The organism is uncultured Prevotella sp. (genome assembly GCF_946407605.1).
GTDB lineage: Bacteria > Bacteroidota > Bacteroidia > Bacteroidales > Bacteroidaceae > Prevotella.
The window spans coordinates 1-57,671 of the sequence record NZ_CAMJOS010000018.1; the positions used below are offsets into that span (position 1 = coordinate 1).

Annotated in this window: 44 protein-coding genes (1 of these 44 running past the window's edge); 25 read left to right on the forward strand and 19 right to left on the reverse strand. The window is 50.8% G+C overall.

Annotated elements, in window-relative coordinates; all coding sequences use genetic code 11:
* The first annotated feature begins 217 nt into the window (after positions 1–217).
* On the forward strand, positions 218–1,453 hold the full coding sequence (locus Q0R57_RS08730; protein WP_294746148.1) for a hypothetical protein: 1,236 nt from the start codon (positions 218–220) through the stop codon (positions 1,451–1,453).
* Between the two features lie 244 nt (positions 1,454–1,697).
* Positions 1,698–2,654, forward strand: coding sequence for a hypothetical protein (locus Q0R57_RS08735; protein WP_294746150.1), 957 nt, complete (start codon positions 1,698–1,700; stop codon positions 2,652–2,654).
* A gap of 282 nt (positions 2,655–2,936) precedes the next feature.
* On the opposite strand, the gene Q0R57_RS08740 is transcribed toward Q0R57_RS08735, so the two are convergent.
* The 7 genes from Q0R57_RS08740 to Q0R57_RS08770 all read right to left on the reverse strand — a co-directional run bounded on the left by Q0R57_RS08740 (position 2,937) and on the right by Q0R57_RS08770 (position 13,550).
* Positions 2,937–3,389 carry a hypothetical protein gene (locus Q0R57_RS08740; RefSeq protein ID WP_294746153.1) on the reverse strand — a complete coding sequence of 151 codons (453 nt, stop codon included), beginning with the start codon at positions 3,387–3,389 and terminating at the stop codon, positions 2,937–2,939.
* A gap of 155 nt (positions 3,390–3,544) precedes the next feature.
* Entirely contained in the window at positions 3,545–4,741 is a 1,197-nt protein-coding gene (locus Q0R57_RS08745) for an STAS domain-containing protein (RefSeq protein ID WP_294746155.1), read from the reverse strand.
* A 125-nt stretch (positions 4,742–4,866) separates the two neighbouring features.
* A complete protein-coding gene (locus tag Q0R57_RS08750; protein ID WP_294746158.1) occupies positions 4,867–6,015 on the reverse strand; it encodes a hypothetical protein in 1,149 nt (382 codons plus the stop codon).
* Between the two features lie 235 nt (positions 6,016–6,250).
* Complete coding sequence (locus Q0R57_RS08755; RefSeq protein WP_294746161.1) at positions 6,251–7,435, reverse strand: hypothetical protein; 1,185 nt, start codon at positions 7,433–7,435, stop codon at positions 6,251–6,253.
* 26 nt (positions 7,436–7,461) lie between these two features.
* Positions 7,462–8,703 carry a SusF/SusE family outer membrane protein gene (locus Q0R57_RS08760; protein ID WP_294746163.1) on the reverse strand — a complete coding sequence of 414 codons (1,242 nt, stop codon included), beginning with the start codon at positions 8,701–8,703 and terminating at the stop codon, positions 7,462–7,464.
* A gap of 24 nt (positions 8,704–8,727) precedes the next feature.
* The gene (locus tag Q0R57_RS08765) at positions 8,728–10,458 is read right to left on the reverse strand and encodes a RagB/SusD family nutrient uptake outer membrane protein (RefSeq protein ID WP_294746167.1); all 1,731 of its coding nucleotides are present in this window, start codon (positions 10,456–10,458) and stop codon (positions 8,728–8,730) included.
* A 29-nt stretch (positions 10,459–10,487) separates the two neighbouring features.
* Positions 10,488–13,550, reverse strand: a complete 3,063-nt coding sequence (locus tag Q0R57_RS08770; protein ID WP_294746311.1) for a TonB-dependent receptor — start codon at positions 13,548–13,550, stop codon at positions 10,488–10,490.
* A 240-nt stretch (positions 13,551–13,790) separates the two neighbouring features.
* Between Q0R57_RS08770 and Q0R57_RS08775 the strand changes: the two genes are divergently transcribed.
* From Q0R57_RS08775 to Q0R57_RS08805, 7 genes are all read left to right on the forward strand, one after another.
* Positions 13,791–14,816, forward strand: a complete 1,026-nt coding sequence (locus Q0R57_RS08775; protein WP_294746170.1) for a LacI family DNA-binding transcriptional regulator — start codon at positions 13,791–13,793, stop codon at positions 14,814–14,816.
* 58 nt (positions 14,817–14,874) lie between these two features.
* Positions 14,875–16,185, forward strand: coding sequence for an MFS transporter (locus Q0R57_RS08780; protein WP_294746173.1), 1,311 nt, complete (start codon positions 14,875–14,877; stop codon positions 16,183–16,185).
* Complete coding sequence (locus Q0R57_RS08785; RefSeq protein WP_294746175.1) at positions 16,182–16,757, forward strand: phosphatase PAP2 family protein; 576 nt, start codon at positions 16,182–16,184, stop codon at positions 16,755–16,757. Before Q0R57_RS08780 ends, Q0R57_RS08785 begins: the two co-directional genes overlap by 4 nt.
* Before the next feature lie 104 nt (positions 16,758–16,861).
* Positions 16,862–19,276 carry a 4-alpha-glucanotransferase gene (locus Q0R57_RS08790; protein WP_294746178.1) on the forward strand — a complete coding sequence of 805 codons (2,415 nt, stop codon included), beginning with the start codon at positions 16,862–16,864 and terminating at the stop codon, positions 19,274–19,276.
* 3 nt (positions 19,277–19,279) lie between these two features.
* Entirely contained in the window at positions 19,280–21,550 is a 2,271-nt protein-coding gene (locus Q0R57_RS08795; protein ID WP_294746182.1) for a glycoside hydrolase family 97 protein, read from the forward strand.
* A gap of 25 nt (positions 21,551–21,575) precedes the next feature.
* Positions 21,576–23,450, forward strand: a complete 1,875-nt coding sequence (gene pulA / locus Q0R57_RS08800; RefSeq protein ID WP_294746312.1) for a type I pullulanase — start codon at positions 21,576–21,578, stop codon at positions 23,448–23,450.
* Between the two features lie 6 nt (positions 23,451–23,456).
* Positions 23,457–25,358 (forward strand): alpha-amylase family glycosyl hydrolase, encoded by a 1,902-nt coding sequence (locus tag Q0R57_RS08805; RefSeq protein ID WP_294746185.1) that lies wholly within the window; start codon positions 23,457–23,459, stop codon positions 25,356–25,358.
* Positions 25,359–25,361: 3 nt separating this feature from the next.
* Here Q0R57_RS08805 and Q0R57_RS08810 read toward each other — a convergent pair whose 3' ends face one another.
* Positions 25,362–26,126, reverse strand: coding sequence for an ABC transporter ATP-binding protein (locus Q0R57_RS08810; protein ID WP_294746188.1), 765 nt, complete (start codon positions 26,124–26,126; stop codon positions 25,362–25,364).
* Positions 26,123–26,869, reverse strand: a complete 747-nt coding sequence (locus Q0R57_RS08815; protein ID WP_294746191.1) for an ABC transporter permease — start codon at positions 26,867–26,869, stop codon at positions 26,123–26,125. Before Q0R57_RS08815 ends, Q0R57_RS08810 begins: the two co-directional genes overlap by 4 nt.
* A gap of 266 nt (positions 26,870–27,135) precedes the next feature.
* Between Q0R57_RS08815 and Q0R57_RS08820 the strand changes: the two genes are divergently transcribed.
* Genes Q0R57_RS08820 through cls form a run of 6 tightly spaced genes read left to right on the forward strand, consistent with a single transcriptional unit; the run spans position 27,136 to position 35,276 of the window.
* On the forward strand, positions 27,136–28,821 hold the full coding sequence (locus Q0R57_RS08820; RefSeq protein ID WP_294746315.1) for a GDSL-type esterase/lipase family protein: 1,686 nt from the start codon (positions 27,136–27,138) through the stop codon (positions 28,819–28,821).
* Positions 28,822–28,829: 8 nt separating this feature from the next.
* On the forward strand, positions 28,830–30,899 hold the full coding sequence (locus Q0R57_RS08825; RefSeq protein WP_294746194.1) for a tetratricopeptide repeat-containing sensor histidine kinase: 2,070 nt from the start codon (positions 28,830–28,832) through the stop codon (positions 30,897–30,899).
* Between the two features lie 6 nt (positions 30,900–30,905).
* Positions 30,906–32,882: a DNA primase gene (dnaG, locus tag Q0R57_RS08830; RefSeq protein WP_294746196.1), complete on the forward strand. Its 1,977-nt coding sequence runs from the start codon at positions 30,906–30,908 to the stop codon at positions 32,880–32,882.
* An 8-nt stretch (positions 32,883–32,890) separates the two neighbouring features.
* Complete coding sequence (locus tag Q0R57_RS08835; RefSeq protein WP_294746201.1) at positions 32,891–33,223, forward strand: 6-carboxytetrahydropterin synthase; 333 nt, start codon at positions 32,891–32,893, stop codon at positions 33,221–33,223.
* Positions 33,210–33,827 (forward strand): radical SAM protein, encoded by a 618-nt coding sequence (locus Q0R57_RS08840; protein ID WP_294746204.1) that lies wholly within the window; start codon positions 33,210–33,212, stop codon positions 33,825–33,827. Before Q0R57_RS08835 ends, Q0R57_RS08840 begins: the two co-directional genes overlap by 14 nt.
* A gap of 27 nt (positions 33,828–33,854) precedes the next feature.
* A complete protein-coding gene (cls, locus tag Q0R57_RS08845) occupies positions 33,855–35,276 on the forward strand; it encodes a cardiolipin synthase (RefSeq protein WP_294746207.1) in 1,422 nt (473 codons plus the stop codon).
* Positions 35,277–35,332: 56 nt separating this feature from the next.
* Here cls and rsmD read toward each other — a convergent pair whose 3' ends face one another.
* Both rsmD and Q0R57_RS08855 read right to left on the reverse strand, forming a co-directional pair.
* Positions 35,333–35,863: a 16S rRNA (guanine(966)-N(2))-methyltransferase RsmD gene (gene rsmD, locus Q0R57_RS08850; protein ID WP_294746209.1), complete on the reverse strand. Its 531-nt coding sequence runs from the start codon at positions 35,861–35,863 to the stop codon at positions 35,333–35,335.
* Positions 35,864–35,899: 36 nt separating this feature from the next.
* On the reverse strand, positions 35,900–36,703 hold the full coding sequence (locus Q0R57_RS08855) for a DUF3822 family protein (RefSeq protein WP_294746212.1): 804 nt from the start codon (positions 36,701–36,703) through the stop codon (positions 35,900–35,902).
* A 126-nt stretch (positions 36,704–36,829) separates the two neighbouring features.
* Between Q0R57_RS08855 and Q0R57_RS08860 the strand changes: the two genes are divergently transcribed.
* Genes Q0R57_RS08860 through Q0R57_RS08870 form a run of 3 tightly spaced genes read left to right on the forward strand, consistent with a single transcriptional unit; the run spans position 36,830 to position 38,665 of the window.
* Positions 36,830–37,033, forward strand: a complete 204-nt coding sequence (locus tag Q0R57_RS08860) for a hypothetical protein (RefSeq protein WP_294746215.1) — start codon at positions 36,830–36,832, stop codon at positions 37,031–37,033.
* A 39-nt stretch (positions 37,034–37,072) separates the two neighbouring features.
* Positions 37,073–37,777 (forward strand): hypothetical protein, encoded by a 705-nt coding sequence (locus Q0R57_RS08865; RefSeq protein ID WP_294746216.1) that lies wholly within the window; start codon positions 37,073–37,075, stop codon positions 37,775–37,777.
* A gap of 15 nt (positions 37,778–37,792) precedes the next feature.
* Complete coding sequence (locus Q0R57_RS08870) at positions 37,793–38,665, forward strand: PP2C family protein-serine/threonine phosphatase (RefSeq protein ID WP_294746219.1); 873 nt, start codon at positions 37,793–37,795, stop codon at positions 38,663–38,665.
* Between the two features lie 7 nt (positions 38,666–38,672).
* On the opposite strand, the gene Q0R57_RS08875 is transcribed toward Q0R57_RS08870, so the two are convergent.
* Complete coding sequence (locus Q0R57_RS08875) at positions 38,673–41,519, reverse strand: family 43 glycosylhydrolase (protein ID WP_294746223.1); 2,847 nt, start codon at positions 41,517–41,519, stop codon at positions 38,673–38,675.
* A gap of 475 nt (positions 41,520–41,994) precedes the next feature.
* Between Q0R57_RS08875 and Q0R57_RS08880 the strand changes: the two genes are divergently transcribed.
* From Q0R57_RS08880 to Q0R57_RS08910, 7 genes are all read left to right on the forward strand, one after another.
* Positions 41,995–43,410, forward strand: coding sequence for an AAA family ATPase (locus Q0R57_RS08880; protein WP_294746225.1), 1,416 nt, complete (start codon positions 41,995–41,997; stop codon positions 43,408–43,410).
* Positions 43,407–45,440, forward strand: coding sequence for a TonB-dependent receptor plug domain-containing protein (locus tag Q0R57_RS08885; RefSeq protein WP_294746227.1), 2,034 nt, complete (start codon positions 43,407–43,409; stop codon positions 45,438–45,440). Before Q0R57_RS08880 ends, Q0R57_RS08885 begins: the two co-directional genes overlap by 4 nt.
* A 101-nt stretch (positions 45,441–45,541) precedes the next feature.
* Entirely contained in the window at positions 45,542–47,437 is a 1,896-nt protein-coding gene (locus tag Q0R57_RS08890; RefSeq protein ID WP_294746229.1) for a DUF5074 domain-containing protein, read from the forward strand.
* 117 nt (positions 47,438–47,554) lie between these two features.
* Positions 47,555–48,670 (forward strand): DUF4465 domain-containing protein, encoded by a 1,116-nt coding sequence (locus Q0R57_RS08895; RefSeq protein WP_294746232.1) that lies wholly within the window; start codon positions 47,555–47,557, stop codon positions 48,668–48,670.
* 53 nt (positions 48,671–48,723) lie between these two features.
* The gene (locus tag Q0R57_RS08900; RefSeq protein WP_294746236.1) at positions 48,724–49,953 is read left to right on the forward strand and encodes a DUF4465 domain-containing protein; all 1,230 of its coding nucleotides are present in this window, start codon (positions 48,724–48,726) and stop codon (positions 49,951–49,953) included.
* Positions 49,937–51,103, forward strand: a complete 1,167-nt coding sequence (locus Q0R57_RS08905; RefSeq protein ID WP_294746239.1) for an ABC transporter substrate-binding protein — start codon at positions 49,937–49,939, stop codon at positions 51,101–51,103. The genes Q0R57_RS08900 and Q0R57_RS08905 overlap by 17 nt, the downstream gene beginning before the upstream one ends.
* Positions 51,104–51,137: 34 nt before the next feature.
* Positions 51,138–52,148, forward strand: coding sequence for an iron ABC transporter permease (locus tag Q0R57_RS08910; protein WP_294746242.1), 1,011 nt, complete (start codon positions 51,138–51,140; stop codon positions 52,146–52,148).
* A 31-nt stretch (positions 52,149–52,179) separates the two neighbouring features.
* Here the strand turns inward: Q0R57_RS08910 and Q0R57_RS08915 are convergent, their stop codons facing one another.
* The 7 genes from Q0R57_RS08915 to Q0R57_RS08945 all read right to left on the reverse strand — a co-directional run.
* A complete protein-coding gene (locus Q0R57_RS08915; protein WP_294746245.1) occupies positions 52,180–53,274 on the reverse strand; it encodes an Mrp/NBP35 family ATP-binding protein in 1,095 nt (364 codons plus the stop codon).
* A 39-nt stretch (positions 53,275–53,313) separates the two neighbouring features.
* Positions 53,314–55,080 carry a leucine-rich repeat domain-containing protein gene (locus Q0R57_RS08920; protein WP_294746248.1) on the reverse strand — a complete coding sequence of 589 codons (1,767 nt, stop codon included), beginning with the start codon at positions 55,078–55,080 and terminating at the stop codon, positions 53,314–53,316.
* A gap of 42 nt (positions 55,081–55,122) precedes the next feature.
* Positions 55,123–55,893: a tRNA (guanosine(46)-N7)-methyltransferase TrmB gene (trmB, locus tag Q0R57_RS08925; protein ID WP_294746250.1), complete on the reverse strand. Its 771-nt coding sequence runs from the start codon at positions 55,891–55,893 to the stop codon at positions 55,123–55,125.
* Between the two features lie 158 nt (positions 55,894–56,051).
* The gene (locus Q0R57_RS08930) at positions 56,052–56,396 is read right to left on the reverse strand and encodes a TM2 domain-containing protein (RefSeq protein WP_294746253.1); all 345 of its coding nucleotides are present in this window, start codon (positions 56,394–56,396) and stop codon (positions 56,052–56,054) included.
* A 53-nt stretch (positions 56,397–56,449) separates the two neighbouring features.
* Complete coding sequence (locus Q0R57_RS08935; protein ID WP_294746255.1) at positions 56,450–56,782, reverse strand: TM2 domain-containing protein; 333 nt, start codon at positions 56,780–56,782, stop codon at positions 56,450–56,452.
* Between the two features lie 33 nt (positions 56,783–56,815).
* Positions 56,816–57,193 carry a DUF2752 domain-containing protein gene (locus Q0R57_RS08940; RefSeq protein WP_294746258.1) on the reverse strand — a complete coding sequence of 126 codons (378 nt, stop codon included), beginning with the start codon at positions 57,191–57,193 and terminating at the stop codon, positions 56,816–56,818.
* A gap of 18 nt (positions 57,194–57,211) precedes the next feature.
* On the reverse strand, positions 57,212–57,671 hold the final stretch of the coding sequence (locus Q0R57_RS08945) for a branched-chain amino acid aminotransferase (protein WP_294746318.1). 575 nt of this gene lie beyond the right edge of the window; only the last 460 of its 1,035 coding nucleotides appear in the window; the start codon falls outside the window, past its right edge — the gene reads right to left on this strand; its stop codon occupies positions 57,212–57,214.

Consider the following 57,671-nt stretch of genomic DNA (forward strand, 5'->3'; position numbering starts at 1 on the left):
GAAGGTTGATAGTCCCATATCTTTTTAAATAAGGTGTGGGACTATTTTGTGCCAGGAGGATGGCAGGTACCAGTCCCTTGTCATCTTAGTTTCGATCGAAAGAATTTTCGAGATGTCTCAAAAAATCCACGTAAATGTTTGGAATTAACAGTATAAGTTTGTATCTTTGCAGAAGTATTCCGTGATTATAAGATTCACTAACTTAATTATTAACAATATGAAAAAGTATTTTTATTTGATGAGCCTCATGGTGGGCTTGCTAGTTTGCTCTTTCAGCTTCATGGCCTGTGGCGATGATGACGATGACAAGGGTAGTACTACTCCTGGTGGAGGCGGTAGTGGCACAACAACGGCTACTGTTGATGCAGAAAAACTCATTGGCCTTTGGTATGGCATAGACGAGGATAGCGATAGCAAGGTGAATGTCTTCAGTATCAATTTCATGGCCAAAGGTGTAGGTGTATATTCAGAATTCAAGGCAAAGGCTAAGAATAACTGGGAGCCCGAAGCAGAGGCTGCTCAGATGACATGGGAATTGGACAACAATACTGTGAAATTCCTTGTGACAATACCTGATAAGGGTACTCAGGAGAGAAAGGCTGATATTCTGAAACTGACAGACAACGAGGTAGCCATCAAGCGCTACCTGGAAGAAGGCACAGACGAGATGACCCTGAAGCGTGCCCAGAACGAGCAGGAGATTGCAATGGTTTTTGAACAGTTGAGAGAAAGCAAGATAGAGGCTAATGCCGACCGGGGAGATCTTGGCATCAGCACGCCCGACCTGTGGGAAAGAACAGCTACCTCGCTGACTGTGCATGCGCATGTCACCGGTAGTGTCAGCGATTACCTATGGCAGTTCCCCAACTACAGCTGCGGCCTCATCTGGTGTCCCGCAAGCGAAGGCAAGCCAACGATGAACAGCAAAATCTACACCGCTGGCGGCGATGATATCTATTATGATATTGAAGGCCTCACCCCCGAAACCGAGTACAACGTGGCCGCCTGGCTTAAGTTTACGCCTGACAGCGAGCCCGTCATCAGCGAAGTCTGCACCTTCACCACCGACAAAGCGCCCCAACCGAACGGTAGCAACTGGGTCAGACTACTCGACGCGGAAGCTACGAGCAGCACCACCCTTACGGTCACCTTCACCGCCTACTACGACGACGAACCGACTGGTATCGGAGTGGTCTACAACACCACCGGCGCCCCCACACTTGACGACAAAGTCTACAATGGCTTCGACCACGTGAATAAGGAGACAGGCGAGACCGACGACACTATCCTGAGTTTTCAGGATATGGGCAATGGCGTGCGCCATGTTTCGGCCTTGATCAATAATGTCCAGCCTGGCACCACCTACCACATCCGTGGCTACATGTCATTCTCCCACGGCATCCTCCCCATATACTCCACTCAGGAACTCACCGTTACCACCCCCAAGGAGTAACACCACCTGAAACAGACAAGATTCCGAATAGTTAATCATTGGAATTGAATTAATCTATAATCTATGGGGACGGAGAATTCTCCGTTAAGACACTAGGTAAGAGGTGAGCGTCTCGCCAAATGGAAGAAGGTTGATAGTCCCATATCTTTTTTAATAAGGTGTGGGACTATTTTGTGCCAGGAGGATGGCAGGTACCAGTCCCTTGCCATCCGTAAGATTGAAGAGAACAAATTAGGAAATCATTATGAACAAGAAAACCATCATCACCGCACTAGTCGCCCTCGTCGCCATGTCAGCCGATTCACAGAGGCTTAACAAGGATGTTGAGAGGATTCAATATGTCTATGCCCTTAAAGTGGTCATCAACGATAGCGTCTGGAGTGGATTTGCTGATAAGCAATATGATGTACCTCTACTATATTATGGCGATACCTGTTGCTATGTGGTGAATCCCACGGAGAAGTTCTTGGCTAAGTATCCGTCAGTCTTGATACATAGCGACAACAACATCCAGATTTATCAGACGGAGAAAGTCGATGATAAACCATTCCACATGCATGTAACCTTCACAGATGAGGAAAGCAACATCGACTACCGCACACCCTTCATGAGATGCAGCAGTCTGGAGCAGACGAGTAAGACTATTCCAGATGTCACTTCAGTCAACGAATGGGCTACGATGGTGATGCATGAGTATTTTCATGGCTTCCAATTCAAGAACGATGGCTATCTGGAAACTTACGAAACAATCACCAATACGGTTTTGCCAGATACTCTAATCGCATTAGCTGCCTGTCATGGTTGGTACAAAGAAAGCATCACTCAGGAGAACGACTTGCTGCTAAAAGCAATTGATGCCAACGATATTGAGGCTTCAAGAGCCTATATCCAGTCGTTCTTTGAGTTGCGTAACGAACGCAGGGAAAGGGTGAAAAAGGAACTATGTATAGACATTGTAGCCTTGGAGCAGTTGTATGAAACGATGGAAGGTTCTGCTCGCTATATCGAATATTGTCTGTATCGGCATTTTGGAAACTTCAACCTGTCCGATGCCAAATGGCTATATACTGTTGGACGCAAGTATTACTATGCCACGGGATTCAATCTCCTCCGCCTATCAGACAAGTTGGAGATTGATTATAAATACGCGATATTCAAAGATGTGTCAACTGTAGAAAGGAATTTAAGAAATGTGTTCTAACATCAAGATGAATCGACTATAATTCGTGATGGCAGGTACCAGTCCCTTGTCATCTAAAGTGCACAACGGAACCGACCCCGTTGTGCACTTAGGAATCAGAGAATCTAACCATATCTCCGACCCCTTAATTCATAGAATAGATATCTACTATCTCATTGCATTATATTCTACGTAGAACTGATTTGGAGCACCAATCTTGAAATATTCGCGTTTGGCGCTAAATTTTGTATAGCAATCAACATCTTTGCTTTTTTCGATAGCGGCCTTTTTTGAATAGTTCTGTCAGAAAGAGTTTTCGATAAATTTCAGAGACTTATTACCCTCCTCAAATGAATAAGCTAGACGATTTGTGAACTTCAATGGGGTATTACTCTGATTATAAGTCTTTACCACTGCCGTGATTTTTGGGAAATCTATCTGTTTATCACACACCTGAACAAACTCTGGACAAATTTGATAATCAACAATCACTTTAAAAGCTTTGGCTGGAATGCATACAAATTCCTTTTCTTTTTCTGTTATAGCAGAGGAATAACCTGCCTTGGCACTAGCGAGACCTTTTGCAGAGACTGCCAAGGGAGTATAATAGTGAGAGGGCCAGTATCCATTTAAATCAATATATGTACGTGATACTGAATATCCAACACTAGCACTCGCAAATGACCTTGTTTCGTAAGTTCTATCTTTATAGTAATCAAAAGCAGCACCATTCTTTATGAAGAAAGACTGGGACATGTCAATAAATATATCACGAGCGCTGGGGACAACCTCCTGTATGGGATGCATGTAAGGTGAAAGGTGAAAAGTGAAAGGTGAAACGAAAGGTGCCGACTCAGAAATGGGCCGGTGCTTTATTATTGTATAAAAACGAATGAGAATAATCGGAATGATTATAATGTCCAGTCCTTGATGGTTTTGCAGACGTCGAGGAGGTAGTCGCGTCGGGCGGCGACACGCTGGTTGAAGAGGGCGACGCACTCGTCGATGAGCTGCTGGGGGAAGGAGTCGCTGAGGGCCAGCCAGCTGTAGTTGCGGATGCAGGCCACGGCGGCAATCTGCTCCTTGCGCAGCGCAATGACATCGGCAGGCAGGCCTTCGAAATAATAGTTGATGGCGAGGTCCCACAGCTTGTTGCCCATATCGCGGGGTATGCCGACGACGGTGTCGTAGTCGCCAATAAACAGCACCATGGAGGAATAGGCGTGGGCCAGGTCGAGGATGGGATGGCCGTAGCCCATCTCGCCCATGTCGATGAGCATGAGCTCGTCGTCGCCTTGTATCATGGCGTTCTTGGCCTGGAGGTCGAGGTGCAACAAACGGTTGCCAGCGGGTATGGCGTCGAGAATATGAAGCAGGAGGTCGATGGCCTGCTGGGGGAAGTAACGGCGGATATGGAGCACCTGCTGGCGTTCGTGGTCTAAGGCATTGGGGAGGGCACTGCCAGCAGGCACCTCGATGGCGTGGAGCTGACGGAAGAGCTGGGCGTACTGGCGTGCGAAGAAGTCGAGACGCTCGGGATGGTGCTTGATGCAGGTGCTGAGCGTGTGGGCCTGGAGCAGCTCATAGACCAGGCCGTACTGTGAGCCTACCTGTACGACATCGAAGGAGATGGCAGTGGGCATGCCCATGACAAAGGCTTCTTTCGACATGGTGATCTCATGGCGCACCTCGTCCATGGTGGTGCCTTCGCGGAACACCTTGATGATGGTGTCGTCGTTGAGGCGATAGACGGTGCCCACGCCGCCGATGCCGAGTATCTCGCAGCCGTCGAGGCTCACCTGTCGCAGCGCGCGCTCTACTGTCATCAGCTTGACGAAACCTGTCATGTTGAGAACATCGAACACCTCGGCATTGACGCCAACAATCTTGAAGTTGCTGAAGCGCTTGACAAGCGACAGCAGGATGCGGAGGCCTGAGCTGGAGATATAGTCCAGCTTGTTGGCATCGAGGGTGAGATGGCTGATGGTGCCAGCATGGTCGAGATGCTGGTCAATCTGGGCTTTGACGTCTGACGAGACAGAGGTGTCGAGACGTCCGCAGAGGGTGAGGGTGGCGTGGCCTTCGGTGTTGGAGAATTGTACTGTCATAAGTGTTGACGGGGGGCTGTGTTATTTAAAAGTGGCGGGTCCTTTCATGTGAAGGGGCCCGCCATAGTTGGATTTTTAGTAAGCAGTAAGTTGTTCCGTTTACTTCACAAACATTTTGTCTTCTCTTACTTCACAAACATTTTACGTCCGTTCTTGACGACGATGCCGCGGTAGTTGTTCTGAACACGCTGTCCCTGCAGGTTGTAGATGACAGAGACGACGGCGTTGGTCTTAACAGTGCTGATAGCAGCGGGATTGGCAACCTCGGTGGTAGCATAGAGCTCCTTGCTCTCAGGATTCCATACGAAGGTGACATCGTAGTTGCCAGCGGTCTCGACAGATACGGTTACGTTGTCGCCACCAGGCTGACCATCGGCACCGTAGTTCTCGTCCCAGCTGTGGTTAGCCAGCACCTTGAACTCATAGTTCTTCTCGGCCTCCATAGCCACGTTGTACTTCACCAGCTGGAAGGTACCGTCGCCCATGTCGGTCATGTCGTTGTTGGTGTCCGTCTGGTCCCAACCAGAACCCATCAGTTCCTCTACACCAGCGATGGTCCAAACCTTGTCGGCAATAACGGCGTCGCCAGTTTTCACGGTGCGGGCAGCTACGTCCTTGGTGTCCTTGTTGAAGGTGATGGTAACGGTGTAGGTACCATTCTCCTCGACGGTGAGGTTGTAGTTGTCAGCGGGATAAGCCTCGTCCCAAGCATGGTCGGCCACAATCTTGAAGCCATAGGATACGCCAGCCTCGAGCACAACGCCTTCCTTGGTGAGGATGTAGTTGATACCATCGGCAGATGTCATGTCATTGTCGGTATTTGCGGTGTCCCATGAGCTTCCGAAGATTGCTTCGGCACCTGCTACGGTCCAAGTCTGGTCGCCAAACTCGGCGTCGCCAGTCTTAGTGGTTTGTGTGGTGATTTTCTTTGCCTCGCTGTCGAATGTGATGTTGACGGTGTACTTACCGTTTTCTTCCACGCGGAGCTCGTAGTTGTCGCTCTCTTGTCCACCAGCTGCACCACCGTAGATCTCCTCGCTCCAAGAGTGGTTCTTCACAATCTTGAACTCATACTTTGCACCAGCCTTCATGGCAACGTCCTTCTTTTCCCATGTGTAGATCTTGCCGTCGGTAGAGGTCATGTTGTTGGCCTCGTCTTCTACGTTCCAATTGCTACCGCAGAGTGCTTCTGTACCAGCTACGGTCCAAGTGTCCTGAGCCTGCATGCCAAGGGCAGCGGTCAGCATGACGATAAGAGTAAAGATTTTCTTCATAATCGTTTTGTTTTTAAATGTTGTAATAATGTTAGTTAATATGATTTTGTTGTAATGTTCGGTTTTCGAGGACAAAGGTATATAATAATGTGGAATGTTGTTCAAAGAATGATGAAAAAAATAGTGATATGACTGTGCAATCGTTTACACAGGTTTGCACACAGTTGTACAAAACAATACAGGCGGACGACCCGAGGATGGGCGTCCGCCTGTTGTTACAAAGGGGTAGGGTAGCTTATTCTGTAGGCACGAAGTGGGCTGCACCAGTGATGTCGCAGAAGTAAACCTGATAGGTGCCTGCGGGCACGGCAATGTTTTTCTTGCCCATCTCGAGCGTCTTGGCCCAGACATCGTCGTCGACGGTCCAGTCGGCATCGGCGTCGCCAAAGCCCCAGTCGGTAGTCCAGGCGTGGTCGGCACGGAACTTCAGCTGGGTGTCGGCAGCGATGGTGACCTTGACGAACCAGTTGTGCTTGGCCTTATCGACAGCCTCCATATCGATGTCGGTGTTCCAGTCGCCACCAATGCCGATGAGTGAGATGACACCGTAGGCGGCAGGGTTCTGGTCTTCGAGCTTCACCCACTGATAGGTGAGCTTCTCGAGGTCAATAGTGAAGGTGTAGTATTCCTTGGTGGGCGAGAAGATAGAGGCGTTGCGGCCCTGCTCGAGCTTGCCTTCGGTGCCCTTGTAGCTGGTGGGCTTCTCTTCGCCAGAGCCATAGAGCTTGGTGAAGTCCTTCTTCTTGTAACCCTCCTGCCAGTACTTGGAGTTCCACACGCGGATATCGCCGCTGCTGACGAACTTAGAGGTGTAGGTGTAGACCACGTCGCTGGTGGGGTCGGGGGTCATCACAGCCTTGTAGGCCTCCTCGGCAGTAGACTTCAGGAGCACGTTGCCGTAGATGTAGTAGTAGGGGTTCTCGAGCTCCTCGGGGGTGATGCGCAGGGTGAAGTCGCCCAGCTCGATGAGGAAGGCTTCCTTGCCCTTGAAGGCGTTGGCCAGCAGCTTGGCCTTGAACACACGCTCGGTGACTTTCTTACCATAGAAGGTATAGACCAGCTTGGCCAGGTCTTCCTTGGCAATCATGCCGTTGGCGGCCACCTTGGCCTTCGTGGCCAGGTTCTGACCCTTGTCGGCAGGCCATGCCTCGAAGCGCAGGCTGTCGAAGGTCATGCCCTCGGGCAGGGTGCCCATCTGCAGGGTAAACAGCTGGATGGAGTCCTCGGTCATGGTGCCCAGGTTGATATTCGACGAGGCGGCGGCGGTGGGTGTAGCCACGAAGCCGGTGATGTCGGTCATGTTGATGACCTCGCCCTGCGGATAGACCACAGGCTCTGGGAAGTCGTTATGACTCTCGTCGCAGGCGGTCAGAGACCAGCCTGCCAGGACGAGCATCAATGATAAAAATATCTTTTTCATATTGTTGCGTTGTTTTTAGGGGTTCATTATTTCTTGAGTTCGCCAGTATCGTCAGAGAACTTCAGACGCACCTTCTGGCCAATATAGCCGTTGACACGCTCCTGGTCGCCGCCATTGCCGCGATATACAATCTTCTTCTCGAAGACGAAGAACTCGGACTTCCACCAGTCGTAGCTCTTCACCTTGACATAGGCACGTGTGCCGCCATCGCCCACGACAGCGCTGGTGAGTGCAGGCGATACGAACTCGCCGTCCATGGTGGTAGGCGTCTCGAACTTCACATACTCGGTGAAGTTTTCGCGCAGGTCTTTCTCCTTCCAGCAGTTGGCGATGATACCCTTCTCGGCATCGTCCTGGGCAAAGATACCCTTGGTGCCGTCCTTACCCACAGCGTCGGCGTTGGCAATGCTGGTGCCGATGAGCCATACCTCGGCAGGCTCGAAGCTGAAGGTGAGCTCCATGGTGCGCTTGTCGTTGTCGCACTTACTCTCGATGATCATGGTGTACCAGCCTTCGGTGTCGGCAGTAATCTTACCTGTCTCATCGACCTTGAAGCCTGCGGTCTTCGACTTATAGGAAACGGTGATGTAGTCATCGGCATAGTTGGGAACATCCTTCACAGGACTGGTCTGGATGCCGTTCTTGTTGATCCATGCAATACGCCAGTGGACGCTGGTGGCACCGTTGACAGGAGTCGTAGGCACGGCTTTCTCCCAGTTGTTCTCGGTGAAGTCGCCCATGACAAACAACTGCTCAGGCATCTCAACATCGGGCAGGGCGAAGCCTGTCTTCACCTTGTTGAACTTCACCACGTTAGAGTAGGTGTCGGTACCCTCCACACCATCGATATAGGCGTGTATGCGCATGTAGATGGGGGTCTCGACAGGGAAGTCCTCCTGCTTTAGTTGCTTCTTGTCCATCATCTGCTTGGTGACGCCTATGGCCACCTCGCGGCTAGCCACATCCATACCGTTCTTCGAGTAGGTGGTGGTGAGTCGGGTGGGGTTGCTCATATCCTCGTCGATAGACACCTGCAGCGCATAGGTCACCGTGGCGGGGAAGCCGTAGTTGGGCGCTGTGCAGGCAAAGAATATGGTGTCAGTATTCTGCAGGTCGTAGAAGCCACCGGCAAAGGTGGGGGTGTTCATCGTGATGGGGTCTTGCGTCTTGGTGAGGTCGAGCACGGGGTTGTCGTCGCGATCGGCATCACAGGCTGCAAAGAGGAATGCACCCACCAGCAGAGCAGAGAAAATACTTAGTTTTTTCATATCTGTAATGTGTTATGAGGTTGCTTATTTATAATTCGGTTTGATGTTGGGGTTGGCATTCAACTCGCTATCAGGTATGGGGAAGATGTTGAAGCGGGCGTCGATCATCGTGCCTGCCTGGGCACCACCCATCCATTCCCACTTGTAGTCGTTCTGACCAGCAAAGCGGTTCCAGCGGACAAGCACCATGCGGCGCATGCCTTCGAAGCCGAACTCGCGCGACCACTCCTGGAAGATTTCCTCGAGGGTGAACTTGTTAAGGGCGTCGGCACCAACGCCGTCGTACTTGTTACCCGTCTTTACGTTGGCACGCTTGCGCAACGCCTTGATACGCTCCACACCAGCTGAGGTGCACTCGCCGTTGTTGAGGCGGGCGTCGCACTCGGCAGAGATGAGGTAAGCCTCGGCCAGGCGCAGCATGGGATAGTCGGTATCGACAAACTGACCACCGGCATGATGGCCTGAGGTGCCGTCGGAGTGGATGTTGTTGAACTTCATATAGATAAGACCCTGGTTCTTGTCGCTCTCCTTAGCGATGATAAGCTTCTGGCCCTGGGTGTAGAAGATGGCACGGTCGTCGCCCACAGCGGCGGTGTTCTTGTAAGGCAGGTTCTCGCCTACGCTGGCGTTGGAAGCCGTCTTGCCGAAGAATACCTTTGAGAACTGCTGACGGGCACGCAGGCCGATGTCCCACGATTCGGAAGTGCCGTAGCCTACGACCTTGACTGCCAAAGGCAGGTCGGCCTCGGCCATGCCGGCATAGGCAGGATCATCAGGATTGCCATAGAGGTGCTCCTTCTTCATATTCTCTGATACGGGGGCTGCAATCATAAACAGCGAGCCACCCCAGGTCTGGGTCTTCTCACCATCGTGGAGGGCGGGCAGGATAATCTCGTCCTGAGCACCGTTGGTGTCGTTGTCGCCCATGAACAGCAGCTGATAGGCGCTGAAGCCGTTCTTCGGCGTGGTGCACAGCGTATAGGCGGTGCCGATGGTCATATCAGCATATTTCTTGGCATCCTCCCAGCGGGCTGTGCCGGTATAGACCTCGGCATTCAGATACATGCGAGCCAGCAGCAGCATGCCTGCAGCCTTGTCGGCACGTCCATAGTCCACAGTCTTGGCCTCGGCCAGCACCTCGTCGCCGCTACCCTCGCCAATGATGTCCTTCAACTCGCTCTCCAGGAAGGTGAAGAGGTCGGCACGCTGAATCTGTGGCGGGTTCTCGCTCGACAGCTTGGTGAGGAACGGCGGGTTGGCGTAGAGGTCCATCAGGTAGAAATAATGCAATGCGCGCATAAAGCGGGCTTCGGCACGCTTCTGCTTGGTGGCTGCATCGCCGCCGTTGGCATTCTCTAGATAGAAGTTGCAGATGGTGACACCAAACATCAGGCGGTAGTAGAGCGCCTTGATCATCACGTTAGAGTTGGTCCACGTGTCGCGGTTCAGCTCAGGCATGCCTGGGTCGTTCCACCAGCAGTGACCCTCGTCGGTGGTCAGGGTGTTCATGTTCCAGATGAGGCGCGTCATGTTCGATGTACCCTCGTCAATATCGTCAAGGTCGCTGTCGCCGTTAGGTCCAATCTGACCTGTGAGCACCAGGTTTCCGTAAATCTTGTTGAAGATGTAGTCTTCGTTGAAGTCGGATACTTCCTGCGGATTGATATTGCTTACCTCGAGGTCCTTCACACACGATGTGGTGAAGACAGCAGCGCAGGCAAACATTGTAACCGGTAAAATATATCTCAGTTTCATAATCGTTTCGTTTTTTTTTAGGTTTTCCATTAGAAGTTCAGACTGACGCCCAGAATGGTGGTGATAGGACGGGGATAGATGTCGCCGTCGACACCGCTGGCCACCTCAGGATCAATGCCTGTGTAATTGGTGATGGTGAACACATTCTGAACAGTACCATAGATTCGTCCGCTAATGTTGGTGTCGAACAGCTTATCGAAGCTGTAGCCCAAAGTGATGTTGTCCATCTTCAGGAACGAGGCGTTCTCAACAAAATAGTCAGAGGCATACTGCTGCTGCGACACATTGGTGAAGCCGCGCTCCACAGAGGCCACACGGAGGTTGCTCAGGTTGCCGTTGGTATAGACGCTGCCTGCACCCACATTGCTGGAGCCGGAAGCGGTGCTGTTGAACACATAGTTGCCAAGGCTGGCACGCATCGAGAAGCCGAGGTCCCACTGTTTGTACTGCAGTTTGGACGACAGACCCATGAGCACGTCGGCTGCGGGCTTATAGTAATAATAGCGGTCGCCACCATCCAGATAGCCGTTGCCATTGCGGTCAACGAAGGTGTTGGGGATGGGGTTGCCGTTCTGGTCGTAAACCTGTTGGTAAACGTGGAAGGCGCTGACGGGCTTGCCTACGGTGTGGGCCTGGATGTTACCACCAGTACCTGTCAGACCGCCGCCAGTCTCAACGAAGTAGTCATCGCCCTCGCCGCTGATCAGCTCGTCAATCTCGTTCTTGTTATAGGTGAAGTTATAGCTCACCTCCCAGCGCCAGTCCTTGCTCTGGATGGGGCGTACGGTGGTCATAAACTCGAAACCTGTGTTGTGCAAAGAACCGATGTTGCTCTTTACCTTATTACGGAAGTTAGAACCTGCTGCCACGAAGACGTCGTTGATCAGGTCGGTGGTCTTGCGATAGTACCAGTCGAGGCTGAATTCTACGCGATTATTTAGGATAGCGAGGTCGATACCTGCATTGTAGGTAGTGGTCTTCTCCCAAGTAAGATGGGGGTTATAGGCCTGAGGACGATAGGTGGTGCCGTTGCCCAGCACAGGATAGAGGGCGTGGGCGTTGGCATTGGGCTTGAACACGGGGATATAGGTGTAGTCGCCAATACCTTCCTGCTGACCTGTCATACCCCAACCTAAGCGCATCTTGGCGTCGCTGAGGAAGTCAATGTTCTTCAGGAACGGCTCTTCCTTCATGCGCCATGCAAAGGCCACAGAGGGGAAGTAACCCCACTGCTGGTTGTCGTTGCCTGCCAGCCAGTTGAAACGTGACGAACCATCGGCACGCAGCGTGAAGGTCAGCATGTAGCGGTCCATGAGTGAGTAGTTCAGACGTCCGAAGAACGACACAAGGTAGTTCTCTGACTCATAGAGCGTCACCTGGTCCTCGGCAGGCTCGTTATAGTATGCACCAGGGTTGGTGGTGTTGCTGTCAGGCACGGTGCCGTGGCTGTACCAGTCGGTCTTGACATGGAAGTGCTGCCACTCGTAACCTGCCATGATGTCGAAGTGATGAACCTTCAGGAAGTCCTTCATGTACTGGGCATAGAGTGAGAGCTGGAGGTTATAGCTGTCCTTGGTGTTCCAGCCATCGGAGCCATAGTAATAGGCCGAAGGCGACAGCGGGCTGCGTGTGGTGTTCTGCTTACCTGTTGAGAGGTCCATAGCTGCATTGGCATGCAGGTGAAGGTCTTCGAAGCCGTGGATGGCGTAGTCAACCTCGACATTACCCAGCAAGCTCTTCGACCTGGCGCGGTTGTTGACCTGATACAGTGAGGCAACGGGGTTGGATGTGCCCTTAGGCATATAGAGCCAGCTGCCGCCACCCTCGTAAGAGGCTGTGGTGTAGCTCTGCACATAGCCACCGAAATAATCCTGATAGATGTCGTTGCTGCCAGTCACAGCCTTGGTGGGATCCATAGAGATGGCTGCACCCACCACGCCGTCGGCATAGCGGTTCTTGGCGTACATACCCTTACCATTGATGTTCAGCTTCAGATGGTCCTTCAGCAATGAAGGCGAGATATTGAAGCTGGCAGTATAACGGGTGAAGTTTGAGGTCTTCAGAATGCCGTTCTGGCTGGTGGCGCCGAGTGACAGGCGATAGGGCATGTTCTTCAGACCACCCGACATGGTGATGTTGTGGTCGTTGGAAACGGCTGTCTGGAATATCTCGTCCTGCCAGTCGGTATTAGCGTACTGCTTGTTGCCGTTTGCGTCAAGATAGCCCAACTCGCGATAGGCGTCGCTATCCTCACCATACAGGTTTTTGATGTAACTCATCAGACCAGGACCATCGAGCACGTCAGTGGTCTTTTTCTTGGTGCTGATACTCACGTTACCACTATAATTAAAGGTGGGCTTTTGTCCGCTGCGGCCTTTCTTGGTGGTGATGATAATCACACCGTTAGAGGCACGGCTACCATAGATAGCTGTGGCAGAGGCATCCTTCAGCACGGTGAACGACTCGATATCGTTGGGGTTGACCATAGACAGAGGATTGGCCAAACCCTGAACACCATAGTTGTCCATAGCCAGACCATCAATCACTATCAGAGGGTCGTTAGAGGCGTTCAGCGACGAACCACCACGAATGCGGATCTGAGCACCACCGCCAGGGGTACCATCGCCAGGGGTCACTGCCACACCAGCAATCTTACCGCTAATCATGTCTTGAGCGTTGATGTTCAAGCCGTGGTTCTTGTCATCGGGCTTGATGGCTGTCACAGAACCAGTAAGGTCGGTCTTCTTAGCGCGTCCGTAACCAATGACCACCACATTCTCGAGAAGGGCGGCATCGTCCTGAAGGGTTACCACCAGATTGGGGGCTGCTTTCACTGTAGCTGTCTGGTAGCCTACATAAGTAACAGAGATGTTGGCACCCTGATCTGCTTTCAACTGGAAGTTACCGTCGAAATCACTCACAGTGGCCGTCTGAGTACCTACCACACGAATGGTGGCGCCGATAATCGGCTCGCCCAGAGCATCTTTAACATGACCTTTGACGTCGATTTGCGCAAAGGCTCCTACCGAAAGGAATAGTCCTAACATCAGGACAAGCATCCTTAACGGGGTACGAATGATTAATTGCTTCATCATTTGTCTTTTAAGTTAGTATTTTTGGTTATAAGTTCTCGTATTGTTAATGTGGATGTTGTAAATCCGAGTGCAAAGTTAAGATTTGTTTTTAATTGTTTCATAATATTTTGAACACAAATTCGTTATTATATAGTGCAAACGTTTGCATAGTAAGAGGTGTAATATTACGCAGCAGAGAAATAGGATGTAGGCAAATATTCCATATCTTTGTAACGTCAAAACAAACAATACGACCTGATGAAAGAGATAGCATCACTTACGATGAAGGATATTGCTGCCGAGATGGGTGTCTCGGTAGCCACCGTCTCGCGTGCCCTGAAGGACTCGCCTCGCATATCGAAAGACATGCGGCAGAAGATTCAGCAATATGCTCGCGAACATAACTTCACACCTAATGTGCTGGCTGAGTCGTTGCGACGCAGCAAGGTGCAACCCATGAAGGTGATTGGCGTCATCGTACCAGAGCTGGTGCACTATTATTTTATGACTATCCTGAAAGGCATTGAGGAGGAGGCTGAGGCTCGTGGCTATCGTATCATGGTGGCACAGAGTGGCGAGCGCTATGAGAAGGAAGTCAGACTGTGTCAGTCTTTTTACGAGAACAAGGTCTGTGGCATCATTGTGTCGCAGGCAAAGGACACGCAGCACTACGAACACTTCCAGAAGCTTATCGACGCGGGAGTTCCCTTGGTGTTTTATGATAGGATATGTACGGGCGTGAATGCTAGTAGGGTAGTGGTCGATGATTATACGGGGGCCTTCAATGCGGTGAGTCACCTTATTCAGACGGGCTGCAGGCGAATTGCCTTCTTCGGTTCGCAGATGAACCTGGAGATTGCCAAGAACCGCTTCAATGGCTATAAGGATGCGCTGCTGAAACACGGGCTGCCTTTCGACGACACGCTGACGCGTATCTGCGACAACCGCATGGATGCGGAAATCATCACACCATCGCTGTTTGATGGTGACTATTACCCTGATGCGTTCTTTGCCGTCAACGATGATACTGCCATCGGTATCCTCTATACTGTGAAGCGTATGGGCTTGCGAGTGCCGGAGGATATCAGCATCTGCGGCTTTACCAATGGTGAGCGAGCCATCGCTTGTGAGCCAATGCTGACTACGGTGGAGCAGCGTGGCGTGATGGTGGGTGAAGAGGCTGCCAGTATCCTGATAGGCCATGTGGAAGGCACCATCCCCTTGGAACGGGCCGAAAAACGTGTCGTGCGCACGCGCCTAATATTAAGAGGTACTACTAGATAGGTGAAAGTTGAAAAGTGAAAGTTGAAAAGTGAAAGGTGAAAGATAATACAAATACGATATGAAAACGAAACCTGATTTAAGTTTTTGGAAACTATGGAACCTGAGCTTTGGGTTCTTTGGCGTGCAGATAGCCTACGCCTTGCAGAGTGCTAACATCTCGAGAATCTTCCGTACGCTGGGTGCTGACCCGCACGACCTGAGTTTCTTCTGGATTCTGCCACCCTTGATGGGCATCTTGGTGCAACCCATTGTGGGTACATTGAGCGATAAGACATGGACTCGTTTCGGTCGCCGCATACCTTATCTCTTCGTAGGTGCTGCGATGGCTGTGGTCGTGATGTGCCTACTGCCTAATGCTGGCTCGCTGGGACTGACAACAGTGGGTATGGTGCTGATAGTGGGCTTGCTGGCGTTGATGTTACTCGATACAAGTATCAACATGGCGATGCAGCCATTCAAGATGCTGGTGGGCGACATGGTGAACGAGGTGCAGAAAGCCAAGGCTTACAGCATCCAGTCGTTCTTGTGCAACGCCGGTAGTGTGGTGGGCTTCCTGTTCCCATTCTTCTTCGCATGGCTGGGACTGAGTAATGTGGCCCCCGAGGGCGTCGTGCCTGATACGGTTATCTGGTCGTTCTATGTCGGCGCTGCTATCCTCATTGTCTGTGTCATTTATACCACGCTGACGGTGAAGGAGTGGAATCCAAAGGAGTATGCAGAATATAATGAGGCCAGTGCTGAAGGCGAAGCGAGTCAGTCAAGTGGCAATTGGCTCGTTCTGCTGAAAAATGCCCCTGCCACCTTCTGGCGTGTGGGCTTGGTGCAATTCTTCTGCTGGGCGGCGTTCCTGTATATGTGGACCTATGTCGTTGATGCTGTGTCGCTGACGGTGTGGGGAACGGCTGATGCCGAGACGGCAGCTTATCAGGAAGCTGGTAACTGGACGGGTGTACTTTATGCTATTCAGGCGCTGGGTAGTGTGGCCTGGGCTATGGTGCTGCCACGTTTTGCTAATACGAAACTAGCCTACTCCGTCAGTTTGATTCTGGGTGGTATCGGCTTCGCCCTGATTCCATTCTGTCCTGACCGCTATCTGCAGATAGTACCCTTCCTGCTGATTGGCTGTGCATGGGCTGCGATGTTGGCTATGCCTTTCACGTTTGTTACCAATGCCCTGCAGGGACGTGGACATATGGGCGCCTATCTGGGGCTGTTTAACGGCACCATCTGCCTGCCGCAGATCATTGCAGCTCTTTGTGGCGGACAAATTTTGCACTTGGTAGGCATGCAGGATAGTATGATGTTTGTGGTTGGTGCCCTGCTGCTCGTTGGTTCTCTTTGCGTATTTGCCATCAAGGATAAGAGATGAGGGATGATGGTCTGAGAGCCGCGATAATACGTCTCGTCGTGGTCTTGCTGATATTTTGTCCGAGGGCTGCTTCTGCCCAGGGAGAAGCCTTCGACGATGTGATGCAGCATGTGCCGATGGCTTCGGCCTTTGCCATGCGGGCCTGTGGCGTTAAGAGCGAGTCACCTACGTGGACAGAGTTTATTGCAACGGCAGGCGTCTCCTATCTGGTAGGTACTGGCGTGACCTACGGACTGAAGCATACTGTGAAGGAATGGCGTCCTGACGATAGCGACCAGCGTTCGTTTCCATCTGGACATTCTATGTATGCTTTTGCTGGAGCCACCACGTTGCGTCATGAATACGGCCATCTGTCACCATGGATTACTGTTGGCGGCTATGGACTGGCTACATTGGTGGCAGCAGACCGCGTGAGACGGGATCGCCATTATGTGCATGATGTGTGTGCCGGAGCTGCCATCGGACTGCTGGGTACGGAGCTGACCTATTATCTGAAAAAGAAGTATATCAAGTCAAAAATACTGGACGTTTCCTTTACAGGACAGGGCTTTTCCCTGTATGTTGTCTTGTAAAGTAGTGCAAACGTTTGCATCGTTTCTTGCCCATGAAATGCGCAAAAGCTTTTGTCGCATGGGAAAATTGTCGTACTTTTGACGAAAAAATAAAACCTAAGCAAATGAAACTACTATTTAATCTCGAGTATCGGACGAATTTCGGAGAGGAATTGGTGTTGAACGTGATAGGTGAAAACCAACAGGTTGAGCAGCATGTCATGTCAACACAGGATGGCTATCGCTGGACGGTTGAAATGAACGGTAAACAGGCTGTGGCTGGGAAATTTATGGATTATTACTACAGCTTGATGCGTGGTGACAAAGAGATACGCCACGAATGGCTGGTAGAGCCCCACCGCCTGGAGTTTGCAGCCAAGAAAGGTGTGCGCTATACTATTTACGACCACTGGATTGATACGCCAGAAGATAGTTATATGTACTCATCGGCATTTACCGATTGTGTGATGTCACGTGAACGACAGCTTAGCACAGGAACAGAGTTTAAACGGACCATCCGTCTGAAGGTGCGTGCTCCACAGTTGCGCAATGGCGAACGACTTGCACTGGTAGGCTCATCGCTCTATTTGGGTGAGTGGGACTGCTCGAAGGCACTGCCGATGGCAGAACACGAGAGTCATGAGTGGGTGGTCAGTCTTGATGCAGACCTGCTGCCTGATGTGGTGGACTATAAGTTTATCATCTTAGGCAACGACTCTGTTATCTGGGAGAATTGCGAGAATCGCATATTGGTGAAACCCGCTATGGAGATTGGCGAGGTGGTGGTCATCGAGGTGCAGCAGTCGTGGTTCAGTATCCCGCTGTGGAAGGGCGCTGGTACTGTGATTCCCGTCTTCTCGCTGCGTAGTGAGGGGAGCTTCGGCGTAGGCGACTTCGGCGACCTGAGGATGATTGTAGACTGGTGTGCCAAGACGGGTCAGAACGTGCTGCAGATACTGCCTATCAACGATACTACTATCACTCATACCTGGCAGGACTCTTATCCCTACAACTCTATCAGCATCTATGCCCTGCATCCGCAATATACCGATTTGCGTCAGTTGCCAGCCCTGAAGGATGAGACTCTGAAAGCGAAGTACGAAACGCTGCGCCAGGAACTGAATGCCTTGCCACAGATAGACTATGAACGCATGATGGAGGCCAAGATGGGTTATCTGCAGGCTATCTTCAAACAAGAGGGTGCCACCATCAAACGTCGTGCTTCCTATAAGAAGTTCGTCGATGACAACCGCCAGTGGCTGGAGCCCTATGCCCGCTTCTGCTTCTATCGTGATAAATACGGTACCGCCACCTTCTCTGAGTGGCCCAAGAGCCTGCCGAAGGCTGATGCTAAGGTGCTCGACTTCTGGTATTTCATCCAGTATGTCCTCGACCAGCAGATGCGTGCTGCCCACGAGTATGCACGTAAGAATAAGGTGATACTGAAGGGTGATATCCCCATCGGCATCAGTCGCGATGGCGTGGAAGCATGGGTAGAGCCGCGTTACTTCAACCTCAACGGACAGGCTGGAGCACCACCCGATCCCTTCTCGGACGACGGACAGAACTGGGGCTTCCCCACCTACAACTGGGACGAGATGCTCAAGGACGACTGCTCGTGGTGGGTGCGCCGCTTCCGCAAGATGGCGGAGTATTTCGACGCCTATCGTATAGATCACGTGCTGGGTTTCTTCCGCATCTGGGAGATTCCCGTACCTGAGAAGTCTGGTCTGATGGGACAGTTTGCCCCCGCCCTCGGTATGAGTCGTGAGGAGATTGAGGCCTATGGCGTATATGGTCATCTGGACGATTTGTTCTTGGTGGACCATAAGCGTGCAGACCGCTGGCATCCTCGTATCTCCATTCAGTTCAAGCCTGCCTACCAGCAATTGTCTGACGAGGAGAAGGATAACTTCAATCATCTGTACAACGACTATTTCTATCGTCGCAACAACCAGTATTGGTATAATGAGGCCATGAAGAAGCTGCCTCGCCTGACGCAGGCCACCCGTATGCTGGTATGTGCCGAGGACCTGGGAATGGTGCCCGACTGCGTGCCTTGGGTGATGAACGAATTGCGCATCCTCTCTCTGGAGATTCAGTCGATGCCCAAAGACCCTAGTGTTCGCTTCGGACAGCTGCAGCTGAACCCCTATCGTTCGGTTTGCACCATTTCTACGCACGATATGCCTACGTTGCGCCAATGGTGGGACGAGGATGAGGCTCGCACGCAAGACTACTTTAACAGCGAGTTGCACCACGAGGGGCCCGCTCCCCATCCTATGCCAGTATCGCTCTGCAAGGAGGTGGTTGCCCGTCATCTGATGTCGCCCTCTATGCTCTGTCTACTGTCGTTACAGGATTGGCTCTCTATCGACGAGCATCTGCGCTTGCCTGACCAGAACGCAGAACGTATCAATATTCCTGCTAATCCCCGTCACTACTGGCGCTATCGTATGCACCTCACCATTGAACAACTGCTCAAGGCTGATGACTTCAACCACGAGGTAACGCTACTTATTAAACAAGGAAACAGATAAGACATGAAAACTGGACTTCAACTATTATTGAGCCTGATTGTCGCTCCCCTGACGATGATGGCTACAGAGGTGAAATCGCCCAATGGCAATGTGGTGCTGAACTTCACCGTTGAGGATGGTCGACCTACCTACACCTTAGATTATAAGGGAAAGGCAGTTGTGCTGCCTTCGCATCTGGGCTTGGAACTGGCAAGAGACAAGCACGCCTCGATGGGAATGGAGGAGAGGAGTCTGCTGGAAGGTTTTACGCTTGTGAAGGAAGAAACCTCGGAGTTCGACGAGACTTGGCAACCCGTATGGGGTGAGACCCGCAATATCCGTAATCACTATAACGAATATGCGGCCACCTTGTCGCAAGAGTGGCAATCGGCGCCTCCCAAGGGCACTCGTGGTCAGCGTTTGGCTTTCCGTCGCCACGAACGTCATATCATCATCCGCTTCCGCGTTTACGATGATGGTATCGGGTTCCGTTATGAGTTCCCGCAGCAGACCGAACTGAACTATTTCCTGATTCAGGAAGAGAAGAGTGAGTTTGCGATGGCTGGCGACCATACAGCCTGGTGGCTGCCTGGCGACTACGATACGCAGGAACAGGAGACTCAGGAGACGAAGCTCAGCGAGATTCGTGGTCGTATGCAGGAAGCCGTCAACTGGGGCAACAGTTCAGTGGCGGTATTCTCGCCTACAGGTGTGCAGACATCGCTTCAGATGAAGAGTGCCGACGGTCTTTATATTAATATCCACGAGGCAGCTTGCGCCGACTACGCCACGATGCACCTGGAACTGATTGACGAGAAGACAGAGCAGTTCTCTACCGAGTTGGGTGGTGGCAGCAATGCCTATACCCCTTGGCCTAAAGCCTCTGAGTGCGAGTTGCCCAAGCCCTATACCTTTGTGAGTCACCTGACTCCCGATGCTACCGGCTTGAAGGGTGCTATGCAGACCCCTTGCGAGACCCCTTGGCGTACGGTGATGGTGAGCGACGATGCCCGCGATATGCTGTCGTCAAACCTCATCCTCAACCTCAACGAGCCTTGCGCTTTGGATGATGTCAGCTGGATTCATCCCACGAAATACTGCGGTGTATGGTGGGAGATGATTGTGGGCAAGTCATCATGGCACTATACAGATGATGTCCCCAGCGTAAAGCTTTCAACTTTCAACTATCAACTTTCAACGCCCAATGGACGTCATGCTGCCAACAACGAGAAGGTGAAGCGCTATATCGACTTTGCCGCTAAGAACGGACTCGACCAAGTGCTGGTAGAAGGCTGGGATGTAGGCTGGGAGGACTGGGCCAATATGTGGAAGCGCGACGTCTTTGACTTCCAGACGCCCTATCCCGACTTCGACATCGAGATGCTGAACAAATATGCTCACTCTAAAGGCGTAAAACTGCTGATGCACCACGAGACCTCCAGCTCTACTCAGAACTACGAGCGCCATCTGGAGGCCGCCTTCAACCTGATGAATAAATATGGCTACGATGCCGTGAAGACGGGCTATGTGGGAGATATCATCCCTCGTGGCGACCACCACTACTCGCAGTCGATGAACAACCACTACCTCTATGTGGTGAAGGAAGCCGCCAAACATCATATTATGGTGAATGCCCACGAGGCCACGCGTCCTACGGGTCTCTGCCGCACCTATCCCAACCTGGTGGGCAACGAGAGTGCCCGAGGCACAGAGTATGAGGCCTTCGGCGGTTCACGTCCCGATCATACCTGCATTCTGCCGTTTACCCGTTTGCAGGGCGGTCCTATGGACTTTACCCCAGGCATCTTTGTCACCAAGCTCTCCGAGTGGAGTGAAAATACTTCGTGGGCCCGCATCACCATTGCCGGTTCGCTGGCTCTCTATCTCACCATGTATTCGCCCTTGCAGATGGCTGCCGACCTGCCTGAGAACTACGAGAAGTTTGACGATGCCTTCCAGTTCATCCGCGACGTGGCCTGCGACTGGGACCAGAGTATCTATCTCGAGGCCGAGCCTGCCGACTATATCACCGTAGCCCGCAAGGCAAAGGGTACCGACAACTGGTTCATTGGCGGCAAGTGCGACGAGAACGGACACCAGAGCACCATCAAGCTCGACTTCCTGGATAAGGACAAAAAGTACGAATGCACCATCTATGCCGATGCCCCCGATGCCCACTACGAGACCAATCCGCAGGCCTACGTTATCACCAAGAAGGTGGTGAAGGCTGGTCAGACACTCAAACTCAAAGAAGCCCCCGGTGGTGGTTTCGCCGTTTCCCTGATAGCAAAATAGTATGAAGAAAAGCATTATAACAGGCATGATAGCCCTCATCCTCTCCGCTTGCGAATCAGAACAGAAGGTGTTTCATTTCGACGAGATGACCTACTCGCCCAGCGAGACAGTATTCCGACTCTTTGCGCCTGAAGATGCCACGTGCTATGTGGTGATGGACGATGAGGTGCTGCCGATGACGCTGGGAGCCGACAGCATCTGGACGGCTACAGCTAAAGGCGACCTCAAGGGACATACCTATCAGTTCCTTGTCAATAAAAGTCTCTCGCCTGGTGTCTTTGCCAAAGCGGTGAGTGTGAATGGCGAGAAGGGTGTCGTTGTTGATATGCGTGACACGAATCCGGAAGGGTGGGAGAGTGACCAACCCGTCCGCCGCATGCCTCAGGATATCGTGGTTTATGAGATGCACCATCGTGATTTCTCCGTCAATCAGCCTTTGGCCCAGCATCCAGGTAAGTTCCTGGCGCTGACGGAGCCTTGGGCCATTGAACATCTCAAGGAGTTGGGCATCAATGCAGTACATATTCTGCCTTCATACGACTACGGCTCTGTGGACGAGACTCGACTCAACGAGCCACAATACAACTGGGGCTACGACCCTGTGAACTATAATGTGCCTGAGGGTGGCTACAGCACCGACCCCTACGACCCCTTGTGTCGCATCCGCGAGTTCAAGCAGATGGTGCAGGCTCTTCACAAGGCTGGTATCGCCGTCATCCTCGATGTGGTCTATAATCATACCTACGACATAGACCACTCCAACTTCCAGCGCACCTATCCCGATTACTACTATAGGAAAGCTACTGCTCCCGACGGAGAGCCCTCGGGCTACAGCAACGGCTCCGGTTGCGGCAACGAGACCGCCAGCGAAAAGCCCATGATGCGCCTGTTCATGATAGAATCGGTGATGCATTGGATTAACGAATATCATATCGATGGCTTCCGTTTCGACCTGATGGGGTGTCATGATATCGAGACGATGAACGCCATTCGAAAGGCTGTCGACGAGATAGATCCCAATATCTTTATCTATGGTGAAGGCTGGAGTGCTGGCGCCTGTGCTCTACCCAATGAACAGCTGGGTATGAAGGCAAATATCTCGAAGATGCCTCGCATCGCTGCCTTCTCTGATGAGATTCGCGATGCCCTGCGGGGTCCTTGGTCAGATAACGCCATGGGTGCCTTCCTGGCTTGTGCGCCTCATTGTGAGGAGAGCCTGAAGTTTGGAATAGCAGGTTGTATTGATCATCCGCAGGTGGATATGTCGCAGGTTAATTACAGCAAAGAGCCGTGGGCAGCTGAGCCAACACAAATGATGTCTTATGTCAGTTGTCATGATGATATGTGTCTGACAGACCGACTGAGAGCCAGTATCCCGGGCATTACTGATGATGAATTGATTAGTCTCGATCTGTTAGCACAGACAGCGGTGTTTACCTCTCAGGGGGTACCTTTCATGCTGAGTGGCGAAGAACTGCTTCGTACCAAGTTGGGCGTTCATAATTCCTATGAGTCACCTGATAGTATTAATCGCCTGGATTGGGAGAATAAAGCACGTTATCCTGAGGTCTTTGATTACTATAAGAATCTCATAGCTCTTCGTAAGAATCATCCAGCCTTCCGCATGGCTCGCACAGTATTGGTGCAGCAGCACTTGGAGTTCTTGCCGTCACCTGACTATACTGTAGCTTATCGCTTGAAGGATCATGCGGCAGATGATTCTTGGGGCGATATCATCGTGGTGCTAAATGCCAACCCGGAAGTTGTTGGTATCGATATTCCTGATGGACGCTATACAGTGGTTTGCTGCGATAATCAGATTGACGAGAATGGTCTAGGTGAGGTTAGCGGCAATCGTGTGATGGTGAGTCCTCAATCTGCATTAATCATACATAACTAAACAATTATGAAGAAGTTTCTGATAGGTTGTCTCCTTGTGGGTACTGCAATCACTGCCACAGCAGCCAAGAAGATAGGGATAGACCGCATAGAGCCAGCCAACTGGTTTGTGGGCATGAAGAACCCGCAGGTGCAGTTGATGGTCTATGGTGCAGGTATTCGTGATGTTGAGAATGTAACCACCGACTATCCTGGTGTTCGCATCGACAGTTTAGTGCGCCTCGATTCGCCTAACTATCTGCTTATCTACATGAATGTGAAGGATGCCCAGCCCGGCACAATGTCGCTTAAGTTTAAATCTCAAACCTCAAACCTCAAACCTCAATCCTTTGAGTTGAAGGCCCGTGAGAAGAAAGGCGAGGAGCGCAAGGGCTTTGATATCAGCGATGTGCTCTATCTGTTGATGCCCGACCGCTTTGCGCAGGGTTCACATCACCAGCCGCAAATTAAAGGAATGAACCGCTATAAGGAAGACCGTACAGCCCCTTCGCTGCGTCACGGTGGCGACCTTGAGGGCTTGATGGAACATCTCGACTATTTTACTGATTTGGGTGTGACGGCACTTTGGTTCACGCCGATTCTTGAAAACAACTCCCCTGATCAGGATCAGTGGGCCACCTATCATGGATACGCTACCACTAATTATTATCAGGTTGATCCGCGTTTCGGCACCAACGAACAGTATTGCCAGCTGATTGACGCTTGTCATCAGAAAAGCCTCAAGGTGGTGATGGATATGATTTTCAATCATTGCGGCTTCGAGCATCCGTGGGTGAAGGATATGCCGTCGAAGGACTGGTTCAACCTAAGCGACTGGCTCAAGGAATCGGGTGGCACCAGCGACTCGCGCAACACCAGTTTCTTGCAAACCAGCTACAAGCTGACCCCCATTTTAGACCCATACGCCTCTGCTGTCGACAGGCGTGAGACCGTCGAAGGTTGGTTTGTCTCTACGATGCCCGACCTGAACCAGCGCAACCCCCACCTGATGCGCTATCTCATTCAGAACTCCAAGTGGTGGATAGAGACCGCCGGCATCGATGGCATCCGCATGGATACCTATCCCTACGCCTTTGCCGAACCTATGGCCCAATGGATGCAGGAACTCAGCGAGGAATATCCCAACTTCAACACCGTGGGCGAGACCTGGGTCACCGTACCCGCCTATACCGCTACGTGGCAGGATGATGGTGGAAAGAGGAAAGAGAGAAGCTATCTCAAGACCGTGATGGACTTCTCGTTCCAGGAGGCACTCGACAGCTGCAAGCACGAGGATACCGATGCCTGGTGGCGCGGCTACAACCGCATCTATAACTCGTTTGTCTATGATTATCTCTATCCCAACTCCTCATCGGTGATGGCCTTTATCGATAATCACGATACCAACCGCTTTCTTGAGGACGGACAGGACTCGCTGATGCTGAAACAGGCGCTGGCGTTACTACTGACCGTCAACCGCATCCCTCAGTTGTATTATGGTACAGAGATTATGATGAATGGTACCAAGGCAGTGACTGATGGTAACGTCCGTAAGGACTTCCCGGGTGGTTTTCCTGGAGACAGTCATAATGCCTTTACAGAGCAGGGCCGTACTAAGGCTGAGAACGATATGTTCCGCTGGCTTAGTCGTCTGTTGCATTGGCGACAAAATAATTCGTTGATAACAAAAGGAAAAATGACGCAGTTCATACCCCACAACGGCGTCTATGTCGTAGCCCGTCAATATCAGGGACGCACGGTTATGACCATCCTCAACGGCACTATTCAGCCCGCCACTTTCGAGGTAACTCGCTATAAGGAAATGATTGGTAACGCCAAGAGAGGCAAGGATGTGCCTACAGGACTCTATTACGATTTGTCGAGAGACCACAAGCTGAAGCCTCGGCAGACCCTCGTATTGGAATTCTAATCTTTACTGTTTCCCCGTCACGGCCTGTCGCATTTCCTTCAGTAGGTCGCTGGCAAAGATAAAGTCGGTGAGGCGTTTGTTCGTGGAATTCATGATTTCCGAAGAAACGCCTTGCCATTCTTTATGGCCTTCATAGATAAACACGATATTCTCGCCAATACCCATCACAGAGTTCATGTCGTGGGTGTTGATGATGGTGGTCATGTGAAACTCCTGAGTTATTGAGTGCAACAAGTCGTCAATGACCAGCGATGTCTTGGGGTCGAGACCTGAATTTGGCTCATCACAAAACAGGTATTTGGGATTCAAAGCAATAGCGCGGGCAATAGCCACTCGTTTCTGCATACCACCAGAAATCTCGCCAGGGTATTTCTTCTCGGCTCCTGAGAGGTTTACACGATCCAGACAGTATATGGCACGCTTCTCACGCTCTCGCAGGTTCATCGGTGAAAACATATCAAGGGGGAACATCACGTTCTCAAGAACTGACAGCGAATCGAACAAGGCAGCACTTTGGAAAATCATACCCATCTCGCGTCGCATCATCACCTTTTCCTTCTTCGACATCCGCACAAAGTCGCGTCCGTCGTAGAGCACCTGTCCACTGGTAGGTTCAAACAATCCCACCAGATTTTTCATCAGTACCGTCTTACCACTGCCGCTCTGACCGATAATCAGGTTGGTCTTACCATCCTCAAATACCGTGTTGATGCCTTTCAGCACCTCCTTGTCGCCAAAACTCTTATATAGGTTCTTTACTTCTATCATGACAGCAGTTGTGTTAAGAAGACATCAGAGAAAAGGATAAGCACACTCGACGTGACTACCGCATCGGTAGAGGCCTTGCCTACATCCACTGAGCCGCCCTCGACAGTATAGCCAGAGAAACTGGCCACGCTGGAAATGATAAAGGCAAAGAACTGGCTCTTGATAATACTCATCCACATGAACCAAGGCACGAAGTCGTGCTGTAGACCCAGTGTCAGGTCGTCGGGTGGCATGATATGTCCAATATAGGCAGTGCCGTAAGCACCTACAATACCCATAGCACTCGAGAATATCACGAGGAAGGGCATGATGGTGAGCAGACCTAGAATCTTAGGCAGTATCAGGTAACAGGCCGAGTTCACGCCCATAATCTCTAGGGCATCGATTTGCTGGGTTACACGCATGGTGCCTATCTCCGATGCGATGTTCGATCCAACCTTGCCAGCCAGTATCAGACACATGATACTGCTTGAGAACTCCAGCAGCATTATTTCTCGGGTGGTATAGCCCGCCACCCAGCGGGGCATCCAGGGACTCTCAATGTTTACCTTCATTTGGATGCAGATGACTGCACCAATGAAAAACGAGATGAGCAGCACGATGCCAATGGAATTGATGCCCAGCTGGGCCATCTCCTTGACATATTGCTTCCAGAACATTCTCAACCTTTCGGGCATCGAGAATGTTCTTCCCATTAGCATAATGTATCGGCCAAATATGGTCAGCCAGCGGTATATCAGCATGTGTCAATAGATAAAAAACGCTACAAAGGTACGAATAAACAAGGAAAATGCAAAAAGAAAAGACAAAAGAAACATACTTTTTTAATTTTTTTTTCTGATAAGTACCTTTCTCGAGTTTGAAGGTTATGAAAGAACTCGCAGAAGAAAGGCTGGATTTGGTGGCAATGTTGAAATTGTAATAAATACTAATTTATTTTGTATTTCGCTCGATTTTCATTACCTTTGCAGGCTAAAAGCAAACTTGGATGAAACGACTACTATCAATCATGGTGTTTATGTCGCTGGCGCTCACCTCGTGGGCCCAAGACTTTGATAATCTGCCAGACCCTATTGAAGATGTCAATAAGGTGGTGGACAATACCCCCGATTCCATAGCCAAGGCACTGATGTCGCGTCCAAAGCCAGGGTCAACACGCAGGGGAATGAACCCTGTAATGTTTCTGGTGGGCAATAGCACTATGCGCAATGGTACGCTGGGCAATGGTAACAATGGCCAGTGGGGCTGGGGCTATTATTTTCCAAAATATTTTGATGCCAACAAGATCTCTGTAGAGAATCATGCCTTGGGCGGCATGTCTACACGCACTTTCTATACAGACCTGTGGCCAGCCATCCGTGAGGCTTTGAAGGCAGGCGATTGGGTAGTTGTGTCGATAGGTCATAATGATAATGGTGAGTTCTTCGACCAGAGAAGGGCGCGTGCCGTCATCCCTGGTGTGGACCCTGATACCTGTTATATCGGCTTCAACCAGCGCACTCAGCAGCAGGATACCGTTTATTCTTATGGCAACTATCTACGCAAGTATATCTCTGAGATCCGTGCTAAGGGGGCCAACCCCATTCTGATGTCGCTGACCCCTCGCAATGCTTTTGATGACAACGGACTGATTGTGCGTAAGCCGCAGACGCAATGGGCAGCCTATGTGGCAGCCACAGAGGGTGTACCTTTTATAGATCTGAACGAGATTAGTGGAGCAAAGCTTGACAGCTATAGCCGTTGGAAGGTGGACTATCATTTCCTGGGCGATAAGATCCATACATCGAAATTTGGTGCTGAGATGAATGCACAGAGTGCCGCCATAGGCATTTATGAAAGCACGAATCCTCTGCTCACTCCCCTGAAGGCGATGATGAAGAATGCAGAGCCGGAGAATTATTTGGCCAGTACGAGTTCGAATCATGCTAATAACACGTCAAGAAAGCCCGTGCTTTACTTTACTGGTGATTCGACGGTGAAGAATGCCGATAGTGATGATGACGGTATGTGGGGTTGGGCCTCGCTTGCCTTTACTGTCTTCGACGAGAGCAAGATAACCCTTGTCAATGCAGGACGTGCTGGTCGTAGCACTCGAACGTTTATTGGCGAGGGCTTGTGGGATAAGGTTTATAACTCTCTGCAGCCTGGTGATTTTGTCACTATCCAATTTGGTCATAACGACATCTCTCCCATTACCGACAAGAAAGCACGTGGTGTGATTCCAGGTGCTAATGACACCCTACATGTCTATCGTATGGATAACGATACCTATGAGGTGGTATATAGCTTTGGTTGGTACCTAAAGAAGATGATTGACGACGTGCGAGAGAAGGGTGCTACGCCCATCCTTGTTAGTCTGACTCCTCGCAACGAGTGGCCCCACGGCAAGATTGAACGTCGTGACGACACATACGGCAAGTGGTATCGCGAGGTGGTTGAGGAGACAGGTGTTGAGTTCATTGATATGCACAACATCTCTGCCGACTTCCTTGACAAGAAATTCGCAAAGAAACGCCTCTCTGACGATGGAGCTAAGGCTAAGGCTGAAATAGCTGCTATTAAGGAGAAGGCTAGCATCTATTTCAAGAAGGACCATACCCACGCCTCTAAATTGGGTGCCCAGATGAATGCACAGTCGTTTGCCAAAGGTCTCAAGGCCAATGGCTCAGAGCTGGCTAAGTACCTTAAAAAATGAAATGATTGATGAAGAATAAGATATATCATACGACTCAACCTGCCTGCCGTTTGCGAATGATTGTAGGCTTACTGCTGTTTGTAGCAGCAGGTATGTCTGCAGCTTCGACTCCAATACTGGTTATCGATTCTCTGAATAAAAAATTACCCCAACTCAAAGGCGAGGAACGCCTGGCAGCAATGGAAGCCATTTACAACCAGAGTCTGCTGATAGGCGATTTCGACCTGCAACTTAAGGTTCTGGACGAATGGCAGACTGAGGCCCATCGTCAGGGCAACACTGTCGCTGAGGCAGAAGCCCGCGTGGACCGTATTCTCGATTATTTCAACGAGGCCATCTACGACTCCATCTTCCCGCTTTCTCATGATATGATGGAATTCTCCGAAGAGCATGGTATGGTTCGTCAGAAGATGCAAGCCTGGCATATGCTGGTGGGTGCCTACCACTTCACTGGTCAGTATAATCAGGCACTTCGAGAAGTGAAGATGATGTATGAGGAGGCCCATCGCTTAGGCTCCGAGTATGGTGAGTCGATGGCTTACTTTAATATGGGTAATGTGTATTACAGCATGAGCCATTACGAGGAGTCGGTCGATGCCTTTGAGAAGAGCATCCCCCTGATGCGCAACATAGACCAGTCTGTATTGCTGGAGATTTATCCTTATTATTGTGATGCTTTGGATGCTTTGCATCAATACGATAAACTTGAATCGGCTACTGTGGATTGGAAGAAGGTGATAGACCACAGGTTGGCACAAGGCGATAATCGCGACCTGGACGTTATTTTGGCTAACTATTTTATAGCCTGTGCTCAGGGCAAACTTGGCCTCAATAGATTGGAAGAAGCAGAGGAATTGCTCAATGAGACTGCCATTCATGTGCCAGAGAAGAATAACTACGAGTGGCTCTATCTGTTGTTCTATCGTGCTAAATTGCGTATGCTTCAAGGTCGCTATGAGGAGGCTCTCGAGCTGAATGCCGAACGTTTGGCGATGTGTAGCGTGATTAACGACAAACCTACTTTGATTCCTGTTCATAAGCAGCGTGCTGACATTCTGATGCTTGCTGGACGTTATAAGGAGGCTGCGGAGATGTATGCCCGTACCTTTGAGTTGAGCGATTCGCTGAACAGGGCCAATACTCGCACCCAACTTAATGAGTTGCGTACCATCTTCAAAGTCGATGAGCTGGAGAATACCAATGCCCGTCGCAAGAGTCAGTTTGTTACTATCATCAGCGTCATCCTGACTGTAGCTCTGCTAATCATTATGCTGCTTATCTGGTTGGCGGCCCGCAAGCTGAGACATAAAAACAGAGAATTGGCCCAGCGTAACAAAGAGTTGAAGGTGGCCAGCGAACGTGCTGAGGAGTCGCTGAAGATGAAGACCGACTTTATTCATCAGATATCTCACGAGATACGTACACCGCTCAATGTCCTGTCAGGCTTCTCGCAAATTCTGACGGCCGATAGCGAGACACTCGATGCCGATACGCGCCATAGCATCAACCACCGTATAGTGGAGAGCACTGATCGCATCACCAATCTGGTGAGTAAGATGCTGGAACTGAGCGAGGCCAGCAGCGAGACCGTTATAGAACGAGAGGATCAGGTGACACCAGTGCGTATTGCCGACGAGGCAATTATTGCGATTGGCGGTCTTCGTGGACAGAAAAATCTCTGTTTCGATTATCAGGTGGCACCTGCTGTGCAAGATTTGCAGTTGAAAACCAACCTGAAGCAGGCCTCTCGTACCCTGCAGTTCCTGTTGGGCAATGCCAAAAAGTTCCTGCATCCTCAGGGTGTGGATACTACTGAGGGTACCGTCCGCCTTCTTGTTGATACTACCGCCGACAAACAATTCATTCAGTTTGTGGTGGAGGATACGGGTAAGGGTGTGCCGGCAGAAGAGGCAGAGCATATCTTTGAAGAGTTTGTGCAGCTGGATGAATACTACGAGGGTGCAGGCATCGGACTCACCGTAGCCCGTAGCATTGCCCGCCGCCTGGGTGGCGATGTGGTGCTTGACACCGCTTATACTGATGGTGCACGTTTTGTGTTTACGTTGCCAAATACCTAATAGAAGATGATAGACAGAGCGACGGTAGATAGAATTCTGGATGCAGCCCGCATTGTTGATGTGGTGGGTGAGTTTGTGACACTCCGCAAGAGTGGCGTGAACTACAAAGGCTTGTGTCCCTTCCACGACGACCGCAACCCGTCGTTCATGGTGTCGCCCTCGAAGAATATCTGCCACTGCTTTGTATGTGGCAAGGGTGGCTCGCCTGCTGGTTTCCTAATGGAGCACGAGCAATTGACCTATCCTGAGGCCCTGCGCTGGCTGGCTAAGAAATACAATATCGAGATTGTTGAGAAGGAACTGACTGACGAGGAGCGTGAAGCCCAGAGCGAGCGTGAGTCGATGTTTATCGTCAACGAGTGGGCCAAGGACTGGTTTCACAATATACTTAAGAACGATCCTGACGGCATCGCCATTGGCAAGCAGTATTTCCGCAGTCGTAGCATCCGCGATGATATCATTGAGAAGTTCCAACTGGGTTATGCACCTCAAAAGCGTGATGCGCTGGCACAGGCGGCTAAGACCAAGGGTTATAAGCCTGAGTTCCTTGTGAAGACGGGCTTGTGTGTTGAGAGGAAAGAGGAAAGTGAAAAGAGGAAAGAGGTCACTATATACGACCGCTATGCAGGTCGTGCCATCTTCCCTTGGTTCAATATCAGTGGCAAGGTGGTAGCCTTTGGTGGTCGTGTGCTTGATAGCCGTACCAAGGGCGTAGCACAGAAATATGTCAACTCGCCCGACTCGGAAATCTACCATAAGGAGCGTGAGCTCTATGGCATCTATCAGGCCAAGAAGGCTATAGTGAAGGAAGACTGCGTGTTTATGGTCGAGGGCTATACCGACGTCATCGCCATGCATCAGGCAGGTATCGAGAATGTGGTGGCCAACAGCGGAACGGCGCTCTCCACCTATCAGATTCACATGCTCCATCGCTTCACCAACAACATTACTTTATTATATGATGGTGATGAGGCTGGTATCCATGCTGCCATGCGAGGTACCGACATGCTGCTGGCTGAGGGCATGAATATCAAAGTGCTGCTGCTGCCCGATGGCGACGACCCCGACTCGTTTGCCCGTAAGCATTCTACTGACGACTTGAAACGCTATATTGAGGAGAACCAAACGGACTTTATCTCCTTCAAGAGTCGGCTGACGGTTGAGAATGTTAGCGACCCCGTGAAGCGTAGTGAGGCCATCGGCGGCATAGTGAAGAGCATCTCTGTGATCCCCGACCAAATACTGCGTTCTACCTATATCACCGACTTTGCCCATCGTATCAACATGAAGGAGCAGACCCTCATTGCCGAGATGAACAAATACATCCGCAGGGGTATTGAGGATAAGGAAAAGGACAACGCCCGAGAACTGGAAAGGGAGCAGGCTCAACAACCGCAACAGCCACAGCAACAGGAAGCTCCTCTGACGCTGCATACCCCCACCGAGCAGGCTTCTTCTGTGGAGCTGCTGCTGGTTCGCGAGATTGTACGTCACGGTGAGGAGATTATTTTCCAGGATGTAGAGACGGAAGATGGCGGCAAGGTCTCGTTCAATGTTGCGCAGTATATCAGTTTCGACCTCTCGCAGGACGGACTCACGTTTGTCTTGCCTATACATAATCAGATACTGTCAGAGGCAGTGGAACATAGCGACGATCCTGATTTCAAGGCCGAGACCTATTTCTGCAGCCATCCCGACATACAGGTCAGTCAGCTGGCCACCCGTCTGGCCATCGACCGTCACCAGCTAGGCGGCCGTTTTGCGGCGCAACCCCGTGAGGGTTCTCTGCGCCAGCGTGTGCTTCATCTGATGATGGACTATCGCTTGGATATCGTTGAGCATCGCTTGAAGGAAATCCAGCGACAACTGCAGCAGGTGGGCAACAATATGGAACGAATGATGCAATTATTAAAAGAACATAAGGAAACCAAAGAGATTCGTGATGAGCTGGCTAAGAGGCTGGGGAGCGATCTCGTTGTCTAAAACGAATTATGTATTACATTCAGAAAAGATTAGAGATTTCAGCCAGCCATCATCTTGTGCTGGACTACGAGAGCAAGTGCTCACAGTTGCATGGACACAATTGGGTTATCACTCTCTTCTGTCGTGCGAAAGAGTTGAATCAGAATGGTATGGTGGTCGACTTCACCGAGATTAAACGAAACATCAAGAGTCGACTGGACCATCAGAACCTGAACGATGTGCTGCCCTTTAACCCTACGGCCGAGAATATCGCCCGTTGGTGTGTGGAGCAGATTCCTACCTGCTATAGGGCCGAGGTTCAGGAGAGCGAGGGCAATATGGCAGCCTATGAAGAGGATTAACAACATCTTTTATTCATTACAGGGTGAGGGACGCAACACGGGTCGTGCTGCTGTCTTCATCCGTTTTGCGGGTTGCAACTTGCGGTGCTCGTTTTGCGATACGGAGTTTGAATCCTATCGCGAGATGAGTGACGAGGATATCGTGGCAGAGGTTGAGGCTCTCAGCCCTCGACCTTCCAATCTGCTGAAGGACGCTTGCTGCCAGGGAGACGCAAGAGCCCTCAGACCTCTTATCGTCCTGACAGGTGGCGAACCTACGCTCCAGGTCGATGAGGCTTTTGTAGATTTGTTGCATCAGCACGACTACGAAGTGGCGATGGAGAGTAATGGCACTCGTTTCGCTCCTCGTAATCTGGACTGGCTCACGGTATCTCCCAAGCAATCCCCCATACGTCAGCATTGTAATGAGGTAAAGGTAATCTTTGTCGATGCCGAGCATGTCCCTGATATCGAACTCGAGGCTGACTACTATTATCTGCAGCCCTGCGATGTGGGCGATGCCGAGCGCAATAAAGCCATCACCCAAGCCTGTGTCGAGTATATCAAACAGCATCCCCAATGGCGGCTCTCGTTACAGACCCATAAGCTTATCGATATCGAATAATCCTCAAACCTAAGAGTTTCAAAACCAATGACTTGGCAGACCATACTACTCATCATTTACGAGATAATCGTCATTTCGACTATTATCCATGTGGTGATGGATAATCGTCAGCCTGCCAAGACGATGGCTTGGGTCATGGTGATTTGGTTCCTGCCTGTGGTAGGCATTATCGCCTACATGTTCTTTGGCGTTAACACCCGAAGGGAACGGATGGTTAGTCAGCGCTCTATGGACCAGCTGACCAAACGTTCTATGTTTGGTTTTGTGGAACAACATGACCTGCAGCTGCCCGAGGACTATAAACCCGTCATCGACCTCTTTGTCAACGAAAGCTTCTCGCTGCCCTTTAATAATAATAAGGTGGAGATTCTTACTGATGGCTACGAGTTTTTCCCTGCCTTGCTGAGCGATATTGCCTCTGCCCGCAGTCATATCCATATCGATATCTATATCTTCGAGGATGATGCGCTGGGAAGACTCGTGTCTGATGCACTGATTGCGAAAGCTCGAGAAGGGGTCGAGGTGCGTGTGCTCTTCGATGATGTGGGCTGTTGGAGCGTGAAGAACCGATTCTTTGAGCGGATGCGTGTCGAGGGCATCGAGGTGGAACCATTCCTTCCTGTTCGTTTCCCCACCTTTGCACGTAAGGTGAACTATCGCAACCACCGCAAGATTATTGTGATTGATGGCAGTGTGGGCTATATTGGTGGCATGAATCTGGCCTTGCGCTATGTGAAGGGCCGTCATAATCGCGGCTGGCGCGATACGATGCTGCGTGTTGAGGGCTGCGGCGTCTATACCATGCAGCGCGCTTTCCTCATCGACTGGTATTTCGTGGATAGAACGCTGTTGAGTGACAGGAAGTATTATCCGCCTATTGAATCGATAGACAATGAGCAATGTGTGGTGCAGACGGTGACCTCAGCGCCCTTGGCGGCCTATCCGGAGATTATGCAGGGCTATGTGCGCATCATCCTCGCTGCCAAGAAGTACATCTATATCCAGACGCCCTATTTCCTGCCCACCGATGCCGTGTTCTTCGCTCTGAAGACCGCTGCCGCTTCTGGCGTCGATGTCAGGGTGATGGTGCCTCGCAAGACCGATGGCTGGTTTGTAGAGTGGGGCAGTCGCAGCTATCTGCGTGAGGCTCAGGAGGCCGGCATCCAGATACTGCTCTACGAGCCACGGTTCCTGCATGCCAAGATGATGGTGTGCGATGACGGCATCAGCACTTGCGGCTCTACCAACATCGATTTCCGTTCATTCCTTAATAATTTCGAGGGAAATCTCTTTGTGTACGACCATGAGGTGGCGCTTCAGATGAAAGAGACCTTCTTACGCGATGCAGAGACTTCTGTGGCTCTTACCAGTATGCCTCGTCGCATGCATCCCCGTTTCTTCACCCGTTTGGGTGAGTCGTTGATGCGAGTACTGTCGCCATTACTGTAAATCTATCCTCTTTTCACTATTTTCTTTCCTCTTTCCACCTTCCTCTTTCCTCTATTTCACTTAAACAGCGAGAAGTTCACGCTGCCATAGTTTCTGTGTTCCAGGAAGTGCGGATGCTGCTGGAAGTCATTGTCCTTGCCGTGTTCCAACACGAAGATGCCGTCATCCTTCAACAGTCCTTTTTCGAAGATAAGGTCAGGAATCGTGGGAATTTCCTTTAGCGCATAGGGCGGATCGGCAAAGATAAAGTCAAACTGCTGATGACAGCTCTTAAGGAAACGGAACACGTCGGCACGCAGTGGAATGCAGGTCTCCTCGCCCAGTTTCTTGATGCACTCGCAGATAAAGCGGTGATGATCCCTGTCCATCTCTACGCTGACCACCTGACTGCTGCCTCGCGACAGCAGTTCCAGCGAGATGCTGCCTGTGCCCGAGAAGAGGTCGAGGGCCGTAGCGTTTTCGAAGTCCACATACTGCACCAGCACGTTGAAGATGTTCTCCTTGGCAAAGTCGGTAGTGGGCCGCGCCTTAAACGAACGCGGAATGTCGAAGTGCCGTCCCTTGTATTTTCCTGTTATAATCCTCATCTACCTTTATCTTCTTCTATCTCCTTTTATCTACCTCTATCTCCCCTTAATATACAATGTCTGCAAGTCATAGGGCATCCCCTTGATTTCTGTGACGGGATGACGGTTGAAGTCTGCCGAGGGGTTGATGACGTAGGCCTTCTGCAGGAAGTTCTTCAGCTCCTCCATCAGCCACTCCTGCTCAGGAATGTCGCCCACGATGTGCAGTTCGTCGTATTCCGGCTGTAGCTGCAGCTGCTTCCAGACATATAGCAGGAAATAGAGCGAGTCGTGACCTCTGCTGGCTTCAAACGAGTTGCAGAACTTAAATCTGTTCTGCTGGAAGCTGAAGATGTCGAGTCGCTTCTCGTGGAAATAGCCGTAGAGCTTATGCCTGTTGCCAGTAAAGCTGCGCTGGTGCAGGTGTCGCCACACAGGCGATATGGCCGTAACTATCTGCACATCCTGAAAATGGTCGTCAATCACCAGCCTCAAGTCTTTGTTCATGGCAAACACGGCCACCGCATTCAGGTCGGGCAGCACGTTATAATATACCGCATCCTGCTCCTTCTTCGGATAGGCATGGCTGTACATTGTCTCGATGTTTTTCTCGTCGAAAATCTCTACGGGCACCATCAGCACGTCAGTATCGATGACCACTCTCACTCGTGGCGAGGGGTTCAGCAACAGGTCGGCCGTCTTAAACGCCTCGCGCAGGTTGGCTGCCATCGACACACCGCTCTTTACCACATAGGGCTCGTAAATCACGTCTGTCTCATTCTCGGCTACGCACGAAAACGATAGCGACCCGCGTCCTACCCTTATCGTCAACCTTTGATTTTTCTTGCTAATTTCTGGCATCCTCGTTCCAATTTTTTGCAAAGGTACAATAAAGTTTTTGTTTTTGGAAAAAAAGTTGGTATAAATGTAAGGTTAAATGCAGACTTTTTATTATTATTTGCACAATAATTCTAAAACAGAGTGTTTATGCCGAGACTAACCTATTTGATATGCTTGGTTTTTCTGGCTCTGACCACAGGTCTTTCCAGCGTCAGAGCCGAAGAGATGTTGCCGCCAATACTTCAGAAATTGACTGACGAAGCCTATCGTTGTTATAGTTCACGTGAGACAGATAATTTTTTCGATGCTGTAAAGCAGATTAAGGCTGCCACAGAGTTCTTTGGCTATTAGGAGACCTACTATCGTGCCTGTAGCTACGAGGCCATCTATATGTTCGAGTATGTGGATCGTACCCAAGGCGTGCAGTTGGCTCATGACATCTATCATCACGCCAAGACAAACAACAGTAATGTTGGTATGTATTTCGCGACTTTCTCTTTAGGTACCATCCGCGAACAGTCGGGCAACATGGGACTGGCAGAGAAGAGCTTCCTGCAGGCGCTGAAACTGAAGGAGAAGTACCTGCCTGAGGAGAGCGCGGCCCCCTGTTATCTGGGACTCTGCGAGGTGGCCCTCCACAGGAAGGACTATGAAGAGGTGAAGGAATATGCCCGCCTTGCTTTGGATGAACCAGGTATTATTCCCATGAATCAGATCACAGCTTGGAGCTATAAGTGTTTGGCCCGATATAATCAGGGCGACAGCCTGGGCTTCGAGGAAGCCTATAGGGAGCGAGCCATGCTGATTGCTGAATATGGTGGTCAGGGCGGACTCTTCGGTGAACTTATCAACGTCTATCAGGCTAAGAACCGCAAACAATGGCAACTGGCCCTGCAGCGTACAGAGAAACTGATTCACCAGCAGAACAAATGTGCCCAGAAAGCAGCTATTTACGAGCAGATGGGCGACTACCGCCAGGCATTCTATTGGCAGAAGCGCACCCGTGCTGTCATCGACTCCATTCAGTCATCCGAGGCCCGTTCGCAGATGAATGAGTTCGATACGGAGCTGTCCATTACCTATGCCGAGAACTAGACCAAGGAACAGGAGTTGGCCAAGGAACAGACCATGCTTTGGGGTGGTGGACTTATCGCCCTGCTCATCATCGCCTTCCTTGCTCTCTACGGCTATCGCAGCAACAAGCACACCAAACACATGAAGAGTGTCAACGCCAAGCTGCAGCAGGCCTACAACCAGTTGGAGGAGACTACCAAGGCCAAGGAGCGCATAGAGAGTGAGCTGCGCATTGCCCGTGAGATTCAGCGCCGCATGCTGCCGCATGTCTTCCCTCGCCGCAGGGATGTTGACATCTACGCCATGATGACGCCTGCCAAAGAGGTGGGTGGCGACCTCTATGCCTACGCCCTCATCGACGATATGCTCTATTTCTGTGTGGGCGACGTCAGCGGTAAGGGTGTGCCTGCAGCCCTGTTTATGGCCGAGGTGACGCGTATGTTCCGTACGCTGGTCGATGGACATCTCACCCCCGACGTCATTGCCTCACGACTGAACCACGCGCTGGCTGAGGACAACGAACAGGGTATGTTCGTCACCATGTTTATCGGACTCATCAACCTCAAGTCAGGCCACATGGCTTTCTGTAATGCCGGCCACAATCCGCCCCTGCTCGATGGTGAATACATGAAGATGGAGTCCAACGCACCCATAGGTCTGTGGCCTGAGTTGGACTATGAGGGCGAGGAGGTCCCCGATATGCACGGCAAGACGCTCTTTGTTTATACCGACGGCATCAACGAGGCCGAGAATGCTCATAAGGAGCAGTTTGGCGAGGAGCGTCTCAAGGCGCTTTTGCAGAAAGATCATGGCACAGCCCGCGCTACGTCAGAGGCTATCCATCAGGCCGTTGTTGGCGGCGCCGAGCCCAGCGATGACTTGACAAAGATGTGTATCATCATGAACTGACGTCCCGTCATTGACAGACAGCCTGAGTGAAATGGTCGAAGGCGGCCTTTCCACTCTTTCCATAACAGAAAAGACCTACGCGGATGCCTTTCCAATAGCCAGAGCGCATTGGGAAGGCATCGCCAGCTTTTACGAAGCGGATGCCGTCTGTGCTATAGTAGAATTGGTGACGATTCCTCTGGCAGTCGTTACTGACGCGTACCCAGAGTCTTTCAAACTTGCCCTTCACGATAACCTCCCGTTGGCCCTGGGCCTCCACGAAGATGCCCTCTTTACACAGGCCGATGCCCCTAAATGTCTTTCCAGAACAGAAGAGACCCGCATAGCAGTCGCCAGAAACGGTGAGTAGGGTGGTGCTCTTGCTTTGATAGCCCACCACCTTTTGCGTCAGCATATTCCGACATAGCTTCAGACTGTCGGCAGGCAAGGCCTTCAGCGTCAGCCAGCCTTTTTTCTCGTTCAGGCTCCAGTGGGTGTCCACAGGGTTGTGGTTCCATTGCCATTGAAGACCTAAGGCAGATGCTGAAAAGTCGTCATCGGTCTGGAGCAGAGAGGCTTTCGATGAGAGTTGTGGCTTCTGCCACTCTGCTACAGGCTCACCAATGCCGTTGCCATCGTAGTCCACGCCCATCAGGGGCCAGTCGTCTTGCCAGCGCACAGGTTGCAGGTGAACCACACGCCCCAGGACGGGCGTCTCCTGGAAATGATAGAACCACCAGATGCCGTCAGGCGTATCGACCAAAGCGCCCTGATGCGGGCCGTTGATAGGGGTAGAGCCCTGCTCAAGCACTATCTTACGTTCGTAGGGACCATAGATGTTCTTCGAGCGGAGCACCGTTTGCCAACCTGTTCCCACGCCGCCTTCAGGGATGATGAGGTAGTACCAGCCGTTGCGTTTCATGAACTTGGTGCCTTCGGCTATAGGACCCTCATATACCGTCGTGCCCTCGTCCAGCAGTTGTTTGCCGTCTGCCGACATCTTATGCACGATAATCGGACCTGCGCCATGCTTGCTGCGACCCAGATAGGCCTGCCCGTCCTCGTCCCAGAAAGGGCAGGGGTCTTCCCATTTGGGCACGCGCTTCACCAGGTGCAGAGGAGCCCAAGGGCCGTGTGGATCTTCTGCCGTACTCATGAAAAGACCCTCTTCTGGCGTACAGAAATAGACGTAGTAGAGGCCGTTGTGATAGCGGATGGCGGGAGCCCACGAGCCGCCGGCATAGTGATTGTTGCTATCCCAGCCTGGTTCGTCGAAGCGACGGTATATCTGACTGATATAGTGCCAGTTAACCATATCGTCGCTCTCCAGCACCTGCATGCCGAGGAAATGGAAATCGGAGGCCACCATATAGTATTTCTTGCCTACGCGGATGACGTCAGGGTCAGAGAAATCGGCATTCAGCACAGGGTTCCTGTAGGTCCCGTCGCCCTGATCGCCCCAGCCCTCAGTATCGTCGTGCACAAAGTCTGGGCGGATGTCTGGGGCTTCGGTTTTGACTTCGACATTGTCGAAGTGTACATGACGGGTGTGGCGCAGGTAGAAGCCCTTCGCGGGCAGGTTGCCCCACATCGTGGCCTCTGGATAGGCCCTTTCCTTTTCGTTGGCTATCGAGTCGTTGATGGCCTGCATGTCGCTGGGAGTCACGCCACCTTTATGATGGATGGAGATGTTCGACAACCAGACATTGCGCACAGGGTGACCAGCCAGTCCAGTAATAGAACAGCCCACAGACCCAGCGTTTCTTATCATGAAGTTTTCCAGGCGGATGCCATCGATACAGCCAATGTGGTCGATGGGAATCAGTTCCGCTATCGTGTCGTCATTGCCCTTTCCGCTCAGTCCTTTTCCCGCTTCCCTCAGCTGATAGCCTCGTCCACGATTCCCTAGACGAATGAAGATGGGCGACTCGGTGCCTTCTACCGTAAAGTTTGAGGCTGCGACGTTCTCCATCACGCCGCCATCCACAATCTCCAGCGAGAGGGCCGATGTGCCTATCCATTGTCCGAAAAATTTTTCTTTTTGGTTGCTGCTGGGCTTGACCACGATGCCAGAGATGCTGATATTGCGAAAGCCGCCGTTGGTCTCTGTGCCCAGTTTTACGGCATTGCAATGGCTCGATATCACGCAGTCGCTGATGCGGATATTCTCGCAGAGGCGCGGCGATGTCGATTTCAGGGTGATGCCGTCGTCGTCGCTGTCCGTCATGATGCCTCTAACAATCACCTCGTGACAGCCGTCAATATCCAGCGCGTCGTTGTTATAGTTGTTGCGATTGAACACCTTGATGCCATCGATTCTCACGCGGTTGCAGGCCAGATAGTGCTGCATCCAGCAGCCGGAGTTCCTCAGTGTGATGTCCTTGACGGTGATATCCTCGCTCTGAATGAAACGTATCAAGTGCGGACGGGTGATGCCCTCGTCGTTCCAAGAGAGCTTTTTGAAGGCGCGGCCTCGTCCGTCGATAGTGCCGAAGCCGTCAATCACCACGTTTCTGACCTTGTCGGCATAAATCAACTGAATGGTGGATGTCTGCGTGCGCAGCGACACGTAGTCGGACTTCATCGGCCTGTAGTCGTCCAAGTTGGTACTGCCGTAAAGCGTGGCGCCCTGTTCCAGATAGAGGTGCATGTCAGACTTCAGCACCACGGAGCCAATCTTATATTGGCCCGTAGGCACTATCACCCTGCCGCCTCCATCCTTCGAGCAGTCGTCTATCGCCTGTTGCAAAGCCTTCGTACTCAGTACTGTCGTATCCGCCTTTGCGCCATACGCCACAATATTATAATCACGTGCCGTTGCCGTCAGCATCGACAGACACAGCATCAGCGTCAATAAAGTCTTCCTTGTCATCATTGTTTTTAGTTTTCGACTGCAAAGATACGATTTTCTTTCTAAATCTCCGTCAAAAAGCAAATTTTATTCAGATAGGCTCCAACACTCATGCGGATAATCTCTTTCACTCTTGCAGATAGGACCTTTCACTCAAAGGAATTATCCCTTATAGGGTAAAAGTCCTATTCCTTTCAATGAAAAGTCCTATCCCTTTCAGCGAAAGGGCCTATCTACGTGAATGAATGGTGTTTTTAGCTCGAAATCTTCGGCCTTTTTGCTCTGTTTTCATTGCTTTTTTGTATTTTTTTGTGAAAACACCTCACCTCCTACCTAAATCGTCCGAAATGCCTTTGTACAAGGGGGAATGGGATAGGTAGGTGTTGCTCTAACACCTACCTAACACCTACCTCAATCGTATTTTCGAGAAAAAGTGTCGAGAGGAAGGCGGGAATAGAAAAAAAATTTGTACCTTTGCAGGGATTATTCTGAAAGACTGATGATTCAGGACGAACTGATAAACAGACTGCGGATGTACCTGGGCCATGTGCCTACTGCCGAGCAGGAGAGGGCGATGCAGTTCTTTGCGGACTTTTTGACAGACCGCGAGGAGCGTACCGTCTTTGTGCTGCGAGGGTCGGCAGGAACGGGTAAGACCACGCTGGCGGCAGCTGTGGTGCGAGCCCTGATGAGTCTGAATCAGAAGTTGGTGCTGATGGCGCCTACTGGGCGTGCAGCTAAGGTCTTTTCGGGCTATGCAGGCACGTCGGCCTATACCATCCACAAGCGCATCTACAGACAGAAGACGGCAGGCGATATGTCGGCCTTCAGCCTGAATATCAATCAGAGTACAGAGACGCTGTTCATGGTTGATGAGGCCTCGATGGTGAGTAACGAAGGCTTCAGCGATACCTTTGGCAGCGGCTGTCTGCTTGACGACCTCATCCAGTTTGTGTATGGAGGTCGCAATTGTAGGCTGGTGCTGATTGGCGACAGGGCGCAGCTGCCGCCTGTGGGCGAGGAGGAGAGTCCCGCCTTGATGTCTGGCGTGCTCGAGGGCTATGGCCTGAAGGTCTATGAAGTCGATTTGAACCAAGTGCTGCGCCAGAGCGAGGAGTCGGGCATTCTGTGGAATGCTACTGAAGTGAGATGCATGATGGCAGAAGACCGATGGAGTCTTCCCAAGATTCGCATCGAGGGTTTTGACGATATCCAGGTGATGCCAGGCAACGAGCTGATAGAGGCGCTGGCCACAAGCTACAGCAGGGTGGGACTGGACGAGACGATGGTGGTGACTCGCAGCAATAAACGCGCCAACATCTATAACCAGGGTATCCGCAATCAGGTTCTGGACCGTGAGGACGAACTCTGTACAGGCGACCAGATAATGATTGTGAAGAACAACTATTACTGGACGGAGCAGTCAAAGGAAATTGCGTTTATTGCCAATGGCGACCATGCTGTGGTGCAGCGCGTCAGACATATCCACGAACTTTATGGCTTCCGCTTTGCCGAGGTGACGATGATGTTGCCCGACTACGACAACTACGAGTTGACAGCCACCGTGCTGCTCGACACGCTGACGTCGGAGGCGCCTGCCCTGACTCGCGAACAGCAGCAACAGCTCTTCGACAAGGTGATGGAGGACTATATGGACGTACCCTTCAAGGCCGACCGCCTGAAGAAAATCAAGCAGGACAAGTACTACAACGCCCTACAAATCAAGTTCGCCTATGCCGCCACCTGTCATAAGACGCAGGGCGGACAGTGGGCGCATATCTATATTGACCAGGGCTATATGACTGACGACATGCTGACCACAGACTATATCCATTGGCTCTATACAGCCCTGACCCGTGCTACGGAAAAGGTCTTTCTGGTGAACTGGCCTAAAACGCAATTAATGGAAGAATGAGGGTTCTGACAACCATAATACTGACGATGACTACTGTTGCGCTTTGGGCCCAGCACCAATCTGGCAGGCTCGACAGCATACAGCATGTGGACGAGGTGGTGGTCATCTCGCGCTATAATCATAAAGAGGTGATTCCCTCGCAGACCCTCAATGGCGAGCAGCTCGAACGCCTCAATACCCACAGCGTGGCTGATGCTCTGCGCTATTTCTCTGGCATCCAGTTGAAGGACTATGGTGGCGTGGGAGGCATCAAGACGGTTAATATCCGTTCGATGGGTACCAACCATCTGGGCATCTCGTACGACGGCATCGAGCTGGGCAACGCCCAGAATGGACAGATAGACCTGGGGCAGTTCTCACTCGACAATGTGGAGGAGATTACCCTGTTCAATGGTCAGAAGAGTGCTATCATGCAGCCTGCCAGCGACTTTGGTCATGCGGGCTCTGTGTATATCCGCACTCGTGCTCCCCGTTTCACTCAAGGCAAGGACTATAACCTGATGGTGAAGGCTAAATACGGCTCTAGCGACCTATTTCGCCTCTCGACCCTCTGGGAGCAGCGCCTCACCCAGCGCGTCAGCCTCTCTACGTCAGCAGAATTCCTTACTGCCAGCGGCAAGTATGAGTTCCGCTATATGCGCAAACAACAGGATGGTGCTGTGGCCTACGATACTACTGCTATTCGCCAGAATGGCGATATTTGGGCTGTGCGTGCTGAGGCCAATCTGCATGGCATGATTGACGACGGCTTCTGGAAACTCAAGGCCTACACCTACCACTCTGGGCGAGGCATCCCTGGGGCTATCGTCAATAATGTGTGGCGAAGGGGTGAGCGTCAGGCTGACCATAACACCTTTGTGCAGGGGCGATGGCAGAAGAGCCTGAACGAGCGTTTCACTACCCAGTGGGTAGCCAAGTATGCCTATTATGACACTCGTTATGTGAATCGCGACACCACCCAGCTGCAGGTTGACAATAAATATCAGCAGCAGGAGGCCTATCTTTCTACGTCGAACGCCTATGACATCCTGCCCTTCTGGAGCGTGTCGCTGAGCTACGACTTGAAATGGAACCACCTGCGCCAAGCCTCGAGCCATCAGTCTGAGACCTCACACCTCACACCCCAGAACTCAAACCCTTATCGCTTCAGCCACTATGTTGCATTGGCATCGGCCCTTTCTACCAATCGACTGAAGATGCAAGGCTCTGTGTTGGCTACGATAGTGAATGATCACTCTCAGCTTTCATCCAATAGTTCTCAGTCGTCTGTGCTTACTCCTGCCTTCTTTATGAATGTCTATCCGTTTGAGTGTCAGGACTTTTCTGTGCGTCTTTATGCCAAGAAGAGCTTCCGCATGCCGACGTTCAACGACCTTTACTATACGGAGATAGGTAGCGCTGCCGACCTAGTGCCCGAGTCGGCCCTGCAGTATAATGGCGGCGTGAGCTATGACCACCAATGGAACAGCGGTGTGGTGCGTCATCTGCATCTTCAAACTGACGTCTACTACAATTCTGTGCACGATAAGATTGTGGCCTATCCCAAAGGGCAGCAGTTCCGATGGACGATGCTCAACCTGGGAAAGGTGCACATCAAGGGCATCGACGTGGAAGGCGAGCTGACCACCGTTCCCCTAAATGGCCTGCAGGTCACAGGTCGTCTGCAATATACCTATCAGGATGCTCGCGATGTGACCAACAGCGCCGACACCTACTATCGTCATCAGATACCCTATATCCCCTGGCACAGCGGCTCGGCTATTGTCAATGTGCAGTATGGGGCTTGGGATGTGAACTATAGTTTCATCTATGCTGGCGAGCGCTATAACCAGCAGGAGAACATACCTTATAACTATATGCAGCCTTGGTACACCAGCGATGTGTCGATAGCGCGACAGCTCTGGGTGAAGAACATTGAGCTGAAGGCGATGCTGGAGGTGAACAACCTGTTCTCGCAGGACTACGACGTCATCCTGAACTATCCTATGCCAAAGCGCAACTATGCATTAACCATTAAAGCAACGATATGAACCGCATTTCTATATATATAAATAGGTGTAAGGCCCTTTTCCCCTTTTTTCTCTTTGCCTTACTGTTATGTTCTTGTCGCTCTGACGATCAGATCATCTATATGGAGGAGGACGTCATCGACGCAAAGGCCGACGATGGCGAGATGGCTGGAATGTATGTGCTGTGCGAAGGTAATATGGGCTCGAACAAGTGCACCCTCGACTTCCTGGACTTGAAGGGTGGGGCAGACGGACAGATACACTATCTGCGCAATATCTATGCAGAGCGCAACCCCAGCGAGGTGAAGGAGTTGGGCGATGTGGGCAATGACGTCAAGGTCTATGGCTCGCAGCTGTGGCTGGTGGTAAACTGCTCCAATAAGGTAGAGGTGTGCAGGGCCAGCGATACGAAGAAGATAGCGAAGATAAATATTCCCAACTGTCGCTATTTGGCCTTCCACGAGGGCTATGCCTATGTCAGTTCGTATGTAGGACCTGTGGGCAGCAACAGCGATGCACCCTTGGGGCAGGTGTATAAGGTCGATACGCTGACACACCAGATTGTGGGGCGCGTCACCGTAGGCTATCAGCCTGACGAGCTCGAGGTGCTGGGCGACTACCTCTATGTGGCAAACTCAGGTGGTTATCGGGCACCTAACTATGATAATACTGTCAGCATTGTCAACCTGAAGACCTTTCAAGAGGAGAGGAAGGTGGAGGTGGCTATCAACCTGCAGCGCATTCGTAGCGACCAGCATGGACAGCTATGGGTCACCTCGCGTGGCAATAATGCCGACCAGAAGGGCACGTTGCTGTGGCTGCAGCCTGAGGCAGACGGACAGCTCAGTGTGGGTGGACAACTGGATATCAGCGTTGGCGACCTGTGTATCGTTGGAGACTCGCTCTACTTTATCAATCCTGACACCAAGACCTATGGCATCATCAACGTCAGCACTCATCAGGTGGTGACCTCGCAACTGTCGACAACCCCAGAGTTGGCGCAGGTGAAGATGCCGTATGGCATCATCGTGAATCCAAAGACACGCGACTTCTACGTGATGGATGCCAAGAACTATGTGTCGAGTGGTGAACTGCTGCACTTCTTGGCTGACGGCTCTTTCGACTATAAGGTGCGCACTGGCGATATTCCTGGTCATGCGGCCTTTGTGAAGAATACGGTGAAGACAGACTCCACATCACAGTCTACTGAGGATCTTCACAAATATATACAGGCGGTTGACGAGTATGTGCCTGCACCAGGACAGTTTGTCAATACCCTGCCTGAGGCTACGGCTGACGATACGCCATCGACAATGGCTCAGAAATGTACAGAGCGACTGGCTGGAGGTGCAGGACAGCTGGTGACGCTGGGCGCTTTTGGGGGATATATCACCTTCCATTTCGACCATCCTGTGGCCAACGTGCAGGGAGAACGCGACTTTGCCATATGGGGCAACGCCTATGTTGGCAACAGCGAGCCAGGCATTGTGATGGTTAGTGTCGATGTCAACGGCAACGGCCTTCCTGATGATGAATGGTACGAACTGAGTGGCTCGGCTGATACGGATAGCATAGGAAAGGTGGTCTACGACTATCAGGTCACCTATACCAAGATCCCTATGCAGGATGTGCCCTGGCAGGATAACAAAGGGAAGAGCGGGGTGGTGGCTCGCAACGACTTCCATCAGCAGGAGTACTTCCCCCTGTGGTTGGGCAACGAACTGACCCTAAAAGGAACCCTCCTGCCGCCTAATGGACATGATGAGGGCACCAACGGCACGCCATATTATGTGCTGCAGGCCCTCCGTTATGGCTATGCCGATAACTATCCTAATAGCAATCGCGAGGGTTGCAGCTTCGACATCTCTTGGGCTGTAGACCATCAGCGTCAGCCAGTCACACTTTCGCATGTCGACTTCATCCGCGTCTATAACGCCCAGTTGCAGCAATGTGGCTGGTTGGGCGAGACCTCAACGGAGATAACAGGTGCCGAGGACCTGCATTATCAGAGCAAATAATGTATTTTTAAGGCCAAAAGTCATATTTATTTGGAAAATAATGATGTTATTCAAATTATTTTGATACCTTTGCATTCAGTTATCAAATTAACATTAACTTATACTCTAATTATTACAATGACAAAAAATTTGTTTAAGTGGATGATGGCTTTCGTAATCGTAGCCTCTCCAATGGTGTTCACTGCTTGTGGTGATGATGATGAGAGTGGTAAATCCAGTTCTGGTTCAGGTACTCAGACTGAAGATGACGAAGATGCCATCTATTTTACTATGAGGCAGGGTACTTCAACTTCCAATGTTTCTGATAGGGAAACATACAATAAGGGAGTCTCTATGATAGTGGCCTCTTTCTATACAACGATGGCTTCAGTGCTTGGATACAACTATGATGGCATTTCTACTGCCTTCAAGGGAGAGTATAGCGACACCATAAAGGTTCGCATTGCCTGTGATGCGCTCTATACAGAGTTGAAGGATAAAGTTGACCTCGCTGGCGGAACGCTTAATATCTATTTGAAAGTTGGTACTTTGGATGAAGAAGATAAGCCTACGTTTGCTAGCTATAAGTTTAGTCCTTTGAACTCTCGTTATTATATTGATTTCGAAAACGCTACGCTTAATAGCCAGAACTTCTGGATTGGCGATTCTGCTGGCGTCTATACATATGAAGAGTCTGGTGTTACCGTTACTGCTACACAGGGCTACGATCCTTCTTTTGGTACTTATTGGTCTGGTTTCGCTATCTCTGGCCGTACCGAGAAAACCTATGAGAACTTGAATCCTGATCAGTACAATTCTGTTTATGGTGGTACTATCTATGGTAACAAGTTCTTGGTGGTTCAGGGTTCTTACAATCCAGATGTAGAGTGCATCACGTTTGACAAGCCAACGAAGGTGGTCGGTATGCATTGTGCCAATGCTGCTTATGCTTACAGCTCAATGACGAAGGGTGATAAATTTGAAACCGAACCCTTTAAAAAAGAAGACTGGTTCAGCGCTTATATCACCTGCTTAGGCGAGAATGGTGACACCATCTCTGTTACAGAGGTTGAACTGGCAAAGAAAGATGTGGAGGGAAAAGATAAGATTTTTGATTATTGGAAATCTGTTCGTGTGAATGCTGAAAACGTCAAGAAGATGACCTTCTCATTCGACGGCTCACGTAAGGGCGAATGGGGTCTGAATACGCCTGCCTATATGTGCGTTGACAGAATCGTGTTGGAACAGAAATAACCAATCATGAAGTTTTTTTAGCAGTTATAAAATATTATTAACTTACAAACAAAATGACAAAAGGCTTGTTTAAGTGGATGATGGCTATCGCAATTATAGCCTCTCCAATGGTGTTTACTGCTTGTGGTGATGATGATGAGAGTGGAAGCTCTCAAACTGTAAACGCAGCCAAGGCAGACGTAACCCTTGCACTCCCTCTGGGTGAGGAGCTGGCGAAGTATTGTGAAGGAACCATTACTTACACCGATGCAAAGGGTGATTCTGTTATTGAAGAACTCTCCTCGGGCAATGTGATTAATAACGTATGGACAAAGACTATTAAAGACTATATGCTGCCAGCCCCAATAATGGTTGCCCTGGAATTTAAGGCCAAGGATGTTGATGCTATTGGAAAAACTATAAAGCATCCTAACGTGATTAATGTGTCATTCCAGTATAAGGATGCCAATGGTAAGAATATTGGTGATTTAAATCAGCAGGCGTTGTTTCTTGCTGAAAAAGGCAATAGCACAACACTGAACATGCGTACGGGAACTCAATTATTCTGCGCCTTCACTATTCCTCAGCGTGGTTTTATTGCAGGAGAATCCGCTCATGAGTCAACAGTACCTATCCGCACCGTATCATTTGAGTATCAGAAACTCAACGACCTGGGCTTCTGGGCTGGTGAGGAAAACGAGAACGGCTACGAGAGTTGGGGCAGCATGGTGTATCCCTGCGAGTATCAAGAGTCGTATGTCAAACTCAACACCACGTTTGGCGGTTACTATTGGAGTGGTTATGCCATCTCAAACCGTACGGAGAAAGGCTTCACTCCTGGTGACTTCACGCCAACAGGCATGCCTGACCAGTTTAACAACGTTACTGGCAAGGCTCACTCTGGAAAGAACTTCTGTGTTGTGATGCCTTATGGCGAGACCATCCATTTAGGTGCCAAGAGCTCCAAAGCAAAGGGTGCACAGCTGAAGGGATTCTGGTATACCAACAGCAGCTATACAGCCCATGCTATTGAAAATGGTGACGGCATGTCTACCGTGCCTGGTGGTTTCACAAAGGACGACTGGTTCAAGTGTATCGTTACTGGTATGAAGGCTGACTCTACAACGGTTTCTGTTGAGATTATGCTGGCTCAGAATGGTGACTATGTGAAGGACTGGCAGTTTGTTGACCTGAGCTCGATGGGACAAATCAAGTCGCTGAGCTTCTCGTTTGATGGTACTAAAAAGAACGAACATGGTGTGACCACACCTGCTTACATGTGTATTGATGACATTGAAGAGTAAGTGTCTTAGCATACTATTCATTCTTTCGGCCACCGTATGGTTGGCTTCCTGTGGCGTACAGAACAAACCGCAGCGGGAGGACGGACATACGGTGGCCTTCCGTTATTCGTCGCTGCTAACCATCGTAGAATATGATGGTTATACGGTGGCTGATATCAGCAACCCGTGGAAGCCGGGCAAGCTGCTGCATCGTTATTACTTGGTGCCAAGGAAGGAGGAAAGTGGAAAGTGGAAAGAGGAAGGAGAAAAGACTTTCTCTGACGGAACTGTTATTCGGACGCCCATAGAGCGGGCAGCCGTCTTCACCACTGTTCATTGTGCCTTGCTGACGGAACTTGGTCTGGGCAGTAAGATTGTGGGAGTTGCTGATGCGAAGTATATCAAGGTGCCTTATATCCAACAGCAGATTGAGGCAGGACGTATCGTTGACTGTGGCAATGGCTTGAACCCTGTGGTGGAAATCATCATGGACGTGAAGCCGGAGGTGATTATGCTGTCGCCATTCGAAAACAGCGGTGGCTACGGAAAAACGGAGGAGATAGGCATCCCCCTGATTGAGTGTGCGGAATATATGGAGACGTCGCCACTGGCACGTGCCGAGTGGATGCGCTTCTATGGCTTGCTCTTTGGTGTAGGTGAGAAAGCTGACATTCTATTTCAGCAGGTCGACAGCAGTTATACGGCCCTGAAGCAGCAGGCCGAGAAGGCAGGCGAAGGACGTTCCGTCATTGTGGACAAGGTGACGGGCTCTGTGTGGTATATGCCTGGCGGACGTAGCACCATTGGACAGATGTTGCAGGATGCTGGCGCCAACTATCCCTGGGCTACTGACGAGCAGAGCGGCTCGCTGGCATTGCCTTTCGAGGCAGTATTGGAGAAGGGCGGTGAGGCTGATGTGTGGATACTGCGCTACAATAGCGACCACGACCTGCAATACGACGAATTGCTGTCAGAGTATCACGGCTATAGTCATTTAAAGGCATTCCGCCAACAAGAGGTCTATGGCTGTAATGTGGAGCAGTCGCTGTTTTACGAGGAGACGCCTTTCCACCCAGAACGCTTGCTGACCGACTTCCTGCAGATTCTGCATCCAGAGATGACAGGTCTGCCTGCGTTGAGATACTATAAAAAGGTGAAGGGTGAAGGGTGAAAGGTGAAAAGTGAAAGGAGAAAAGAGAAGGATTATGAGGCGAGGTGTTGTCATAAATTGCTTGTTGGTGTTGCTGGTCGTTGTGCTGTTGGCAGTTAACCTGGCGGTAGGATCGGTATCCATACCGCTTCGTGATGTCATCAGCATCGTGATGGGCCATGAGGCAGCACGACCTTCTTGGCAGTTTATCATCATGGAGAGCCGACTGCCGCAGGCGCTTACGGCAATGCTTTGCGGAGGTTCGCTGGCTGTCAGCGGACTGATGCTGCAGACGGCATTCAAGAATCCTTTGGCTGGTCCCAGCATCTTTGGTATCAACAGTGGTGCTGGTGTTGGTGTGGCACTTGTCATGCTGGCTTTAGGTGGCTCGCTATCTATCGGCTCTGTCAGCATCTCTGGTTTCGTGGCTGTTCTCGCAGCAGCCTTTGTGGGTGCAATGGCTGTGATGGGACTCATCTTCCTGTTCAGCACGATGGTGCGCAACAATGTGATGCTGCTCATCGTGGGCATCATGATTGGCTATATCGCCAATGGTGTGGTGTCGCTGCTTAATTTCTTTGCGACTGATGAAGGCGTGAAGTCGTATATGGTTTGGGGAATGGGATCGTTTGGTGGTGTTCCCATGAATCAGATTCCCTTGTTTGCTGCGCTTTGTGTGGTAGGACTTATAGGCGCTTTATTATTGGTAAAACCGCTTAATGCCCTGTTGCTGGGCGAGATGTATGCTGAGAACCTGGGAGTCAACACTCGTAGGGTGCGCAACTGGCTCATCATCATTACTGGTCTACTCACCGCAGTCACTACGGCCTATTGCGGCCCTATCATGTTTATTGGATTGGCTGTGCCCCACATCGCTCATCTGCTGTTTCGTCAGGCTGACCATCGTATCCTGATGCCTGGTACCATCCTCGCTGGAGCCGTCATTGCCCTATTGTGCAATGTCATCTGCTTCCTGCCAGGCGAATCGGGGGTTATTCCCCTGAATGCTGTCACGCCTGTGATGGGAGCACCCGTCATTATTTACATTATAGCGAAGCGCAAATAACGTTTCGCTTTCAACTCTCAACTTTCAACTCTCAAATCCCAACCCTCTTTGTCTTGGGTTGTTCCTTGTTGCGACGGTTTACCACCGTTACTACAGCCTGAGCCAGATTGATAAAGGCCTGACCTGTCATCGTGTCAATCTTCGTGGCGGCAGGCTCGCCGTCGTCGCCGCTCTCGCAGATGCTCTGCACCAGCGGAATCTGTGCCAGCAGAGGCACGTTCATCTCTTGTGCCAGCTGCTTGCAGCCTTCTTTGCCAAAGATGTAATATTTGTTCTCTGGCAGTTCGGCAGGTGTGAACCACGCCATATTCTCAATCAGTCCCAAAATGGGCACGTTGACCTTCTCGTTGCGATACATGTCTATGCCTTTGCGGGCATCGGCCAGAGCCACCTGCTGTGGTGTCGATACGATGACGGCACCTGTGATACTCAGCGTTTGGAGTAGCGTCAGGTGGATATCGCTGGTGCCAGGAGGCGTGTCAAGAATAAAATAGTCCAACTCGCCCCAGTCGGCATCGGCGATGAGCTGTTTCAGGGCGCTGGTAGCCATACCGCCTCGCCAGAGCGTGGCTGTGGTGGGTGATACAAAGAAGCCGATGCTGAGCAGCTTGACACCATATTGCTCTACGGGCTCGATGAGGTCGCGGCCATCTACGTTGATGGCGTAAGGACGGGCATCCTCTACGTGAAACATTTTGGGCACAGAGGGGCCGAAGATATCAGTATCGAGCAGACCTACCTTATAACCTAAACGAGCTAGCGCGATGGCCAGGTTGGCAGCAACGGTAGATTTGCCTACGCCACCCTTGCCGCTACTCACGGCAATGATGTTCTTGACGTCTGGTAGAAACTTTTCAACTTCTGGACGGGGCTTGGACTTAAACTCTGTTTCGATGGTTACCTCCACGTCTTGGCCACAGTGGTATTTGATGGCAGCCTCGGCGGCTTTAACCGTCGACTTCAGGAAAGGGTCGGTATCGCGTGGGAATAATAGTACGACTTTTACCTTCTGCCCATTGATGCTGGGCGTGTCGGCTACCATTTCACTTTCAACCAGATTCTTTTTTGTGCCGGCATACGTTACCGTTGCCAGCGCATCCATAATAAGTTTTGGATATAGTGTCATTATATGTTGTTCTTCGATAATTATCCTGATATGTCAGTTCTACTCATATACTTGTGAAAACTTCTTCCATGACTTGTCTTTTCGATAGTTGTCTTTGGCACCACGAGGCACCGTGAGGCGACAAGCATTGGTGACCACTCCCTTGAAGGTGCTGGCAGTGATGGTTGGAGGAACGGGTGAGCCTGCATTGATGTCGAGTAGCGAGGCACACTTGGCAAAGGCGTTGCTACCTATCTTCTTCATGGCAGCAGGCAACTCCAGTCGCGCCAGTCCACTACACTCACGGAAGGCTGCATTACCAATAGAGGTGCAGGCAGCAGGCACGATGATGTCTTTCAGCGATAGACATTTCTCGAAGGCATTATCACCAATGCTGCGTACGGCTATAGGCAGTTTGATTTCTGACAGCGATGAACACTCCTGAAAGGTGTTGTCGCCTATACTCCTGACGGAAACAGGCAGTATGACAACACGCAGCGAGCGGCAGTAGCGGAACACGTCGTCTTCCAACTTCTCTACAAAGCCCTGAATAAACACGCTGTCCAGCGAGATGCAGTTCTCGAAGGTGTCGCTCCCCAACTGCTTGGTCATGCTAGGAATATGGAGTGTCTTCAGACTGGAGCAGTTCTCGAAGGCGTGGTCGTAGATGCGGTTGAGCGATTCGGGCAGGTCGATGTCTGTCAGAGAACGACAATCGTAGAATGCACGTGCACCAATAGCTTTCACATTGTTAGGCAGATTGACAGATGTCAGCCCGATACATCCTGAGAAGGTCTCAGTGCCGATAGCCTGAAGGCTGCCATTCAGCGTCACGGTGGTCAGACCACTACAATCCTGGAAGGCAGAATTGCCAATACGGCTGACGCTTTCAATATCGACGGTGCTTAGACTGCTGCAACCCTTAAAGGCATCGCTGCCAATACGATTGGCGGTCTTCATCTCGATACTGCTTAGGGACGAACAGTTCTCGAAAGCACTATTGCTAATCTCAGAGATGTTCTCTGGCATTGTGATGTTCTCTAATGAGGTGCAGTTGAAGAAGGCCTCGCTGCCAATATTCGTGACGCCTTCAGGAAGAACAATCTCCCTAAGCGCCTGACAACCTGTGAAGGTATTGTTACTGATGCGGGTGAGGGCCGTCTCGTTCATCTCGACCTTCTCCAGAGCCTTACAGTTGTTGAAGGCATAGGCATCAATCAGGCTCAGACCTTCTGGCATCTCCAACTCGCTCAGGCTGACGCATCCGTCGAAGGCGTGGTTCTCAATTGTCTTCAGATGCTCAGGCAGTTCGAGTGTTTGCAGACTGACGCAGTTGTTGAAGGCATAGTCGCCAATAACTTCTGTGACCTCGGGAATCACAACTTCCTTCAGGCTGACGCAGCCGCTGAAGCAACTGCGGCTTATGCCAGCCAGTTCGTTAGGCAGGACGACACGCTCCAACGCCTTGCAGTTCAGGAACATAGCTGCTGGCAAAACGTTGGCGTCGTTGCGCATAAGACCTTTTCCTTCCGCTATCTTAGCTTCCGACAAGTCTATAGAAGTAAGTATCTGCTCATTCGACTTCTTGGCTTTCTGTCGACTGGTGATCTGTTGTATGACTTTGATGTCGCTGGTATTGATGGGACCGCAGATTTTTAAATCAGTCATGGTGAATCTGATGCTGTCGGGCAACTGGTTTCCCAACTCTCCCTCAGACTCTACGGTGACGGTCATCTGCTGGGCGGCAGATGTAAAGGGTAAGAAGGCGAGAAGGCAAAAAAGAATCATTGCCTTGTCCCATCCCATTGTTCTATTTACTTGCTTCATATCTCGTTCTCAACTTTCAACTTTCAACTCTCAACTTTCAACTCACTTCGCTGTTTCCAGCGAGCTGCGCTTGGTGCGGTGGTAGCTGCGATAGTCGTCCAGCTCAATCTCTACGTCAGGCTCCTCCAGCGCACCTTCATGGGGTAGGAGAAACTTCAAATACTTGATGTTCAACCCACGAGCCAGCCACATCTGCTCATAGTAGGTCTGGATGCTGGCTGCCTCGGCATATTCCGAGTTCGTAGTAACCTCCGAGTATAAATCTGTGGTCCTCAGTTGCACAGGCAGGTGGTTGTGGTCAACCATATAACAAGTGTAGGTGAACAGGAAGTTCGAGTCCGTCTTCACATGAATGATACCGTTGTCTGTCAGAAAACGACGATAGCGTTCCAAGAAGTAGGTGCTCGACAACCGCTTGCGGGGGTTCTTCATCTGTGGGTCGCTGAAGGTGAGCCACAGTTCTTGCACCTCGCCAGGAGCAAAGAAACGATCGATAATCTCAATGTTGGTGCGAAGGAAAGCCACATTCTTCAATCCGTCCTGCAAGGCCTGCGTGGCACCAGTCCACATGCGGGCTCCTTTGATGTCGACACCAATGAAGTTCATCTGTGGGTAGCGCTTGGCCAGCCCTATGGTGTATTCACCCTTGCCGCATCCTAATTCCAGTACAATGGGATTGTCGTTCTTGAAGTATTCCTCATGCCAATGGCCACGCATGGTGAAGGGCACGTCGCTCACTACCGAAAAGGGGTACTGAAAGACGTTCTCGTAAGTCTCCATGTCGGCAAACTTGGCCAGTTTTCCTTTGCTCATTCTATATACATTACTCCTATGGTATGCAAAAGTACGAATTTTATCTGATACTTCCAAACATTTCCACTAATTTACATCGAAAAACAAGAAAAATTCCTTTCATTAATAAAAAACTCCGAATCGCTTAGCGGTTCGGAGAAAAATGAAATATCTTGGTGTTACCCCAGAATCTGAAGAACTTTCTCTGTGTTACGTTTACGAGTGGCGTCAGAAATGAGGAACAGGTCTATCAACCACCAAATGAGGCAACCACCACAGGTGAGGAATTTGGCAACTCCGATACCGATGTCTCCAATGTAGAAACGGCTAATACCGTGAATACCAATGAAAAATTCACAGATGGTGATTACTAAAGCTGTTGTGGGGTCTTTCAGGTCACTGAATGCCACAATGGCAGACGTGCGATCCAACTCCTGCAGTCTTTCTTTAATAGTGGGGATGTATTCAGGAGTTAATTTCGATGAATACATGAAAAGTATTTGTTCGGCTTCTTTGAGCTCCATATTTTTCTAAGGAATAAACCAGGAGCACAGTTAGTGTGCTCCTGGATAGGTGATTAAAGTTGAGAAAGAATCTTCTCAGAGTTATACTTTCTGGTACGAGCAGGAGCTGTGAAGCTATCAATCATAGCCCAGATGCCGCAACCACCGCAGGTCAGAAGCTTAGCAACGCCCAGACCAACTTCGCCCAGCATGAAACGGTCAACGCCATAGCATCCGAAGAAGCCAGCCATTACCATCATCAGGATTTCGCCCTTGCAGCTAGCGAAAGCTGCCTGAGCAATACCTTCGTCTGCATCGGCCAAACGCTCACGGATAGCGGGGACATACTCTGGAGAGATTTTGTCACAGTTCATGTCAATCAGCTGATCAATTTGTTCTTTAGTCATAATTGTACAATTTTAAAGGGTTAATAATGTGAATTAGATATGTAAAATGTTTCTTATTACAAACCAACTCGGTGCTAATATTATCATTGCAATAGCCATCACCCGACCCTCAATCACACTCTTCCAGCGTTTCTGTTTCTCACCTGTCAGCAGGAATTTCTCTATACCAAACAGAATGAGGTAGGGGATGAGAATGATGAGCATATAGTTGTAGTGAATGGCTTCAAGGAAGTGACCATGCATAAAGGCATGAAGAAAGCGTTGTATACCGCATCCTGGACAGTTCAGCCCTGTTATGGAATGGAATATACACTTGGGCGCAAGGGCGGTGTCAGAGGGGTTGAACCAATAAAGGAGCCCCAAAACGACAGCGACTGCCAACAGACCAATGACGATTCTTCGCTTTCTCACGTCTTTGCTAAGCACTTTTTATTCAATCACCACAGATGTCCATCCGTGCTTGTCCTCAATCTCGCCGTACTGAATGCCACGCAGGGTGTCGTAGAGCTTCTTGGAGATAGGACCTGGCTTATCGCCAAACGAGTAACGCTTGCCTGTGTCGAGGTCGTCTATATATGAAATAGGTGAGATGACGGCAGCCGTTCCGCAGGCTCCAGCCTCTTCGAAGGTCTCGAGCTCTTCCTCAGGAATCTGGCGACGCTCCACCTTCATGCCCAGGTCTTCAGCAACCTGCATCAGGCTCTTGTTGGTGATAGAAGGCAGGATTGACGTAGACTTTGGAGTAATGTAGGTGTTATTCTTGATGCCAAAGAAGTTGGCAGCACCACACTCGTCCATGTATTTCTTCTCCTTGGCGTCGAGATAGAACTCGCAGGCATAGCCCTTCTCGTGAGCCAGATTGTTGGCGAAGAGCGAAGCAGCGTAGTTG

Coding starts and splice junctions, on each gene's coding strand:
- Q0R57_RS08820 (WP_294746315.1), top strand. CDS start 27,136: ATGGTGTTTATGTCGCTGGCGCTCACCTCGTGGGCCCAAGACTTTGAT.
- Q0R57_RS08735 (WP_294746150.1), top strand. CDS start 1,698: ATGAACAAGAAAACCATCATCACCGCACTAGTCGCCCTCGTCGCCATG.
- Q0R57_RS08770 (WP_294746311.1), bottom strand. CDS start 13,550: ATGAAGCAATTAATCATTCGTACCCCGTTAAGGATGCTTGTCCTGATG.
- Q0R57_RS08790 (WP_294746178.1), top strand. CDS start 16,862: ATGAAACTACTATTTAATCTCGAGTATCGGACGAATTTCGGAGAGGAA.
- Q0R57_RS08825 (WP_294746194.1), top strand. CDS start 28,830: ATGAAGAATAAGATATATCATACGACTCAACCTGCCTGCCGTTTGCGA.
- rsmD (WP_294746209.1), bottom strand. CDS start 35,863: ATGAGGATTATAACAGGAAAATACAAGGGACGGCACTTCGACATTCCG.
- Q0R57_RS08895 (WP_294746232.1), top strand. CDS start 47,555: ATGACAAAAAATTTGTTTAAGTGGATGATGGCTTTCGTAATCGTAGCC.
- Q0R57_RS08745 (WP_294746155.1), bottom strand. CDS start 4,741: ATGACAGTACAATTCTCCAACACCGAAGGCCACGCCACCCTCACCCTC.
- Q0R57_RS08890 (WP_294746229.1), top strand. CDS start 45,542: ATGGAGGAGGACGTCATCGACGCAAAGGCCGACGATGGCGAGATGGCT.
- Q0R57_RS08740 (WP_294746153.1), bottom strand. CDS start 3,389: ATGTCCCAGTCTTTCTTCATAAAGAATGGTGCTGCTTTTGATTACTAT.
- Q0R57_RS08755 (WP_294746161.1), bottom strand. CDS start 7,435: ATGAAAAAGATATTTTTATCATTGATGCTCGTCCTGGCAGGCTGGTCT.
- Q0R57_RS08765 (WP_294746167.1), bottom strand. CDS start 10,458: ATGAAACTGAGATATATTTTACCGGTTACAATGTTTGCCTGCGCTGCT.
- Q0R57_RS08920 (WP_294746248.1), bottom strand. CDS start 55,080: ATGAAGCAAGTAAATAGAACAATGGGATGGGACAAGGCAATGATTCTT.
- Q0R57_RS08805 (WP_294746185.1), top strand. CDS start 23,457: ATGAAGAAGTTTCTGATAGGTTGTCTCCTTGTGGGTACTGCAATCACT.
- Q0R57_RS08910 (WP_294746242.1), top strand. CDS start 51,138: ATGAGGCGAGGTGTTGTCATAAATTGCTTGTTGGTGTTGCTGGTCGTT.
- Q0R57_RS08905 (WP_294746239.1), top strand. CDS start 49,937: ATGACATTGAAGAGTAAGTGTCTTAGCATACTATTCATTCTTTCGGCC.
- Q0R57_RS08810 (WP_294746188.1), bottom strand. CDS start 26,126: ATGATAGAAGTAAAGAACCTATATAAGAGTTTTGGCGACAAGGAGGTG.
- Q0R57_RS08785 (WP_294746175.1), top strand. CDS start 16,182: ATGAGGGATGATGGTCTGAGAGCCGCGATAATACGTCTCGTCGTGGTC.
- Q0R57_RS08860 (WP_294746215.1), top strand. CDS start 36,830: ATGCCGAGACTAACCTATTTGATATGCTTGGTTTTTCTGGCTCTGACC.
- Q0R57_RS08795 (WP_294746182.1), top strand. CDS start 19,280: ATGAAAACTGGACTTCAACTATTATTGAGCCTGATTGTCGCTCCCCTG.
- pulA (WP_294746312.1), top strand. CDS start 21,576: ATGATAGCCCTCATCCTCTCCGCTTGCGAATCAGAACAGAAGGTGTTT.
- Q0R57_RS08875 (WP_294746223.1), bottom strand. CDS start 41,519: ATGATGACAAGGAAGACTTTATTGACGCTGATGCTGTGTCTGTCGATG.
- Q0R57_RS08930 (WP_294746253.1), bottom strand. CDS start 56,396: ATGGAGCTCAAAGAAGCCGAACAAATACTTTTCATGTATTCATCGAAA.
- Q0R57_RS08900 (WP_294746236.1), top strand. CDS start 48,724: ATGACAAAAGGCTTGTTTAAGTGGATGATGGCTATCGCAATTATAGCC.
- Q0R57_RS08750 (WP_294746158.1), bottom strand. CDS start 6,015: ATGAAGAAAATCTTTACTCTTATCGTCATGCTGACCGCTGCCCTTGGC.
- Q0R57_RS08915 (WP_294746245.1), bottom strand. CDS start 53,274: ATGACACTATATCCAAAACTTATTATGGATGCGCTGGCAACGGTAACG.
- Q0R57_RS08835 (WP_294746201.1), top strand. CDS start 32,891: ATGTATTACATTCAGAAAAGATTAGAGATTTCAGCCAGCCATCATCTT.
- Q0R57_RS08885 (WP_294746227.1), top strand. CDS start 43,407: ATGAGGGTTCTGACAACCATAATACTGACGATGACTACTGTTGCGCTT.
- Q0R57_RS08780 (WP_294746173.1), top strand. CDS start 14,875: ATGAAAACGAAACCTGATTTAAGTTTTTGGAAACTATGGAACCTGAGC.
- Q0R57_RS08840 (WP_294746204.1), top strand. CDS start 33,210: ATGAAGAGGATTAACAACATCTTTTATTCATTACAGGGTGAGGGACGC.
- trmB (WP_294746250.1), bottom strand. CDS start 55,893: ATGAGCAAAGGAAAACTGGCCAAGTTTGCCGACATGGAGACTTACGAG.
- Q0R57_RS08815 (WP_294746191.1), bottom strand. CDS start 26,869: ATGCTGATATACCGCTGGCTGACCATATTTGGCCGATACATTATGCTA.
- Q0R57_RS08760 (WP_294746163.1), bottom strand. CDS start 8,703: ATGAAAAAACTAAGTATTTTCTCTGCTCTGCTGGTGGGTGCATTCCTC.
- dnaG (WP_294746196.1), top strand. CDS start 30,906: ATGATAGACAGAGCGACGGTAGATAGAATTCTGGATGCAGCCCGCATT.
- Q0R57_RS08865 (WP_294746216.1), top strand. CDS start 37,073: ATGTTCGAGTATGTGGATCGTACCCAAGGCGTGCAGTTGGCTCATGAC.
- Q0R57_RS08730 (WP_294746148.1), top strand. CDS start 218: ATGAAAAAGTATTTTTATTTGATGAGCCTCATGGTGGGCTTGCTAGTT.
- Q0R57_RS08935 (WP_294746255.1), bottom strand. CDS start 56,782: ATGACTAAAGAACAAATTGATCAGCTGATTGACATGAACTGTGACAAA.
- Q0R57_RS08880 (WP_294746225.1), top strand. CDS start 41,995: ATGATTCAGGACGAACTGATAAACAGACTGCGGATGTACCTGGGCCAT.
- Q0R57_RS08855 (WP_294746212.1), bottom strand. CDS start 36,703: ATGCCAGAAATTAGCAAGAAAAATCAAAGGTTGACGATAAGGGTAGGA.
- Q0R57_RS08775 (WP_294746170.1), top strand. CDS start 13,791: ATGAAAGAGATAGCATCACTTACGATGAAGGATATTGCTGCCGAGATG.
- cls (WP_294746207.1), top strand. CDS start 33,855: ATGACTTGGCAGACCATACTACTCATCATTTACGAGATAATCGTCATT.